Annotated in this window: 56 protein-coding genes and 1 pseudogene (2 of these 57 only partly in view); 40 read left to right on the forward strand and 17 right to left on the reverse strand. The window is 71.3% G+C overall.

Annotated elements, in window-relative coordinates:
• The 3 genes from ACFYZS_RS00780 to ACFYZS_RS00790 all read right to left on the reverse strand — a co-directional run.
• Nucleotides 1-578: the beginning of a fumarate reductase/succinate dehydrogenase flavoprotein subunit gene (locus ACFYZS_RS00780; protein WP_389005415.1), read on the reverse strand. It extends 1342 nt beyond the left edge of the window; 578 of the gene's 1920 nt are visible here — the first part of the coding sequence; it begins with the start codon at nt 576-578; its stop codon lies off the left edge, out of view.
• A 1-nt stretch (nt 579) separates the two neighbouring features.
• On the reverse strand, nt 580-1398 hold the full coding sequence (locus ACFYZS_RS00785; protein ID WP_389005417.1) for a hypothetical protein: 819 nt from the start codon (nt 1396-1398) through the stop codon (nt 580-582).
• A 154-nt stretch (nt 1399-1552) separates the two neighbouring features.
• Entirely contained in the window at nt 1553-1783 is a 231-nt protein-coding gene (locus ACFYZS_RS00790) for a hypothetical protein (protein ID WP_389005419.1), read from the reverse strand.
• Nucleotides 1784-2132: 349 nt separating this feature from the next.
• Here ACFYZS_RS00790 and ACFYZS_RS00795 point away from each other — a divergent pair, with 349 nt between their 5' ends.
• The 22 genes from ACFYZS_RS00795 (at nt 2133) to ACFYZS_RS00900 (ending at nt 29069) form a co-directional block, all read left to right on the forward strand.
• The gene (locus tag ACFYZS_RS00795; protein ID WP_389005421.1) at nt 2133-4439 is read left to right on the forward strand and encodes an ABC transporter family substrate-binding protein; all 2307 of its coding nucleotides are present in this window, start codon (nt 2133-2135) and stop codon (nt 4437-4439) included.
• 317 nt (nt 4440-4756) lie between these two features.
• The gene (typA, locus tag ACFYZS_RS00800) at nt 4757-6661 is read left to right on the forward strand and encodes a translational GTPase TypA (protein ID WP_099889655.1); all 1905 of its coding nucleotides are present in this window, start codon (nt 4757-4759) and stop codon (nt 6659-6661) included.
• Between the two features lie 429 nt (nt 6662-7090).
• Entirely contained in the window at nt 7091-8728 is a 1638-nt protein-coding gene (locus ACFYZS_RS00805) for an ABC transporter substrate-binding protein (protein WP_389005423.1), read from the forward strand.
• 174 nt (nt 8729-8902) lie between these two features.
• A complete protein-coding gene (locus tag ACFYZS_RS00810; protein ID WP_389006259.1) occupies nt 8903-9835 on the forward strand; it encodes an ABC transporter permease in 933 nt (310 codons plus the stop codon).
• On the forward strand, nt 9828-10775 hold the full coding sequence (locus ACFYZS_RS00815) for an ABC transporter permease (RefSeq protein WP_389005425.1): 948 nt from the start codon (nt 9828-9830) through the stop codon (nt 10773-10775). The genes ACFYZS_RS00810 and ACFYZS_RS00815 overlap by 8 nt, the downstream gene beginning before the upstream one ends.
• Nucleotides 10776-10795: 20 nt before the next feature.
• Nucleotides 10796-11842: an ABC transporter ATP-binding protein gene (locus ACFYZS_RS00820; protein WP_389006261.1), complete on the forward strand. Its 1047-nt coding sequence runs from the start codon at nt 10796-10798 to the stop codon at nt 11840-11842.
• Nucleotides 11835-12887 (forward strand): ABC transporter ATP-binding protein, encoded by a 1053-nt coding sequence (locus ACFYZS_RS00825; protein ID WP_389005427.1) that lies wholly within the window; start codon nt 11835-11837, stop codon nt 12885-12887. The genes ACFYZS_RS00820 and ACFYZS_RS00825 overlap by 8 nt, the downstream gene beginning before the upstream one ends.
• A 96-nt stretch (nt 12888-12983) precedes the next feature.
• A complete protein-coding gene (locus tag ACFYZS_RS00830) occupies nt 12984-14603 on the forward strand; it encodes an ABC transporter substrate-binding protein (protein ID WP_389005429.1) in 1620 nt (539 codons plus the stop codon).
• Between the two features lie 65 nt (nt 14604-14668).
• Nucleotides 14669-15634, forward strand: a complete 966-nt coding sequence (locus tag ACFYZS_RS00835; protein WP_389005431.1) for a GNAT family N-acetyltransferase — start codon at nt 14669-14671, stop codon at nt 15632-15634.
• A 107-nt stretch (nt 15635-15741) separates the two neighbouring features.
• Complete coding sequence (locus ACFYZS_RS00840) at nt 15742-17373, forward strand: ABC transporter substrate-binding protein (protein ID WP_389005432.1); 1632 nt, start codon at nt 15742-15744, stop codon at nt 17371-17373.
• Nucleotides 17374-17403: 30 nt separating this feature from the next.
• A complete protein-coding gene (locus ACFYZS_RS00845; RefSeq protein ID WP_389005433.1) occupies nt 17404-18327 on the forward strand; it encodes an ABC transporter permease in 924 nt (307 codons plus the stop codon).
• Nucleotides 18320-19342 carry an ABC transporter permease gene (locus ACFYZS_RS00850; RefSeq protein ID WP_389005434.1) on the forward strand — a complete coding sequence of 341 codons (1023 nt, stop codon included), beginning with the start codon at nt 18320-18322 and terminating at the stop codon, nt 19340-19342. Before ACFYZS_RS00845 ends, ACFYZS_RS00850 begins: the two co-directional genes overlap by 8 nt.
• Before the next feature lie 12 nt (nt 19343-19354).
• On the forward strand, nt 19355-20329 hold the full coding sequence (locus ACFYZS_RS00855; protein WP_389005436.1) for an ABC transporter ATP-binding protein: 975 nt from the start codon (nt 19355-19357) through the stop codon (nt 20327-20329).
• Entirely contained in the window at nt 20322-21353 is a 1032-nt protein-coding gene (locus ACFYZS_RS00860; RefSeq protein WP_389005438.1) for an ABC transporter ATP-binding protein, read from the forward strand. Before ACFYZS_RS00855 ends, ACFYZS_RS00860 begins: the two co-directional genes overlap by 8 nt.
• Nucleotides 21354-21664: 311 nt before the next feature.
• Nucleotides 21665-21859, forward strand: coding sequence for a hypothetical protein (locus tag ACFYZS_RS00865; RefSeq protein ID WP_030153401.1), 195 nt, complete (start codon nt 21665-21667; stop codon nt 21857-21859).
• A 32-nt stretch (nt 21860-21891) separates the two neighbouring features.
• Nucleotides 21892-22788, forward strand: a complete 897-nt coding sequence (gene mshB, locus ACFYZS_RS00870; RefSeq protein ID WP_389005440.1) for an N-acetyl-1-D-myo-inositol-2-amino-2-deoxy-alpha-D-glucopyranoside deacetylase — start codon at nt 21892-21894, stop codon at nt 22786-22788.
• A complete protein-coding gene (locus ACFYZS_RS00875; RefSeq protein ID WP_389005442.1) occupies nt 22785-23168 on the forward strand; it encodes a DUF6113 family protein in 384 nt (127 codons plus the stop codon). The genes mshB and ACFYZS_RS00875 overlap by 4 nt, the downstream gene beginning before the upstream one ends.
• A 358-nt stretch (nt 23169-23526) precedes the next feature.
• The gene (locus ACFYZS_RS00880) at nt 23527-25350 is read left to right on the forward strand and encodes a hypothetical protein (RefSeq protein WP_389005444.1); all 1824 of its coding nucleotides are present in this window, start codon (nt 23527-23529) and stop codon (nt 25348-25350) included.
• A 164-nt stretch (nt 25351-25514) separates the two neighbouring features.
• Complete coding sequence (locus ACFYZS_RS00885; RefSeq protein WP_389005446.1) at nt 25515-26471, forward strand: ABC transporter ATP-binding protein; 957 nt, start codon at nt 25515-25517, stop codon at nt 26469-26471.
• Nucleotides 26471-27226, forward strand: a complete 756-nt coding sequence (locus tag ACFYZS_RS00890; RefSeq protein ID WP_389005448.1) for an ABC transporter permease — start codon at nt 26471-26473, stop codon at nt 27224-27226. Before ACFYZS_RS00885 ends, ACFYZS_RS00890 begins: the two co-directional genes overlap by 1 nt.
• Nucleotides 27227-27336: 110 nt before the next feature.
• The gene (locus ACFYZS_RS00895; protein ID WP_389006263.1) at nt 27337-28455 is read left to right on the forward strand and encodes a sensor histidine kinase; all 1119 of its coding nucleotides are present in this window, start codon (nt 27337-27339) and stop codon (nt 28453-28455) included.
• Nucleotides 28452-29069, forward strand: coding sequence for a response regulator transcription factor (locus tag ACFYZS_RS00900; RefSeq protein WP_389005450.1), 618 nt, complete (start codon nt 28452-28454; stop codon nt 29067-29069). Before ACFYZS_RS00895 ends, ACFYZS_RS00900 begins: the two co-directional genes overlap by 4 nt.
• 235 nt (nt 29070-29304) lie before the next feature.
• On the opposite strand, the gene ACFYZS_RS00905 is transcribed toward ACFYZS_RS00900, so the two are convergent.
• Nucleotides 29305-30096 carry a transglutaminase-like domain-containing protein gene (locus ACFYZS_RS00905; RefSeq protein WP_389005452.1) on the reverse strand — a complete coding sequence of 264 codons (792 nt, stop codon included), beginning with the start codon at nt 30094-30096 and terminating at the stop codon, nt 29305-29307.
• The gene (locus ACFYZS_RS00910; RefSeq protein WP_389005454.1) at nt 30093-31094 is read right to left on the reverse strand and encodes a GNAT family N-acetyltransferase; all 1002 of its coding nucleotides are present in this window, start codon (nt 31092-31094) and stop codon (nt 30093-30095) included. The genes ACFYZS_RS00905 and ACFYZS_RS00910 overlap by 4 nt, the downstream gene beginning before the upstream one ends.
• Nucleotides 31095-31211: 117 nt before the next feature.
• Between ACFYZS_RS00910 and fdxA the strand changes: the two genes are divergently transcribed.
• Both fdxA and dapC read left to right on the forward strand, forming a co-directional pair.
• Nucleotides 31212-31541 (forward strand): ferredoxin, encoded by a 330-nt coding sequence (gene fdxA, locus ACFYZS_RS00915; protein ID WP_030868357.1) that lies wholly within the window; start codon nt 31212-31214, stop codon nt 31539-31541.
• Between the two features lie 119 nt (nt 31542-31660).
• Nucleotides 31661-32758, forward strand: a complete 1098-nt coding sequence (gene dapC / locus ACFYZS_RS00920) for a succinyldiaminopimelate transaminase (protein WP_389005456.1) — start codon at nt 31661-31663, stop codon at nt 32756-32758.
• Nucleotides 32759-32837: 79 nt separating this feature from the next.
• On the opposite strand, the gene ACFYZS_RS00925 is transcribed toward dapC, so the two are convergent.
• Complete coding sequence (locus ACFYZS_RS00925) at nt 32838-33278, reverse strand: ATP-binding protein (protein ID WP_389005458.1); 441 nt, start codon at nt 33276-33278, stop codon at nt 32838-32840.
• Between the two features lie 236 nt (nt 33279-33514).
• Nucleotides 33515-34480 carry a hypothetical protein gene (locus ACFYZS_RS00930; protein WP_389005460.1) on the reverse strand — a complete coding sequence of 322 codons (966 nt, stop codon included), beginning with the start codon at nt 34478-34480 and terminating at the stop codon, nt 33515-33517.
• An 86-nt stretch (nt 34481-34566) separates the two neighbouring features.
• Between ACFYZS_RS00930 and dapE the strand changes: the two genes are divergently transcribed.
• Together dapE and ACFYZS_RS00940 are read left to right on the forward strand one after the other, a co-directional pair.
• The gene (gene dapE, locus ACFYZS_RS00935; protein WP_389005462.1) at nt 34567-35646 is read left to right on the forward strand and encodes a succinyl-diaminopimelate desuccinylase; all 1080 of its coding nucleotides are present in this window, start codon (nt 34567-34569) and stop codon (nt 35644-35646) included.
• 64 nt (nt 35647-35710) lie between these two features.
• Nucleotides 35711-36478 (forward strand): TIGR00730 family Rossman fold protein, encoded by a 768-nt coding sequence (locus ACFYZS_RS00940; protein ID WP_389005464.1) that lies wholly within the window; start codon nt 35711-35713, stop codon nt 36476-36478.
• Nucleotides 36479-36571: 93 nt separating this feature from the next.
• Here the strand turns inward: ACFYZS_RS00940 and folP are convergent, their stop codons facing one another.
• Nucleotides 36572-37432 (reverse strand): dihydropteroate synthase, encoded by an 861-nt coding sequence (gene folP, locus ACFYZS_RS00945; protein WP_389005466.1) that lies wholly within the window; start codon nt 37430-37432, stop codon nt 36572-36574.
• An 85-nt stretch (nt 37433-37517) separates the two neighbouring features.
• Here folP and ACFYZS_RS00950 point away from each other — a divergent pair, with 85 nt between their 5' ends.
• Together ACFYZS_RS00950 and ACFYZS_RS00955 are read left to right on the forward strand one after the other, a co-directional pair.
• Complete coding sequence (locus tag ACFYZS_RS00950; protein ID WP_389006265.1) at nt 37518-37874, forward strand: DivIVA domain-containing protein; 357 nt, start codon at nt 37518-37520, stop codon at nt 37872-37874.
• Complete coding sequence (locus ACFYZS_RS00955; protein WP_389005468.1) at nt 37871-38446, forward strand: DNA-3-methyladenine glycosylase I; 576 nt, start codon at nt 37871-37873, stop codon at nt 38444-38446. Before ACFYZS_RS00950 ends, ACFYZS_RS00955 begins: the two co-directional genes overlap by 4 nt.
• A gap of 39 nt (nt 38447-38485) precedes the next feature.
• Here the strand turns inward: ACFYZS_RS00955 and ACFYZS_RS00960 are convergent, their stop codons facing one another.
• Entirely contained in the window at nt 38486-39289 is an 804-nt protein-coding gene (locus tag ACFYZS_RS00960) for an enoyl-CoA hydratase/isomerase family protein (protein WP_389005470.1), read from the reverse strand.
• A gap of 333 nt (nt 39290-39622) precedes the next feature.
• On the opposite strand from ACFYZS_RS00960, the gene ACFYZS_RS00965 reads away from it, so the two are divergent.
• Entirely contained in the window at nt 39623-39790 is a 168-nt protein-coding gene (locus tag ACFYZS_RS00965; RefSeq protein WP_003966491.1) for a DUF3117 domain-containing protein, read from the forward strand.
• Between the two features lie 134 nt (nt 39791-39924).
• Nucleotides 39925-40542, forward strand: coding sequence for a phosphatase PAP2 family protein (locus ACFYZS_RS00970; RefSeq protein WP_389005472.1), 618 nt, complete (start codon nt 39925-39927; stop codon nt 40540-40542).
• Nucleotides 40543-40584: 42 nt separating this feature from the next.
• On the opposite strand, the gene ACFYZS_RS00975 is transcribed toward ACFYZS_RS00970, so the two are convergent.
• Nucleotides 40585-41247, reverse strand: a complete 663-nt coding sequence (locus ACFYZS_RS00975) for an O-methyltransferase (RefSeq protein WP_030153432.1) — start codon at nt 41245-41247, stop codon at nt 40585-40587.
• Between the two features lie 216 nt (nt 41248-41463).
• Here ACFYZS_RS00975 and sigE point away from each other — a divergent pair, with 216 nt between their 5' ends.
• The 5 genes and pseudogenes from sigE to ACFYZS_RS01000 all read left to right on the forward strand — a co-directional run bounded on the left by sigE (nt 41464) and on the right by ACFYZS_RS01000 (nt 45787).
• Nucleotides 41464-42243: an RNA polymerase sigma factor SigE gene (gene sigE / locus ACFYZS_RS00980; protein ID WP_078621824.1), complete on the forward strand. Its 780-nt coding sequence runs from the start codon at nt 41464-41466 to the stop codon at nt 42241-42243.
• Nucleotides 42240-42836, forward strand: a pseudogene (locus tag ACFYZS_RS00985) (zf-HC2 domain-containing protein); the annotation flags it as partial. The gene sigE and the pseudogene ACFYZS_RS00985, both read left to right, overlap by 4 nt.
• Before the next feature lie 135 nt (nt 42837-42971).
• Nucleotides 42972-44315: a S1C family serine protease gene (locus tag ACFYZS_RS00990; RefSeq protein WP_389005475.1), complete on the forward strand. Its 1344-nt coding sequence runs from the start codon at nt 42972-42974 to the stop codon at nt 44313-44315.
• Nucleotides 44316-44421: 106 nt separating this feature from the next.
• Entirely contained in the window at nt 44422-44868 is a 447-nt protein-coding gene (locus ACFYZS_RS00995) for a sec-independent translocase (RefSeq protein WP_389005477.1), read from the forward strand.
• 151 nt (nt 44869-45019) lie between these two features.
• On the forward strand, nt 45020-45787 hold the full coding sequence (locus ACFYZS_RS01000; RefSeq protein WP_389005479.1) for a hypothetical protein: 768 nt from the start codon (nt 45020-45022) through the stop codon (nt 45785-45787).
• A 55-nt stretch (nt 45788-45842) separates the two neighbouring features.
• Here the strand turns inward: ACFYZS_RS01000 and ACFYZS_RS01005 are convergent, their stop codons facing one another.
• From ACFYZS_RS01005 to ACFYZS_RS01015, 3 genes are all read right to left on the reverse strand, one after another.
• Nucleotides 45843-46958 carry an Mrp/NBP35 family ATP-binding protein gene (locus ACFYZS_RS01005; protein ID WP_030868322.1) on the reverse strand — a complete coding sequence of 372 codons (1116 nt, stop codon included), beginning with the start codon at nt 46956-46958 and terminating at the stop codon, nt 45843-45845.
• A gap of 87 nt (nt 46959-47045) precedes the next feature.
• Entirely contained in the window at nt 47046-47597 is a 552-nt protein-coding gene (locus tag ACFYZS_RS01010) for a DUF1003 domain-containing protein (protein ID WP_030153443.1), read from the reverse strand.
• Nucleotides 47598-47730: 133 nt separating this feature from the next.
• Nucleotides 47731-49002, reverse strand: a complete 1272-nt coding sequence (locus tag ACFYZS_RS01015; RefSeq protein ID WP_389005481.1) for a magnesium transporter MgtE N-terminal domain-containing protein — start codon at nt 49000-49002, stop codon at nt 47731-47733.
• Nucleotides 49003-49244: 242 nt separating this feature from the next.
• On the opposite strand from ACFYZS_RS01015, the gene ACFYZS_RS01020 reads away from it, so the two are divergent.
• The gene (locus ACFYZS_RS01020; RefSeq protein ID WP_389005483.1) at nt 49245-50042 is read left to right on the forward strand and encodes a hypothetical protein; all 798 of its coding nucleotides are present in this window, start codon (nt 49245-49247) and stop codon (nt 50040-50042) included.
• Nucleotides 50043-50114: 72 nt separating this feature from the next.
• Here ACFYZS_RS01020 and ACFYZS_RS01025 read toward each other — a convergent pair whose 3' ends face one another.
• Nucleotides 50115-50627 (reverse strand): hypothetical protein, encoded by a 513-nt coding sequence (locus tag ACFYZS_RS01025; RefSeq protein WP_389005485.1) that lies wholly within the window; start codon nt 50625-50627, stop codon nt 50115-50117.
• Between the two features lie 95 nt (nt 50628-50722).
• Nucleotides 50723-51838, reverse strand: coding sequence for a magnesium and cobalt transport protein CorA (locus ACFYZS_RS01030; RefSeq protein WP_384705210.1), 1116 nt, complete (start codon nt 51836-51838; stop codon nt 50723-50725).
• A 398-nt stretch (nt 51839-52236) separates the two neighbouring features.
• Here ACFYZS_RS01030 and ACFYZS_RS01035 point away from each other — a divergent pair, with 398 nt between their 5' ends.
• The 4 genes from ACFYZS_RS01035 (at nt 52237) to ACFYZS_RS01050 (ending at nt 55236) form a co-directional block, all read left to right on the forward strand.
• Complete coding sequence (locus ACFYZS_RS01035; protein ID WP_389005487.1) at nt 52237-52821, forward strand: suppressor of fused domain protein; 585 nt, start codon at nt 52237-52239, stop codon at nt 52819-52821.
• 89 nt (nt 52822-52910) lie between these two features.
• Nucleotides 52911-53552: a DUF6758 family protein gene (locus tag ACFYZS_RS01040; RefSeq protein ID WP_389005489.1), complete on the forward strand. Its 642-nt coding sequence runs from the start codon at nt 52911-52913 to the stop codon at nt 53550-53552.
• Between the two features lie 130 nt (nt 53553-53682).
• Complete coding sequence (locus ACFYZS_RS01045) at nt 53683-54549, forward strand: PHP domain-containing protein (protein ID WP_389005491.1); 867 nt, start codon at nt 53683-53685, stop codon at nt 54547-54549.
• 81 nt (nt 54550-54630) lie between these two features.
• Entirely contained in the window at nt 54631-55236 is a 606-nt protein-coding gene (locus ACFYZS_RS01050; RefSeq protein WP_389005493.1) for a MarC family protein, read from the forward strand.
• An 80-nt stretch (nt 55237-55316) separates the two neighbouring features.
• On the opposite strand, the gene ACFYZS_RS01055 is transcribed toward ACFYZS_RS01050, so the two are convergent.
• Both ACFYZS_RS01055 and ACFYZS_RS01060 read right to left on the reverse strand, forming a co-directional pair.
• Nucleotides 55317-55469, reverse strand: a complete 153-nt coding sequence (locus ACFYZS_RS01055; RefSeq protein ID WP_166663124.1) for a hypothetical protein — start codon at nt 55467-55469, stop codon at nt 55317-55319.
• A 96-nt stretch (nt 55470-55565) separates the two neighbouring features.
• On the reverse strand, nt 55566-55805 hold the 3' portion of the coding sequence (locus tag ACFYZS_RS01060) for an alpha/beta fold hydrolase (RefSeq protein ID WP_389005496.1). The gene runs 618 nt beyond the window's last position; 240 of the gene's 858 nt are visible here — the last part of the coding sequence; the start codon falls outside the window, past its right edge; its stop codon occupies nt 55566-55568.

Below are 55805 nucleotides of genomic sequence, written 5' to 3' on the forward strand. Positions count from 1 at the left end.
TCCCGCTCGTAGCAGAAGGCCCCCGATACCCTCTGCCCCTCCTTCAGGACCCTGGTGACCGTGCACTCCTGGAAGACCTTGAGCCGGGCCTCGTAGTCCCCGAACTCCTTGAAGTCCTCCTGCTGGAGCTGGACGATCTTCTGCTGAAGGGTGCGGATCAGCTCCAGGCCGGTGCGGTCGCCCACGTGCGCGAGGCGCGGGTACTCGTGGCCGCCGAAGTTGCGCTGGGAGATCTTCCCGTCGGGCGTCCGGTCGAAGAGCGCGCCCCAGGTCTCCAGCTCCCAGACCCGGTCCGGGGCCTCCTTCGCGTGCAGTTCCGCCATCCGCCACTGGTTCAGGAACTTGCCCCCGCGCATGGTGTCGCGGAAGTGCACCTGCCAGTTGTCGCCCTCGTTGACGTTGCCCATGGAAGCGGCGATCCCGCCCTCCGCCATCACCGTATGGGCCTTGCCGAACAGGGACTTGCAGATCACGGCGGTACGGGCGCCCCGCTCGCGGGCCTCGATCGCGGCCCGCAGCCCGGCGCCGCCCGCGCCGACCACGACCACGTCCCACTGCTGCCGGTCGACTTGAGCCATGTCAGAAGAACCTCGGATCGTTGAAGGCGCCGCTCGCCAGCAGGTACACGTAGAAGTCGCACAGGGCCACGCTGATCAGGGAGGCCCACGCCAGCTGCATGTGGCGGGTGTTGAGCCGGCTGACCCAGCCCCACAGCCGGTAGCGCACCGGGTGCTTGGAGAAGTGCCGCAGGCGGCCGCCCATGATGTGCCGGCAGGAGTGGCAGGACAGGGTGTAGGCCCAGATCAGTGCGATGTTGACGAGGAACAGCAGCGTCCCGAGGCCCATGTGGCCCCACTCGTACCGGTCGTTCCGGAACGTCAGCACCGTGTCGTAGGTGAGGATGCCCGCGACCGGCAGCGCCGCGTAGAAGAAGTACCGGTGCGCGTTCTGCAGGACCAGCGGGAAGCGCGTCTCGCCCGTGTACTTCGCGTGCGGCTCGGCGACGGCGCAGGCGGGCGGCGAGGCCCAGAAGCCGCGGTAGTACGCCTTGCGGTAGTAGTAGCAGGTCAGCCGGAAGCCGAGCGGGAAGACCAGGATCAGCAGGGCGGGGGACAGGCCCCACCAGCTTCCGAACAGGTCCAGGTTCGGTCCGCCGCGCATCTCCTGGCAGTTCTCCGCGAGACACGGGGAGTAGAACGGGGAGACGTACGGGGCCGCGTAGTAGTCGGCGTTCGCGAAGGCGCGCCACGTCGAGTAGACGATGAAGGCGAGCAGCCCGGCCGCGGTGACGGCGGGGGCCAGCCACCACCGGTCGGTGCGCAGGTGCCGGGCGCCGATCGCGGCCCGGGAGGCGTCGTGGACGCCGGTCAGCCGGGGTGGTTCCGTGCCTGTGGCCAAAGGGGACTCCGGGTGGAGTGATGAGGGGTGACCCACGAGGCCCGGCCGCGGACGGCCGGGCCGGGTGGCGTGCCGGGGTGTGCGGGGGTGCGGTGCGGGCACCGTGCGGGCGCGGGCGCCGTGCGGCGCGGGTGCGCGGTCGGCGCCCGCCGGGTCAGGGCGCCCGTCGGTCGCGGACGCCCAGACCCTCGTCGTCGGCGTCCTTCCACAGCGAGCTGTCGTACGGGGTGTCCGGGACCGGGACCATCCCCTCCTGCAGTGGAGCCCGCGAGGCGCCCGGAGCTCGCCGGGCCGCGTCCTCGACGTCTCGCTCCAGCCGTTCCACCGAGCGGACCAGCTCGTTCAGATTGCGTCGTACGGCGGTCAAATCGTCTTGCAGGGACATGACTTGCCCTCACTTCCGCTGGTTGCGGTGGCAACGCTCATGTGCGCCTGCGAGTGTCGCGCCTCCCGTCCCCGGTTGTGAAGGGACGTGCAGCGATTGCGGGCGCGCAGGCGCGATCTGTGCGCCCTCCCCGCTCCCGGTGTGATCCCTCGTACGAGCGAACGCCCGTCCGCTGCGCAAGCCGGATTGGTCCGCACGGGTGGGGTTCGCGGCGTGGCGAGGGTCGGCTGCGAGAGGTGCGGCGGCCCGTGGATTTCAGTGTGTTGCGGCACCCAGTGTGATCAGCTCCATATACCGCCAAACGTGATCAAGCTGCCCCCTTTCACGCCCCGCCCCGGAGGTACCACCCATGTCCCAGAGAAGGCGCAGGTCCTTGGCGCTCCTGACCTCGGGAGTCCTCGCACTGCCGCTGCTCGCGGGCTGCGGCTCTGGTGACGACGAGGGCGGCCCGGTGGCCGCCGGACAGGACATCGCGGCGACGGCCCGCGACAAGGTCGCCGACGGCGGAGTGGTGCGCTGGGCCGTGGACTCCCTCCCGGACACCCTGAACACCTTCCAGGCCGACGCGGACGCCACCACCAACCGGATCGCCGGGGCGGTGCTGCCCCAGCTGTTCGTGCTGGACGACAAGGGCCGGCCGGTCGCCAACCCCGATTACCTGGAGAAGGCCGAGGTCGTCGAGCGGGAGCCCAAGCAGGTCGTCCTGTACAAGCTGAACCAGCAGGCGGTGTGGAGCGACGGCCGCGAGATCGGCGCCGCCGACTTCGTGGCGCAGTGGCGGGCCCTGAACGGCAAGGACTCGGCGTACTGGACGGCCCGCAACGCCGGGTACGACCGGATCGAGAAGATCGAGCGCGGCAAGACCGACCTGGAGGTCAAGGTCACCTTCGCCAAGCCGTACACCGACTGGCGCTCCCTCTTCTCCCCGCTCTACCCCAAGCAGGTCACCGGCACCCCGGACGCCTTCAACGAGGGCGCCCGCGGCACCATCAAGGTCACCGCCGGACCCTTCAACCTCGGGGCCGTCGACAAGAAGACCGGCACCGTCGCACTGACCCGCAGCGCCCGCTGGTGGGGCCGGCCGGCCAAGCTGGACTCGCTGGTCCTGACCGCCGTGCCGCGCGCCCAGCGCCCGGCGGCGCTGGCCGCCGGCAAGGTGGACCTTGCGGAGATCGACCGCGCGGGCGCCGACCGCATCGCGCTGGCCCACCGGGACGCGGCGCCCAGCCCGGGCACGGGCGGGGCCCCGGCGCACGGGCCCGACGCGGCGATGACTCCGGCGCAGGCCACGCTGTCGTGGGCGCACGCGTACGGCTCCGACGAGGGCAAGGCGGCGACGGAGCGCGAGACCCGGGCGCAGAACGCCGAGGCGGCCAAGAAGTACGCGGACGAGCAGTCGGCCCTGCGGACCTTCATGGTCCGCAAGTCCCTGGAGCCCGCCTACACCCAGCTCGCCATGAACGGGGCCTCCGGCCCGCTGGCCGACGAGCGGGTCCGGCGGGCGGTGGCCCGCGCGCTGGACCGCAAGGAATTGGCCGAGATCGTACTGAAGCCCCTGGGCCTGCCGGCGAAGCCCGTCGGCAGCCACGTGGCGCTGGCCGGGCAGCGGGCGTACGCCGACAACAGCGACGCGCTCGGCGGCAAGGACCTCCACGCGGCCCAGGCCCTGCTCGCGGACGCGGGCTGGCGCCGGGGCGGCAAGCTCACCGAGCCGGCGGGCGCGAAGGCCGGCCCGGAGTCGGAGGAGGGCCAGGACGACTCGAAGACCCCCTCGGGCCCGGGCACCGGCAACGACGGCCTGTACATCGTGGGCGAGACCGACGGGAGCAACGGGGACGGCCTGGACCGCGGGCTCCCGGTGGTGGAGTCCGCGATCAGGACGGGCGCGGAAACGTCTCCCCAGGGCAGGCGGGGCGAGCGGATCGACCCGTCGGGCCACGAGGACGGGGCCGCCGAGGCCGCCGAGCGGGACACCCTGGACGACGCCAAGCGCGGGCCGGCCCGCGACGGCGAGGCACCCGACCCCGCCAAGGCCAGCGGCTCCCCGGCGCCGGCCCCGGCCAAGCAGATCCGTACCTCCGGGAACATGCTCGCCAAGGACGGCAAGGCGCTCAACCTGCGCTTCGTCCTCCCGGCCGGCCCCGGATCGGAGGCCCTGCGCACGGTCGGCGAGCGGATCTCGCAGATGCTCAAGAAGGTCGGCGTGAACACCGAGGTGACCAAGGTCGCCGACGAGAGCTTCTTCAAGGACCACATCGCCTCGGGCCAGTACGACCTGGCGCTCTACTCCTGGCCCGCGACGGCCTACCCGGCCACCGACGCCCGCCCCATCTTCGCCAAGCCGGAACCGGCCGCCGACGGCTCGCTCCTCGTCGAACAGAACTACACACGCGTCGGCACCGACCACATCGACCAGCTCTTCGACCAGGCGCTCGGCGAGCTCGACGAAGAGGCCTCGCGCGAGCTGATGCGCAAGGCGGACGCCCGGATCTGGGCCGCCGCCGGGTCCATCCCGCTCTACCAGCGCCCCGAGCTGGTGGCCGCCAAGCCGAACCTGGCCAACGCCGGCGCCTTCGGCCTCGGCACCCCCCGCTTCCAGGACATCGGCTGGAAGAAGCCGCCGTCCGCCAAGGAAGAGCCGAAGAAGAAGAAGTGACAAAACGGGGCCGGACAGGTTGAGCTTCGGCTCCCAAGCTCAGATGTGACTCAAGTCGCTTGCCCGCCGGATCTCCGGCGGGCAAGGTCGTTCCATACCCGTTGACCCGCGGCAATACCCGCAGCATCCTCGGCCGGGAACCCCCCACCCCGTACCCGGCCCCACTCAGCCTTCCGGCCTCTTGACAGACCCCCCGGCGGGCGGTTCCCGCCACGCGACGTACGATGGGGTAAGGCCGTGGCAGGTTTTCCGCCCGGTCGAGGCGCGCGTGCCGGACCGTACGCGCCGCCATCCACGATCCCGGGAGAAGCGCCGAAGTGCCCACGCGCCACGACATCCGTAACGTCGCCATCGTCGCCCACGTCGACCATGGCAAGACGACCATCGTCGATGCCATGCTCAAGCAGGCCGGTGCCTTCGCCGCCCACCAGCACCTCGACGACCGCATGATGGACTCGAACGACCTGGAGCGTGAGAAGGGCATCACGATCCTCGCCAAGAACACGGCGGTGAAGTACCACCCCAAGGACGGCGGGGCCCCGATCACGATCAACATCATCGACACCCCCGGCCACGCCGACTTCGGTGGCGAGGTCGAGCGCGGTCTGTCGATGGTGGACGCCGTCGTTCTGCTGGTGGACGCCTCCGAGGGTCCGCTGCCCCAGACCCGTTTCGTCCTGCGCAAGGCCCTGCAGGCGAAGATGCCGGTCATCCTCTGCATCAACAAGACGGACCGCCCGGACTCCCGGATCGACGACGTCGTCAACGAGACGTACGACCTGTTCCTGGACCTGGACGCGACCGAGGAGCAGATCGAGTTCCCGATCGTCTACGCCTGCGGCCGTGACGGCATCGCCTCGCTGACCAAGCCGGAGGACGGCACCGTCCCCGCGGACAGCGACAGCCTGGAGCCGTTCTTCTCCACCATCCTGGAGCACGTCCCCGCCCCGGTGTACGACGAGGAGGCCCCGCTCCAGGCCCACGTCACCAACCTGGACGCCGACAACTTCCTCGGCCGCATCGCGCTGCTCCGCGTCGAGCAGGGCGAGCTGCGCAAGGGCCAGACGGTCGCGTGGATCAAGCGTGACGGCACCATGTCGAACGTCCGCATCACCGAGCTGATGATGACCGAGGCGCTCACCCGCAAGCCGGCCGAGGTCGCCGGCCCCGGTGACATCTGCGCCGTCGCCGGTATCCCGGACATCATGATCGGCGAGACCCTGGCCGACCCGGAGAACCCGATCGCGCTGCCGCTGATCTCGGTCGACGAGCCGGCGATCTCCATGACCATCGGTACGAACACCTCCCCGCTGGTCGGCCGCGGCGGAACGGGCAAGGGCGCGGACGCGAAGTCCGCGGTCAAGGACCGCAAGGTCACCGCCCGCCAGGTCAAGGACCGCCTGGACCGCGAGCTCATCGGCAACGTCTCGCTCCGCGTCCTCGACACCGAGCGCCCCGACGCCTGGGAGGTCCAGGGCCGCGGTGAGCTCGCGCTCGCCATCCTGGTCGAGCAGATGCGCCGCGAGGGCTTCGAGCTGACCATCGGCAAGCCGCAGGTCGTCACCCAGGAGATCGACGGCAAGACCCACGAGCCGGTCGAGCGCATGACGATCGACGTGCCCGAGGAGCACATGGGCGCCGTCACGCAGCTCATGGGCGTCCGCAAGGGCCGCATGGACAACATGTCGAACCACGGCTCCGGCTGGGTCCGCATGGAGTTCGTCGTCCCGTCGCGCGGCCTCATCGGCTTCCGTACGGAGTTCCTGACCAACACCCGCGGTACGGGTATCGCCCACTCGATCCACGAGGGCCACGAGCCGTGGTTCGGCCAGCTGGTCACCCGCAACAACGGCTCGCTGGTCGCCGACCGCGCCGGTGCGGTCACGCCGTTCGCGATGATCAACCTGCAGGAGCGCGGCGTCCTGTTCACCGACCCCGGCACCGAGGTGTACGAGGGCATGATCGTCGGCGAGAACTCGCGCTCCGACGACATGGACGTGAACATCACCAAGGAGAAGAAGCTCACGAACATGCGTGCGGCTTCGGCGGACAACACGGAGAACGTGATCCCGCCGCGCAAGCTCTCCCTGGAGCAGTCCCTGGAGTTCTGCCGCGACGACGAGTGCGTCGAGGTGACCCCGGAGGCCGTCCGCATCCGCAAGGTCGTCCTGGACCAGAAGGAGCGCTCGCGCACCGCTTCGCGGGCCAAGTCCGCCAAGTAGCACCAAGTCGGCCCGGCCGGGCCGCCGCTGTGTCCGCAACCCCTTCACCACGGTTTCGTGGGGGAGGGGTTGTTGGCGTTTGTCAACCGGATTATTGCGTTCCAGTGTCCGCGGTGTCCGTATACCGACCGTGACACTCCGGAAGATGAACTAACAGTCCGTTTCGCACGTGTCTGTCTCCTATCCGTTTGTCCGGATTTCGGGTTTTCGGCATGAGGTGATGTTGTGAAAACGAGACCAGTTAAGTGTGGTTTACGGTCAGGTCGTCCCTGAGGATGGCTCCATTGAGCTCGGGTCAATGGGTCACACGCTGTGGGGAGCGTCGACTCACGAGCACACTCGGGGCACTGTTCAACTCGCCGTCAGGGGTGTCGGCGAAACGTCCACGTGTCCCGCACATCAAACAGTGGACTCATGAGGAGGAAACCCATGCGCGGTGCCAAGAGCGCCAAGTGGGTAGCGGGCGCGATTGTCGTCGCCCTGGCTGCGACCGCCTGCGGTGGCAACGACAAGGGCGACGCCGCCGGCAAGGGTGAGGTTGACCCGAACGGCATCTACTCCGTCGAGGTGGGCGAGCCCGAGAAGCTCCTCCAGCCGGCCGACACGATGGAGTCCAACGGCTCGATCGTCATGTCCGGGCTGTTCTCGCAGCTCGTCGACTACGACGCCGACGGCAAGCTGACCATGGTCAACGCCGAGTCGGTCGAGTCCAAGGACAGCAAGCTCTGGACCGTCAAGCTCAAGCCGGGCTGGACCTTCCACGACGGCACCAAGGTGACCGCCGACTCGTACGTCAAGGCCTGGAACTGGGCCGCGAACATCAACAACAAGCAGGGCAACGCGTCCTGGTTCGCGGACATCAAGGGCTACGAGGCGCTCCACCCCGAGGCCGAGGGCGCCAAGCCCACCGCCGAGGCGCTGGAGGGTCTGAAGGTCGTCGACGAGAACACCTTCACCATCGAGCTCGCCAACGCCGTTCCGTACTTCGCGTACAAGCTCGGCTACGAGGTCTTCTCCCCGCTGCCCGAGTCCTTCTACAAGGACCCGAAGGCCGCCGGCGAGAAGCCGGTCGGCAACGGCCCGTACAAGTTCAAGTCGTGGGAGCACAAGAAGCAGATCGAGCTCACGCGCTTCGACGAGTACAAGGGCGAGAACAAGGCGAAGAACGGTGGTGTGATTCTCAAGAACTACTCCACCCTCGAGACCGCCTACGAGGACCTGAAGTCGGGCAACGTCGACGTCCTGCGTCAGATCGGCCCGAAGGACCTCCCGGTCTACCGCAACGACCTCGGCAACCGCGCCGTGGACCAGGCGTACTCCGCGATCCAGACCCTGGCCATCGCCTTCTACGCCGACCAGTGGAAGACCCCGAAGCCGGTCGACCCGAAGGTCATCCAGGGCCTGTCGATGGCGATCGACCGTGACACCATCACCAAGACGGTGCTCCAGGGCACCCGCGAGCCGGCCACGGGCTGGGTCGCCAAGGGCGTCCTCGGCTACACGCCGAACGCCACCGGTGACGTCACCAAGTTCAACCCGGCCAAGGCCAAGGAGCTCATCACCGCCGGTGGTGGCGTTCCGAACAACGAGATCTTCATCCAGTTCAACTCGGATGGCGGTCACAAGGAATGGGTCGACGCTGTCTGCAACAGCATCACCCAGGCCACCGGCGTCAAGTGCACCGGTGACGCCAAGCCGGACTTCCAGGCCGACCTCCAGGCCCGTAAGACCAAGCAGGTCAAGTCGATCTACCGCTCCGGCTGGGTCCTCGACTACCCGGTGAACGCCAACTTCATCAGCGACCTGTTCCGCACGGGCGCGGGCGGCAACCAGGGTGGCTTCTCGAACCCCGACCTGGACGCCAAGATCGCCGCTGCCGACACGGCCGCGTCGCTCGACGAGTCGGTGAAGGCGTACCAGGCCGTGGAGAAGGACCTGGTCAACTACATGCCGTCGATCCCGCTCTGGTACTACAAGGTCAACGCGGGCTTCTCGGAGAAGGTCCAGAACGTGAAGTACGCCCAGGACGGCGACCCGATCCTCGAAGGCGTCGAGGTCAAGAAGTAAGTCCTACAGCGTAATTCCGCTCGACGGATGTGGGCCGGCGGGGAGCCGGCCCGCATCCGGGCCTAAATGCAGAGCCCGGGGGGCCCTTTCGCGACGCAGTGACGGATCCGTCACGTGCGTGCGTGGCGAAAGGGCCCGTCCGGCTGCCTCTGCCGCATCTTCTACGGAGGCATGATGGGGCGCTATGTCGCACGACGACTGCTCCAGATGATCCCGGTCTTCCTCGGTACGACCGTGCTCATCTTTCTGATGGTGTACAGCCTGCCCGGCGACCCCGTGGCCAGTCTTTTCGGCGACAAGGGCGCCGACCCCGCCACGCTCGCCGCACTGCGGCACGAGCACGGCCTCGACCTGCCCCTGTACCAGCAGTACTGGAACTACCTCTCGGGCATCCTTTTCCACTTCGACTTCGGCACCCAGATCCGAAGCGGCCGTCCGATCACCGACGTTCTCGGCGACGCCTTCCCGGTCACGCTCCAGCTGGCCCTCTTCGCGTTCGCCATCGAGATCGTGCTCGGCCTCACCCTCGGCATCGTCGCCGGTCTCAAGGCGGGCAAGCTCGCGGACAACCTCGTCCTGATCCTCACGCTGCTGATCATCTCGATGCCGGTGTTCGTGCTCGGCTTCATCGTCAAGACGGTGTTCGCCTTCCAGCTCGGCTGGATGCAGCCGAACGTGAGCAACCACCCGACGTGGGGCGAGCTCGTCGCCCCGGCCGTCGTGCTCGGATCGCTGTCGCTCGCATACGTGGCGCGCCTGACCCGCACCTCGATGGCCGAGAACCTGCGCGCCGACTACATCCGTACGGCCGTCGCCAAGGGACTTCCCAAGCGCCGCGTCATCGGCGTGCACCTGATGCGCAACTCGATGATCCCCGTCGTCACCTTCCTGGGCACCGACATCGGCGCCCTCATGGGCGGCGCCGTCGTCACCGAGTCCATCTTCAACGTCAAGGGCGTCGGCAACCTCATCTTCGACGCGATCGTCCGCCGCGAGGGCATGACCGTCGTCAGCGTCGTCACCGTTCTCGTCCTGGTGTACCTCGCCGCCAGCCTGCTCGTCGACCTCCTCTACGCGGTCCTGGACCCGAGGATCCGGTATGCCTGACATGATCAAGACCGACACCGCGACGGCCGAACAGGCCCTGGTGACCAGCGCTCCGGTGGAAGGCGCGAAGCCCGAGAAGGCGCGCAGCCTCTGGGGAGACGCCTGGGCGGACCTGCGCCGCAACCCCTACTTCATCGTCTCCTCGGTGCTGATCTTCTTCCTGCTGCTGATCTCGGTCTTCCCGGGCCTGTTCACCAGCGCCGACCCCAGCAAGGGCGACCTGGTCCACCACTTCCTGACCAAGCCGGAGCTGGGCCAGATAGGCTCGCCCGAGTGGTTCGGGTACGACGGCCAGGGACGCAGCGTCTACGCCCGCCTGATCTACGGCACCCGTGCCTCGATCATCGTCTCCGTCTCCGTGACCCTGCTGGTCACCGTCATCGGCGGCATCACCGGCATGATCGCCGGCTACTTCGGCGGCATCACCGACGCGATCATCTCCCGGATCACCGACATGTTCTTCGGTATCCCCTTCCTGCTCGGTGCCATGGTCGTGCTGCAGTCCTTCACCAAGCGCACCGTGATGACCGTCGTCTTCGCCCTCGCCTTCCTCGGCTGGACGCAGATCACCCGCGTCATGCGCGGCTCGGTCATCACCGTCAAGCAGGCGGACTACGTGCACGCGGCCAAGGCCCTGGGCGCGGGCACCGGCCGGATTCTCATCCGGCACATCCTGCCCAACGCCATGGCCCCGGTCATCGTCGTCTCGACGATCGCCCTCGGCGGCTACGTGGCGGCCGAGGCGACCCTGTCCTACCTCGGTCTGGGCCTCGCGTCCCCGGCCATCTCCTGGGGTGTGGACATCTCCGGCGGCGCCGCGCAGATCCGAGTGGCCCAGCACATCCTGCTGTACCCCTCGATCATGCTGAGCATCACCGTGCTCGCCTTCATCATGCTCGGCGAAGCGGTCCGCAACGCCCTCGACCCGAAGCTGCGCTGAGGAGGGCGTAAGTGATCACCATGGACAACACCTCCAGCGTTCCCGCCCCGCGTGACGGGAACGGCCAGGCGCCGCTCCTCGAAGTGCGCGACCTGCACGTCGAGTTCCACACCCGGGACGGCGTGGCCAAGGCCGTCAACGGCGTCAACTACAGCGTGAGCGCCGGCGAGACCCTCGCCGTCCTCGGCGAGTCCGGCTCGGGCAAGTCCGTGACGGCGCAGGCCATCATGGGCATCCTCGACATGCCCCCCGGCAAGATCCCGCAGGGCGAGATCCTCTTCCGCGGCCAGGACATGCTCAAGATGAGCTTCGAGGAGCGGCGCAAGCTGCGCGGCCGGAAGATCGCCATGATCTTCCAGGACGCCCTCTCCTCGCTGAACCCGGTCCTCTCCGTCGGCTATCAGCTCGGTGAGATGTTCCGCATCCACCAGGGCCTGTCGAAGAAGGAAGCCCGGGTCAAGGCCATCGAGCTGATGGACAAGGTCAAGATCCCCGCCGCCAAGCAGCGCGTGGACGACTACCCGCACCACTTCTCCGGCGGTATGCGCCAGCGCATCATGATCGCCATGGCGATCGCGCTGGAGCCGGACCTGATCATCGCCGACGAGCCGACCACGGCCCTCGACGTGACCGTCCAGGCCCAGGTCATGGACCTCCTCGCGGAGCTCCAGCGCGAGCTCAACATGGGTCTGATCCTGATCACCCACGACCTCGGCGTCGTCGCCGACGTCGCGGACAAGATCGCGGTCATGTACGCCGGCCGGATCGTCGAGACGGCCCCGGTGCACGAGATCTACAAGCGCCCGGCGCACCCGTACACCCGCGGTCTGCTGGACTCGATCCCGCGCCTGGACCAGAAGGGCCAGGAGCTCTTCGCGATCAAGGGCCTGCCGCCCAACCTCCTGCGGCTGCCGACCGGCTGCTCGTTCAACCCGCGCTGCACCGTTGCGCAGGACATCTGCCGTACCGACGTGCCCCTGCTCCAGGTGGTCAGCGAGCAGGACGGCTCCGAGCTGCCCGGCCGCGCCAGCGCCTGCCACTTCTGGAAGGAGCAGCTCCATGGCTGAGCTCACCAAGAACGCCCCCGAGCGCGAGCCGATCCTCCAGGTCCGCAACCTGGTCAAGCACTTCCCGCTGACCCAGGGCATCCTGTTCAAGAAGCAGGTCGGCGCGGTCAAGGCCGTCGACGGCGTCAGCTTCGACCTGTACCAGGGCGAGACGCTGGGCATCGTCGGCGAGTCCGGCTGTGGCAAGTCCACCGTCGCCAAGCTGCTGATGAACCTGGAGCGGGCCACCGCGGGCGAGGTCTTCTACAAGGGCCAGGACATCACCAAGCTGTCCGGGCGCGCGCTGAAGGCCGTCCGCCGCAACATCCAGATGGTCTTCCAGGACCCGTACACCTCGCTGAACCCGCGCATGACGGTCGGCGACATCATCGGGGAGACCTACGAGATCCACCCCGAGGTGGCTCCCAAGGGCGACCGGCGCCGCAAGGTCCAGGAGCTCCTGGACGTCGTGGGCCTGAACCCGGAGTACATCAACCGGTACCCGCACCAGTTCTCCGGCGGTCAGCGCCAGCGCATCGGCATCGCCCGCGGCCTCGCGCTCAACCCGGAGATCATCATCTGCGACGAGCCGGTCTCCGCGCTCGACGTGTCGGTGCAGGCGCAGGTCATCAACCTGATGGAGAAGCTGCAGGAGGAGTTCAACCTCTCCTACATCTTCATCGCGCACGACCTCTCGATCGTCCGGCACATCTCGGACCGCGTGGGCGTCATGTACCTGGGCAAGCTGGCCGAGATCGGCACCGACGCCCAGATCTACGACCACCCGACGCACCCGTACACGCAGGCCCTGCTGTCTGCCGTGCCGGTCCCGGACCCGGAGGCCCGCGCCCACCGCGAGCGGATCATCCTCACCGGCGACGTCCCCTCCCCGGCCAACCCGCCGTCGGGCTGCCGCTTCCGCACCCGCTGCTGGAAGGCCGAGGAGCGGTGCTCCACGGAGGAGCCGCTGCTGGCGATCCCGACGCGCTTCCAGGGCGTGAACACCCTGGCCGCGCACGAGTCGGCGTGCCACTTCGCGGAGGAGAAGGCCGTCCTGGCCATCTGATCCCGCCGGAACAATGGACGGGGCCCAGCCGATCCCGGCTGGGCCCCGTCCGTTTTCCCGCCCCATCGAAAGCGACTCCCGAGGAGGCAACCACCCATGCGCACAGCGAGCGCCCAGTGGATCGTCGGTGCCCTCGTCGTGGCGATGGCCGCCACGGCCTGCGGCGCGGACGAGGACGCGAAGGCCGGCCGGACCGGCGGCCACATCACCGTGGTCCTCGGCGAGCCGCAACACGGGCTGGTGGGGCAGGAGACCGCCGAGACCGAAGGCGCGGAAGTCCTCCACGCGCTGTTCACCGGCCTGGTCGCGTACGACACCAAGACCAACGAGCCCAAGCTGGCGATCGCCGAGTCCGTCGACACCACGGACTCGAAGACCTGGACGATCCGGATCAAGGACGGGTACACCTTCCACAACGGTGAGAAGGTCGACGCACAGTCCTTCGTCCGGGCCTGGAACTGGGGTGCCAACCAGGAGAACACCGCCGAGGCGATGGGCTTCTTCTCGAAGATCGAAGGCTCGCAGGAGCTGGCCCCGGGCAAGGGCAGGACGCCCACCGCCAAGGAGCTCAAGGGCCTGCGGGTCATCGACGACCGGACCTTCACCGTCACCCTGAAGGCGCCGTTCTCCCAGTTCAGGACGATGCTGGGGTACGACGCCTTCTACCCGCTGCCCAAGGCGTTCGAAGCCGACCCGAAGGGCTTCGGCGAAGCCCCGATCGGCAACGGCCCGTTCCGCATGGACGGCGCGTGGGAGCACCACAAGCAGATCAAGGTCAAGAAGTACGACAAGTACCCGGCCGAGGGCCGCGCCAAGCTCGACGGCGTGACCTTCAGGATCTACGACAACCTGGACACCGCCTACGGCGACCTGCACAAGAACGCCCTGCAGATCACCGACAAGCTGCCGGTCTCCGCGCTCGCCACCGTCTCCGAGGAGTTCGGCGACCGCTACATCTACAAGCCGGAAGCCTCCGTGGGCTACCTCGGCCTCCCGCTCGAGGCCAACCCCGAGGCCTTCGGCAAGGTCGGGATCCGCAAGGCGATCTCGATGGCCATCGACCGGGAGGCCATCTCCAAGAAGATCTTCCAGGGCACCCGCAAGCCCGCCGACGACTTCATCAGCCCGATCGTCCCCGGCTACCGCAGGGGCGCCCTCGGCGAGGCCGGCACGTACAACCCGACCAAGGCGAAGGCGCTCTTCCAGGAAGCCGGCGGCATACCGGGCAACACGCTGGAGATCGGCTACAACGAGGACGGCGGCCACAAGGAGTGGATCGAGGCCGTCGCCGCGCAGCTGAAGGCCAACCTCGGCATCGAGGTCACCGCGAAGCCCTTCCCGAGCGCCGCCGCGCTGACCGACGACGTGAAGTCACAGAAGTTCAAGGGCGCCTTCCGCATGGGCTGGGCCATGGACTACCCGGCGGCGGAGAACTACCTGCGCCCGGTCTTCTCGAAGGAGGCCATCGCGAACGGCTCCAACTTCGGCCGCTACGGGAACGACGAGTTCGAGGCCGTCCTCGCCGCCGCCGACCGGGCGACCGATCCGGCCGAGAGCCTGAAGCTCTACCAGCAGGCCGACGACATCGTCATCAGGGACCTCCCGTACATCCCGGTCTTCACCTACATGTCGGCGGTGGCCTACTCCAAGACCGTCAAGAACGTCGGGGTCGACGCCCAGGGCCGCATCGACCTGGCGCACGTCGAGCTCAACTGACACCCCGCCGGGGCCGCGCCGAAAGGGAGTTGCGGGCGCGCCCGCGGCGGGCGGACAGTGGGCGGGTGACCGCGACACCGTACGACCGCCGGACCCGGAGCACGCCGACCGTACGCCCCGCCGGGCCCGGGGACGCGTCCGACATCTGCGCCCTGCTCAACGCCGTCGACGTCATCGAGATCGGCAGACCGGAGACCGACCTCGCAGCCGTCGAGGCCGACCTCCACCACCCCGACACCGACCTGGCCAAGGACTCCTGGCTGGCCTTCGAGGGCGGCCGGCTCGTGGCCTACGCCCAGCTGTGGAACGACTCCGGGCCCGGCAGGATCGACTCCGACCACTACGTGCTGCCCGGCCACCGCGCGGCCGCCGTCCGGCTGCTGGAGCTGATGGAGATCCGGGCCCGCGAGCTCACCGCCGGGACGCAGGACGCCGTCATGCGGCTCCAGCTCAACGTGAAGCCGGTCCTCGACGCCGACGTGCTGCCCGGCCGCGGCTACCGGTCCGTACGCCGCTACCAGGTGATGACCCGGAGCCTGTCCCCGGCCGCCGACCCGCCGCCCGCCCCTCCCGCGGGGCTGCTCCTGCGCGACTGCGCCGCCGACGAGGCCGACCGCCGCCGGGTCCACGCCCTCGTCGAGGAGACCTTCTCCGCCCACTTCGGCCATGTGCACCGCCCGTACGAGGCGTGGCTGGACCACCTCGACGCCCGCGCCCTCGACTGGTCGCTGGTCTGGATCGCGAGCCTGCCCGGCGCCGGCGACGCGGGTGTGCTGCTCACCCGCGACGACCGCACCAGCATGGGCTGGCTCAGCCACCTCGGGGTCCGATCCGACCTGCGCGGCCGGGGCATCGGAGGCTTCCTGCTGCGCCACGGCTTCGCCGCCTACGCGGCCCGCGGCCGGGACACCGTGGGCCTCGGCGTGGACACCCGCAACGAAACCGGCGCCCTCGCGCTGTACGAGGCCCACGGCATGCGCCTGCACTACGCGGTGGACACCTGGGAGCTGAGTTTGCACTCGCGCGGGTGACAGCCGCGGGACGCGAGGGTGCAATCGGTCCAACGAGGAGTGTTCCGGCCCCCACATAGGGTGACATTGGGCCCTAAGTGAGTCTTGGGAGCCATAGGAGGCACTCCATGCGCGGAGCCACCCACGCCAAGTGGGCCGCATGTGCGGTGGCCGTCGCCCTCGCGGCGACGGCCTGCGGCGGTAGCGACAGCGGCGGAGGCGGCGGCGGTGGCGCGGGGATCGTCAGTTCCTCCTGGGGTGACCCGCAGAACCCGCTGGAGCCGGCCAACACCAACGAGGTGCAGGGCGGCAAGGTCCTCGACATGATCTTCCGCGGCCTCAAGCGGTACGACCCGAAGACCGGCGAGGCCAAGAACATGCTCGCCGAGAAGATCGAGACGACCGACAGCCAGAACTTCACCGTCACGCTGAAGGACGGCTGGAAGTTCAGCAACGACGAGCCGGTCACCGCGCAGTCCTTCGTGGACGCCTGGAACTACGGCGCGGACGTGCGCAACAAGCAGAACAACTCGCCCTTCTTCTCCGACATCGTCGGCTACGAGGACCTCCACCCCGCCTCCGGAGAGCCCAAGGCCAAGACGATGTCCGGGCTGGTCGTCAAGGATCCCAAGACCTTCACGGTGGCCCTGAAGAACAAGTTCTCCACCTGGCCCGAGACCCTCGGCTACCAGGCCTTCTCCCCGCTGCCCAAGGCCTTCTTCACCGACCACGCCGGCTGGCTGAACAAGCCGATCGGCAACGGCCCGTACACGGTGGACTCGTACACCAAGGGCACCGGCATGAAGCTGCGCACCTGGGAGGGCTATCCGGGCGAGGACAAGGCGCAGAACAGCGGCGTCGACCTCAAGGTCTACACCGACAACAACACCGCCTACACGGACCTGATCTCCGGCAACCTCGACCTCGTCGACGACGTCCCCGCGCAGCAGCTCAAGAACGTCAAGAACGACCTCGGCGACCGCTACATCAACCAGCCGGCCCTCATCATCCAGACCCTCACCTTCCCGCTGTACGACCCGCAGTGGAGCAAGGAGGGCATGGAGAACGTCCGCCGCGGCATCTCCATGGCGATCAACCGCGACGAGATCACCAAGCAGATCTTCCGCGAGACGCGCACCCCGGCCAAGGACTGGACCTCCCCGGCCCTCGGCGAGAAGGGCGGCTTCAACGCCACGCTCTGCGGCGACGCCTGCAAGTACGACCCGGCCGCGGCCAAGAAGCTCATCCAGGACGCCGGCGGGCTCCCCGGCGGCAAGGTCACCCTGACGTCCAACGTGGACACCGGCTCGCACCGCGACTGGATGGACGCCGTCTGCAACAGCATCAACAACGCGATCGGCGAGGGCCCGGTCTGCACGGTCAACCCGATCGGCACCTTCGCGGACTTCCGCAACCAGCAGAGCTCCTTCAAGCTGACCGGCCCGTTCCGCTCCGGCTGGCAGGCCGACTACCCGCTGATCCAGAACTTCCTCCAGCCGCTCTACTACACGGGCGCCTCCTCCAACTACGGGAAGTTCAGCAACCCGGAGTTCGACAAGCTCGTCGACGAGGCCAACCAGGAGAGCGACGCGGCCAAGGCCATCGGGAAGTTCCAGGACGCCGAGAAGATCCTCGCCGCGCAGATGCCCTCCATCCCGCTCTGGTACCAGAACGGCAGCGCCGGCTACGCCGAGCGGCTCTCGGACGTGGCGCTCAACCAGTTCAGCGTCCCCGTCTACAACGAGATCAAGGTCAGCTGACCCCCTGTCGGATCGATCCTGGAGCAGTCCATGGGACGTTATGTGATCCGGCGGCTGCTCCAGATGATCCCGGTGTTCATCGGCAGCACGTTCCTGATCTTCTTCATGGTGTACGCGCTCGGCGACCCGGTCGCCGCCCTCTTCGGGGACAAGGCGCCCGACCCCGCCACCGCCGCGCGCATCCGCAAGGACCTCTACCTCGACCGGCCCCTGTGGGAGCAGTACCTGCACTACATGGGCCAGATCTTCCAGGGCGACTTCGGCACGGCCTTCAACGGGCAGCCCGTCACCGAGCTGATGGCCTCGGCCTTCCCCGTCACCCTGCGCCTGACGATCGTCGCGATCTTCTTCGAGATCGTCATCGGCATCACCCTCGGCGTGGTCAGCGGCCTGCGCCGCGGCAAGTCCGTCGACACCACCGTGCTCGTGCTCACCCTCGTCGTCATCTCGGTGCCGACGTTCGTGACCGGCTACCTGCTCCAGTACCTCTTCGGCGTCAAATGGGGCTGGGTCCGGCCCACCGTCTCCCCGGACGCCCCCTTCAACGAGCTGATCCTGCCAGGCATCGTGCTCGCGCTGGTCTCCCTCGCCTACGTCACCCGGCTCTCGCGCACCTCCATCGCCGAGAACGTCAAGGCCGACTACGTGCGCACCGCCGTCGCCAAGGGCCTGCCGCGCCGCCGGGTCGTCACCCGGCACCTGCTGCGCAACTCGCTCATCCCCGTCGTCACCTTCATCGGCACCGACATCGGCGCCCTGATGGGCGGCGCGATCGTCACCGAGCGGATCTTCAACATCCACGGCGTCGGATACCAGCTCTACCAGGGCATCCTGCGCAACAACTCCCCGACGGTGGTCGGCTTCGTGACCATCCTCGTCATCGTCTTCCTGGTGGCGAACCTGCTCGTCGACCTGCTCTACGCGGTCCTGGACCCGAGGATCCGTTATGCCTGAGCCCGAGCCCGAGCCCGGCCGCCGAACCCCCGCCTACGACCCGCTCCAGCCCGGAAAGGGGGAGGCCATCGCCCCCACCGGCCAGGGCGGACCCATGGATCTCGCGCTCGACGAGGCCGAAAGCCTCGAGAAGCGTCTCGGGGACCAGCCGGGTCCCGGCCCGCAGGACAAGGCCCGCTCCCTGTGGTCCGACGCGTGGCACCAGCTGCGCCGCAACCCCGTCTTCATCATCTCCTCGCTGATGATCCTGTTCCTGGTGATCATCTCGATCTGGCCGCAGCTGATCGCCAGTGGCGATCCGCTCCAGTGCGACCTGTCCAAGTCCCAGCAGGGCTCCTCGCCCGGCCACCCCTTCGGCTACGACACCCAGGGCTGCGACGTCTACACCCGTACCGTCTACGGAGCCCGCGCCTCCATCACCGTCGGCGTCTGCGCCACCCTCGGCGCCGCCCTGCTCGGCTCGGTGCTCGGCGGGCTCGCCGGGTTCTTCGGCGGCTGGGGCGACTCGCTGCTCTCCCGGGTCGCGGACATCTTCTTCGGCATCCCCGTCGTCCTCGGCGGCCTGGTCTTCCTCTCCGTGGTCACCAGCACCACCGTCTGGCCGGTCGTCGGCTTCATCGTGCTCCTCGGCTGGCCGCAGATCGCCCGCATCGGCCGCGGCTCCGTCATCACCGCCAAGCAGAACGACTACGTCCAGGCCGCCCGGGCGCTCGGCGCCGGCAACGGCCGGATGCTGCTGCGGCACGTCGCGCCCAACGCCGTCGCGCCCGTCATCGTCGTCGCCACCATCGCGCTCGGCACGTACATCGCCCTGGAGGCCACCCTGTCCTTCCTCGGCGTCGGCCTGCGCCCGCCCACGGTCTCCTGGGGCATCGACATCTCCAACGCGGCCTCGCAGATCCGCAACGCCCCGCACATGCTGCTCTGGCCGGCGGGCGCGCTGAGCCTGACCGTGCTCGCGTTCATCATGCTCGGCGACGCGGTCCGCGACGCCCTCGACCCCAAGCTGCGCTGAGGAGTGGGCACCATGCTGCTCGAAGTCCGCGACCTCCATGTGGAGTTCCGTACGCGGGACGGAGTCGCCAAGGCCGTCAACGGCGTCAACTACTCGGTGGACGAGGGCGAGACGCTCGCCGTGCTCGGCGAGTCCGGCTCGGGCAAGTCCGTGACCGCCCAGGCCGTGATGGGCATCCTCGACGTCCCGCCCGGCCGGATCGCGGGCGGCGAGATCCTCTTCAAGGGCAAGGACCTGCTGAAGATGAAGGAGGAGGAGCGGCGGAGGATCCGCGGCGCCGAGATGGCGATGATCTTCCAGGACGCCCTGTCCTCCCTGAACCCGGTGCTCAGCGTCGGCGCCCAGCTCGGCGAGATGTACGAGGTCCACCGCGGGATGTCCCGCAAGGACGCCAAGGCCAAGGCCGTCGAGCTGATGGACCGGGTGAAGATCCCGGCGGCGCGGGAGCGCGTGGGGGACTACCCGCACCAGTTCTCGGGCGGCATGCGCCAGCGCATCATGATCGCGATGGCGCTGGCCCTGGAGCCTTCCCTGATCATCGCGGACGAGCCGACCACGGCCCTCGACGTCACGGTCCAGGCCCAGGTCATGGACCTGCTCGCCGAGCTCCGGCGCGAGCTCAACATGGGGCTCATCCTCATCACCCACGACCTCGGCGTGGTCGCCGACGTCGCCGACAAGATCGCGGTCATGTACGCGGGCAGGATCGTCGAGGCGGCCCCCGTCCACGAGATCTACGCCGCGCCCGCGCACCCGTACACCCGGGGCCTGCTCGACTCCATCCCGCGCCTCGACCAGAAGGGCCAGGAGCTGTACGCGATCAAGGGCCTGCCGCCGAACCTGCTGGCCATCCCGCCCGGCTGCGCCTTCAACCCGCGCTGCCCGATGGCCCAGGCGGTCTGCCGCACCGACGTCCCGCCGCTCGCGCAGGTGGGCCAGGGCCGCGCGAGCGCGTGCTTCTTCTGGAAGGAGTGCCTCGGTGGCTGAGACCATCCTGGAGGTCAAGGACCTGGTCAAGCACTACCCGCTGACCCAGGGCGTCCTCTTCAAGAAGCAGGTCGGCGCGGTCAAGGCGGTCGACGGGGTCTCCTTCGGCCTGGCCCGCGGGGAGACGCTGGGCATCGTCGGCGAATCCGGCTGCGGCAAGTCCACCGTGGCCAAGATGCTGGTCAACCTGGAACGCCCGACGGCCGGTGCGATCTCGTACAAGGGCGAGGACATCACCAAGCTGTCCGGCAGGGCCCTGAAGGCCGTCCGCCGCAACATCCAGATGGTCTTCCAGGACCCGTACACCTCGCTGAACCCGCGCATGACGGTCGGCGACATCATCGGGGAGCCCTACGACATCCACCCCGAGGTGGCCCCGAAGGGCGACCGGCGCCGCAAGGTCCAGGAACTGCTCGACGTGGTCGGGCTCAACCCCGAGTACATCAACCGGTACCCGCACCAGTTCTCCGGCGGCCAGCGCCAGCGCATCGGCATCGCCCGCGGCCTGGCGCTGCGGCCGGAGGTCATCGTGGCGGACGAGCCGGTCTCCGCGCTCGACGTCTCCGTCCAGGCGCAGGTGATCAACCTCCTGGAGCGGCTCCAGAACGAGTTCGACCTGTCGTACGTGTTCATCGCGCACGACCTCTCGATCGTGCGGCACATCTCCGACCGGGTCGGCGTGATGTACCTGGGCCGGGTCGTGGAGATCGGCACCGACACCCAGATCTACGACCACCCCACCCATCCGTACACCCAGGCCCTGCTGTCGGCCGTGCCCGTGCCGGACCCGCAGGCCCGCGCCCACCGCGAGCGGATCATCCTCACCGGCGACGTGCCCTCCCCGGCCAACCCGCCGTCCGGCTGCCCGTTCCGCACCCGCTGCTGGAAGGCGCAGCAGCGCTGCACGGACGAGGTCCCGCTGCTGGCCGTTCCGGAGGCCTTTCCGTCCGGCCCGGCGGCCCATCCCTCGGCCTGTCACTTCGCAGGCGAAATCCGGCCACCCCGCGCGGATTCGCTCCGTTAGGGTCACCTTTCCGCCAACGCGGTTTACGTGCAGGCAACTTGACCGTTTCTGTCCCGAGATCTGGGGCGTGCAGCCTGGGTCCCGTGCGGCCGTGCGGGTGCCGACAGCCGGCCGGGGAGGCGTACAGGCTCCCCGGCCGGCCTCCCCCGTGACCCTGCGCATGCGCGGCGTGCGCCCCCCGTGCTGCCGGAATTCGATCGATGCGCTGGTACGGATAGTTATGATCCGTAGCGCACGGTGGGTATGTACTCCGCCGAGCACTGAGTACGAGTACGCGTACCGATGTCCGCTCGACGTGGAGGTGAAACGCCGTGGCACTCTCGATCTCGGCCGTGGTGCTGCTGGCGATCGTCGTCTTCCTGCTGGTCCGCCGGTCGGGCCTGAAGGCGGGCCACGCCGCTGTCTGTGTGCTCCTCGGCTTCTATCTGGCGAGCTCGACCATCGCGCCGACCCTCAGCCAGCTGACCACGAACGTGGCCAGCATGATCAGCGGCCTCAAGCTGTAGGACGCCCGCCGCTTGATCGTAGGCTTGGCCCCATGAACGGTCTTCCCGCCCGTCGGCTGCTCCTCGTGCACGCGCACCCGGACGACGAGTCGATCAACAACGGCGTCACCATGGCCAAGTACGCGGCCGAGGGTGCCCACGTCACGCTCGTGACCTGCACCCTCGGTGAAGAGGGCGAGGTCATCCCGCCGGAGCTCGCCCACCTGGCGCCCGACCGCGACGACACCCTGGGCCCCCACCGCATCGGCGAGCTCGCCGCCGCCATGGCGGAACTCGGCGTCAGCGACCACCGGTTCCTCGGCGGCCCCGGCCGCTTCCGGGACTCCGGGATGATGGGCGCCGAGCAGAACCGCCGGCCCGGGTCCTTCTGGTCCACCGACGTGGACGAGGCCGCCGCCCACCTCGTCGAGGTCATCCGAGAGGTCCGCCCGCAGGTGCTCGTCACCTACGACCCGGACGGCGGCTACGGGCACCCCGACCACATCCAGGCCCACCGGGTCGCCATGCGCGGCGCCGAGCTGGCCGCGGAGGCCACGTACCGCCGGGACCTCGGCGACCCGTGGCGGATCGGCAAGATCTACTGGAACCGGGTGCCGCGCTCGGTGGTCGAGGAGGGCTTCGCCCGGCTGAAGGCGGCCGGCGCCAAGGCGCCCTTCCCGGGGCTGGCTTCACCGGAGGACGTGCCCGGGGTCGTCGCCGACGACCGGATCACCGCCGAGATCGGGGCCGACGGGGCGTTCGTGGCGGCCAAGGCGGCCGCGATGCGCGCCCACGCCACCCAGATCGCCGTGGACGGGCCCTTCTTCGCGCTCTCCAACGACCTCGCGCAGCCGCTGTTCGACCGCGAGTACTACGAACTGGTCGCGGGCCGCCCGGGCGCTGCGGCGGGGACGCGCGAGCACGACCTGTTCGCGGGGGTGGAGGCGTGAGCGGCTCCCTGACTCCCGGGCGGATCGCCACCCTGCTCGGCCTGTTGGCGGCGGGCCTGCTCACCGGAGCGGCCGGCTGGCTCGTCGTGGACCTCTGGTTCCCCGGCGGGCTGCTGCTGGGACTGCTGGCGCTCTTCGGGCTGTTCCTCGGCGGCCGGATCGCCGTCGGGACCGGGCTCGGCGTGGGCGCCGGGGCGCTCGGCTGGTTCCTCGCGTACGTGGTGCTCGGCGTGCCGCGCCCCGAGGGGGACTTCCTGCTCGGTTCGTCCGGAATCGGTATGTACACCTACCTTTTGGGTGGGACGGTGCTGGCTGTGATGTGCGCCACGCTCCGAGGCCCGTTCGAGGGGCCGGTTTCGGCCGCGCAGTCCGGCAAGTGACGTGCCGTTGAACTCGGTCGAGGTGTGCGTGCACGGGGGTTGGGCGGGGTCTCGCGCGCTGCTCGGAGGGGGCGCGAGGGGGTTGAAGGGGAACCCCTGATTCCTCTAGGACAGTTGCGCGCGGACGGCGGCCAGTATGGTGGTCGGGCCGCCGAGCTGCCCGCGCACGGCACGCGGGCGGCGGAGCCAACCGGGAGAACCTGCCTTGAGTCGTGAAACCGACAGTTCGTCCTCCGGGCCCCAGGGGCGCGGTGGAGCCGCTTACCCCTCGGGTACACCGCCGTACGGAACCGGCCGGAACCCGTCCTTGCCTGTGCCGCCTGGGCCTGGCGCGGCGACTGCCTCGGAGGAGAACCCTGTGACCTCGAACCCGTCCACGCCCGACACCGACGGGCCGAAGACCGAGACCACCCTGACGACCCGGATCCGGATCAACATCCCGGGTTCGCGGCCGATCCCGCCGGTGGTCGTACGCAAGCCGGTGGCGGCCGCAGAGCCGGAGCCGCAGGCCCCGGCCCCGGCCGAGGCCGCCGCCGGCGCGGGCCAGGCCGCGGCGGAGCCCGCCGCCGGCGCGCCCGGCGCCGAGCCCGAGGAGGCGACCAGCAACTGGTTCGCCCCGCGCAAGGCCCCGGCCGCGGCCCCCGCGCCCGCCGCCGCGGCTCCGGCCCCCGCGCTGCCGACCCGTACCCCGGCCGCCGCCGGCCCCGCGCCCGTGCTGCCCACCCGTACGCCGGCCCGGCCCGGTCCGGTCCCGCCCGGCCCGGGCGCCGGCTTCGCCCCGGGCGGCCCGGCCGGCCCCGGCCCCCGTACGGGCGCCCCGGCGGGCCCCGGCTTCGACGCGCCCGGCCACGGCGGCCCGGGCCCGGGCCACCAGGCGCCGCCCGCCCCCCGGATTCCCGGCGGCCCCGGCGTCGGCACGCCCCTCGGCCGCCCCGGCTACGGCGACGCCGACGGCGGACCCGCCACCGAGGCCTTCCCCGCGTACGGCGGCCCGGCCGCAGGCGGCGCCCCCGCGGGTCCCACCGGCGGCCCCGCGCTCGGCTCCGTCCCCGTCGGCGGCCCCCGCGGCGACGAGGCCCCCCGCTGGCCCGGCCCCGAGCTGGACGACCCGTTCCCGCCGATCCCCGGCCCGGGCGGCCCCGGCCCGGTCGTCCCGACGCCGGTTCCGACGCCGGCCCCCGCCCCGGCGGCGGCCGCCCCCGCGCGCCCGAAGCCGGCCTCGATGAAGCCGACCAAGGTCAAGAAGGGCCGCTCCAAGCTGGTCCTCCTCGGCAGCGGCGTCATCGCCCTGTTCGGCGTGGCCTACGGCGCCGGGCTGCTCCTCAACCACTCCGACGTCCCCAAGGGCACCACCGTCATGGGCGTCGACATCGGCGGCACCCGCGACGAGGCCGTCGGCAAGCTGCAGACGGCCTTCGGCAACCGGGCCGCCTCCCCGCTCACGCTCACCGTCGGCGGCAAGCAGGTCGAGCTCAAGCCCGAGAAGGCCGGCCTGAGCCTGGACGCCCAGACCACCGTCCGCAACGCGGCGGGCAGCGACTACAACCCCGTCACGGTCATCGGCTCGCTCCTCGGCAACGAGCGCGTCGCGGAAGCCGTGTTGCCGGTCGACGAGGAGAAGCTCCAGGTCGCGCTCCAGGAGCTGGCCGGCACCGCGGGCACCGCCACCGAGGGCACCATCACCTTCGACACCGGCAAGGCCGTCGCGGTCCCCGGCAAGCCCGGCACCTCCCTGGACCCGGGCGCCTCCGCGGAACTGGTCAAGAAGGCCTTCCGCGAGCTGGTATCCACCGGCAAGACGGCCCCGGTCGAACTCCCGGTCGCGGCCAAGAACCCGGTCGTCGACCAGGCCGAACTGGACCGGGCCATGAAGGAGTTCGCCGAGCCCGCGATGTCCGGCGTCGCCACCGTCAAGGCGGGCGGCAAGTCCCTCCCCTTCGGCGCCAAGTCCCTCCCCAAGATCCTCAGCATGCAGGTCGTGGACGGGCACCTGACCGAGAAGTACGACCTGGAAGCGCTCAAGGCGACGTACGGGAACACCTTCGACGGCGTCCTGATCACGCGCGGTACGGGCGAGAAGACCGCGGTCACCCCGCAGGACGTCGTCGGCGCCCTGCGCCAGGCGCTGCGCGGCAAGACCACGGCCGAGCGGACCGTCACGATCAACACCAACGGCAGCTGACGACCGCCGGTCAGAGCCCCCGTCCGACCCCGGGCGGGGGCTCCGCCGTGCCCGCCGCCGGCCCGGCCGCGGGGGCTGTCATACCGGCCGCATGACATCTGTCATCCACGGGTCACGACGGCAGACACTGCCGCGCGCACCCCCGTACGGGGGAATCTTCGGTCATGACGACGACGACCCCGGCGCACACCGCCGCCGCGAAGGACACCGGCCCCGGCGCCGGCCCCGTGGTGGCCTTCCGGAACGTGACCAAGAGCTACGGCGCGGTCCGCGCGGTCGACGGGCTCTCCCTGGAACTCCACCCCGGTGAGACCGTCGCCCTGCTCGGCCCCAACGGCGCCGGCAAGTCCTCCACCCTCGACCTGCTGCTGGGCCTGCGCCCCGCCGACTCCGGCACCGTCGAGCTCTTCGGCACCACCCCCCGCGAGGCCGTCGCGGCCGGCCGGGTCGGCGCGATGCTCCAGAGCGGCGGGCTGATGGAGGACGTGACCGTACGGGAGATCGTCGCCCTCGGCTGCGCCCTGCACCCCCGCCGCCACCCCGTCGAGGAGGTGCTCGGCCGCGCCGGGATCACCGAGATCGCCGACCGCATGGTCAACAAGCTCTCCGGCGGCCAGGAGCAGCGCGTCCGCTTCGCCCTCGCCACCGCCGGACACAACGACCTGATTGTCCTCGACGAGCCGACCACCGGCATGGACGTCACCTCCCGCCAGGCCTTCTGGGCCACGATGCGGGAGCAGGCCGCCCAGGGCCGCACGGTGCTGTTCGCCACCCACTACCTGGAAGAGGCCGACGCGATCGCCGACCGCGTGCTCGTCCTCAACAAGGGCCGGCTGCTCGCCGACGGCACCGCCGCCGAGATCAAGGCGAAGGCCGGCGCCCGCCGGATCGCCTTCGACCTGGCCGCGGACGCCCCGGTGGACGAGAGCGCGCTGCGCGCCCTGCCGTACCTGACCTCCTACGAGCGCCACGGCGACACGGTCAGGCTCCAGTCGCGCGACGCCGACGCCACCGTCCACGCCGTGTACGCACTGGGGCTCTACCCCCGGAACCTGGAAGTCGCCGGGCTGGGCCTGGAACAGGCCTTCATCGCCCTCACCGAGGCCGAGGAGGCCGAGTAATGCCGACCGTTGGAACGATCAAGCTCATCCGGCTCGAGATCAGCCGGGCCCTGCGCAACAAGAAGTACCTGTTCTTCACCGTCCTCTACCCGGCCGCGCTCTTCCTGATGCTCGGCGGCACGCTGAACGGCACCACGAAGGTCATGGGCACCGAACTGACCATGCCGGCCTTCTACATGGTCGCCATGGCCTCCTTCGGCGCCCTGACCGCCGTCCTGATGGGCAACAGCGAGCGCATCGCCAAGGAGCGCGAGAAGGGCTGGGTCCGCCAGCTGCGGCTGACCGCCCTGCCCGGCCGCGGCTACGTCCTCGGCAAGACCGCCAGCGCGGGCGTGCTCTCCCTGCCCGCCATCCTCGTCGTCTTCGCGGTCGCCGCGCTCGTCAAGGGCGTACGGTTCGACGCCTGGCAGTGGCTCGCCCTGACCGCTTCCATCTGGGCCGGCAGCCTGGTCTTCGCCGCCCTCGGCGTGGCGATCGGCTACCTGGCCAGCGGGGACACCGTCCGCCCGATCACGATGCTGTTCTACTTCGGCCTGTCCATCCTGGGCGGCCTGTGGATGCCGACCGCGAACTTCCCGCAGTGGCTGCAGAACATCTGCGAGTGGCTGCCGACCCGGGCGTACGCGGGCCTCGGCCAGGCCATCGAGCTCGGAGGTGCGCCGCACCTGAAGGACGTGGCGATCCTGGCGGTGTACTTCGTACTGTTCACCGGTGCCGCCGCATGGCTGTACCGCAAGGACTCGCTGAAGGCATGACGGGTGTGACGAGCGTGATGGGTGCGACGGGAGTGACCAGGGGAGCCGGCGCGACGGAGCCGATGACCGAGACCGGTCCGACGGGGACGAAGGGCGGGCCCCGGGTCGGGATGCGCCCCGAGAACCGCCGGCAGAAGATCGTGAAGTCGCTGTGGATCAGCGTCTGGCTGTTCTACCTCAGCGCCCCCGTCACCGACCTGGTCAGCGGCGGACACAGCCCCGGGGCCCGGCTGCTCGGCGGCCTGGGCCTCGTGGCCTTCGTCGCCTGGTACCTGATCCTGGTCTTCCGCACCGCCCGGCAGACCGAGGTGCGGCGCGTGCTGCTCTCGGTGGCGGTCCTCTCCGCGCAGGCCACGATCCTCTCGCTGGCCCTGGGCCGTGAATGGCTCGTCCTCTTCGTGTACGTGGCGATCGCCTCCGGCGCCGCGCTGCCGGGGGAGATCTCCCGCTTCACGGTGCCCGGCGCCACCGCACTGCTCGCCCTGACCGCCTTCGCGGTGCCCGGCGGCGACGCGTACCTGGCCGGGCTGCTGATCCCGGCCCTGATGGGCGGGTTCGCGATGGTCGGCATCCGCGCCATGATCCGCACGACGATGGAGCTGCGCGAGGCGCGGGCCACGGTGGCGCAGCTCGCCGCGAACGAGGAACGGCTGCGGATGGCCCGGGACCTGCACGACCTCCTCGGCCACTCGCTGTCCCTGATCACGCTCAAGAGCGAGCTGGCGGGCCGGATGCTGCCGGACCACCCCGAGCAGGCGGCCCAGCAGGTGGCGGACATCGAGCAGGTCAGCCGGCAGGCGCTGGTCGACGTCCGGGAGGCCGTGAGCGGCTACCGGCGGCCGACCCTGCCGGGCGAACTGGCGGGCGCCCGCACCGCGCTGACGGCGGCCGGCGTGCTGGTGGACCTCCCGGCGGAGCCGGTGGCGGACCTCCCCGAGGAAGTGGAGTCGGCACTGGCCTGGTCGCTGCGCGAGGCGGTGACCAACGTGGTCCGGCACAGCGGTGCACAGCGGTGCACCGTCCGGCTGGAGACCCTGCAGACCCTGGCCGGACCGGTGGCGGAGCTCTCGGTCACCGACGACGGCGGGGGAGGCCCCGCGAAGGCGGGCAACGGCCTGACGGGGCTGACGGAGCGCCTGGAGGCGGTCGGCGGCACGCTGTCGGCCGGACAGGCGGGCAAGAAGGGCTTCCGCCTCCTGGCCCGCGTCCCCCTAGGATCGGGATCATGAGCGCACGCCCCATCCGGATCCTCCTGGCGGAGGACCAGTCCATGGTCCGGGAAGCCCTCGCGGCTCTCCTCGGACTGGAGCCGGACATCGAGGTGCTGGCCCAGGTCGCCCGCGGCGACGAGGTGGTGCCGGCGGCCCGGGAGCACGACGTGAACGTCGCGCTGCTCGACATCGAGATGCCGGGCATGACGGGCATCGAGGCCGCGGCGGCCCTGCGGACCGCCCTCCCGGACCTCAAGATCGTCGTCCTGACCACCTTCGGCCGCCCCGGCTACCTGCGCGGGGCGATGGAGGCGGGGGCCTCGGCCTTCCTGGTCAAGGACGCCCCGGCCGCGCAACTGGCCGAGGCGGTGCGCAAGGTCCTGGCGGGCGAGCGCGTCATCGACCCGACCCTGGCGGCGGCGGCCCTGGCGGAAGGCGCCAACCCGCTGACGGACCGCGAACGGGAGGTGCTGCGCGCGGCCGAGGACGGAGCCACCAACGCCGAACTGGCCGCCCGCCTCCACCTCTCCCAGGGCACGATCCGCAACTACCTCTCGACGGCCATCCAGAAGCTGGCGGCCCGCAACCGCGCCGAGGCCATACGCGTGGCCCGGGACAAGGGCTGGCTCTAGGGGGTGTCCGCAAAGTAGCGCCGTGCGCCCGCAGGGCGGTCTCGCGGCGTTCGGTGCGTGCTCTCGGTGTGCCGGGCGGAAGCCGGTGTACTGGGCGTACTCGGGATTTCGCCCGGTGCGCCGAGAGTGCGTGCCGGGCGCCGCGGGGCAGGCGGGACTTTGCGGACACCCCCTAGGGGGTGTCTCGTCGATCAGGCCGCCCGAGCCCCGCGCGGCGGCGCCGGCGCCCCGGCGGTCAGTTCAGCAGCGCGCGAGCGGACAGGGCCTCGGAGCGGATCCGGGCCGCGGCCGGCGGATCGATCGCGTCGACGACCTCCGCGTAGGACTCCATCTCGGCGGCGCCGAAAGCGAACTCCCCGCGCTCGACCAGGAGCTTCGCCCGCTCGTACCGCAACGACGCCGGATGCGAGGGCAGCAGCAGGGACAGCTCCAGCGCCCAGAGCGCCACCCCCGACTGCTCCGGCCGGGCCGCGGCCCACGCCCTGATGTTGTTCAGGATCCGCAGCACGATGTCCAGCGTCCGCGCCGGAGTCCGCGGCTCGGCCGCCAGCTCCGCCGGCCCGGCCCCCAGCGAGGCGCCCCCGGCGAACGGGTCCACCACCAGACCCTCGTCCGGATCCCCGAACCCCACCACGAAGTGCCCCGGCAGCCCCAGCCCGTACACCGGCGCGCCCGCGCGCCGCGCGACCTCGAGCCAGACGACGGACAGCAGGATCGGCAGGCCCCGGCGCCGCCGCAGCACCTCGTGCAGCAGCGAGGACGACAGCCGGTCGTAGTCCGCGGGCGTGCCGTGGAAGCCCATCCGGCCCCCCAGCAGCTCCGTCACCGCCGAGGCCCACGCCTTCCCGCCGCGCAGCCCGTACGGCAGCATCCCCGCCAGCCGGTCCAGCTCGATCTGCGCCCAGTCCACCGCCCGCTCGTCCAGCTCCGGATCCGCCTCCGCGGCCAGCAGCAGGCACAGCAGCGCCAGGTCCGGCCGCTCCGAGCGGGCCTCCTCCGCGAACCGCTCCCGGGACTGCGCGCTCATCGCGCGCCCTCCGCGTCCTGGAACCGGACATGGTGGTAGGCGTGGTGCCTGGCGAAACCCAGCCCGTCGTACAGGGCCAGTGCCCCCGCGTTGTCCGCCTCCACCTGCAGCCACGCCGCCGAGGCGCCCTCTTCCAGCGCCCGGCGCGCCAGGACCGCCATCACCGTCGTGCCCAGCCCCCCGCGCCGGTGCCCGGGGTCCACCTCGACCGCCGCGAAGCCGGCCCACCGGCCGTCCACCACCAGCCGCCCTATGGCCCGCCCGGGCAGCGTCGCGAACCACACCGACGGCCCGGCGACCAGCACCTGCCGGGCCACCTCCGGATCCTTGACCCGCCCGTACATCCCGAGCCACTCCTCGTCCGGGGTCCGGGTCAGCCGTACCTCGCGGGCGCCGGTACCGGTGTCCACGTCCGCGATCGGCGCCAGCGCCGCGATCCGGACCTCCGCCGACACCTCGTTCACCCAGCCCCGGCGCTCCAGCTCCGCGCCCAGCAGCTCCTGCGTGCCGGCCGCGCCGGTCGCCGTCTGCACGTACGCCGGAAGTTCACGTTCCGCGTACCAGGACGTCACTCGCGCGAGTGCTTCGTCCAGCGGGACCCCCGGGTCGCCGAGCGGCAGGACGGAGTTGGCCCGCCGGGTGAAGCCGCCGGCCGCCCGCAGCGTCCACGCGCCGAGCGGCTCGCTCTCCAGCGGCTGCCAGGCCCTCGCGCCGACCCGCGCCAGCTCCTCGAAAGAGGCCGCGGGACCCCGCCGCCGGGCCGGCGCCGGGGGCACGATCTTGCCCGCCACCAGGGAGGATTCCGCGATGCGGACGGACTCACCGCTCTTTCGTGTGATCGTCAGCACACCTTGGTCCCAGGATGTGAGAACCCCTACCGTGTCAGTGAACGAGGGCGCCTCGTCCGCCCCGCTCTCCACCCGTCGTACAGAGACTCGTTTACCCACGTCAGCCGGGGTAATACGGATCTCCAGCAGCCCACCGGCAGTGATTTCCACAGCTCTGTCCGCCCCTCCTGTTCGGATCGTGCCCGGGAACGGAGATACTAGGCGTGGGCATCGACGACGCCGCGCTCCCGCGCGATATGGAAAGCCCTACCGAGGAGGAACGAGAGCGTGACCTACGTCATCGCGGAGCCTTGTGTCGACGTCAAGGACAAGGCATGCATCGAAGAGTGCCCCGTCGACTGCATCTACGAGGGCCAGCGGTCCTTGTACATCCACCCCGACGAGTGCGTCGACTGTGGTGCGTGTGAGCCGGTCTGCCCGGTCGAGGCCATCTTCTACGAGGACGACACCCCGGAAGAGTGGAAGGACTACTACAAGGCGAACGTCGAGTTCTTCGACGAGCTCGGTTCGCCCGGTGGTGCCTCCAAGCTGGGCCTGATCGAGCGCGATCACCCCTTCATCGCGGCGCTTCCGGCGGACATCAACCCGAGTCACTGACGACGGCCCGGTACCGCCAGAACCGCCCCTCGGTCCCGTACGGCCCCCGTGCCGCGCGGGACCGATCCGTTTGCCCGCACAGCCGGTACGCCCAGCACCAGTAGAGAGCAGAGAACACCGTGGCCGCAGTATCCGCACGTCTTCCCGCCTTCCCCTGGGACAAGCTGGAGCCGTACAAGAAGACGGCGGCGGCCCACCCGGACGGCATCGTCGACCTGTCCGTCGGCACGCCCGTGGACCCGGTCCCGCAGCTGGTCCAGGACGCGCTCGTCGCGGCCGCCGACTCCCCGGGCTACCCCACGGTGTGGGGCACGGTCGCGCTGCGCGACGCGATCACCGGCTGGCTGAAGGGCCGGCTGGGCGCGAGCGCCGCCGGACACCGCAACGTCCTGCCGGTCGTCGGCTCCAAGGAACTGGTGGCCTGGCTGCCGACCCAGCTGGGGCTGGGCGCCGGGGACAAGGTGGCGTACCCGCGGCTCGCGTACCCCACGTACGAGGTGGGCGCGCGGCTGTGCGGCGCGGAGGCGGTCGTCTACGACGACCCGACGGACCTCGACCCGGCGGGCGTGAAGCTGCTCTGGCTCAACTCCCCCTCCAACCCCACCGGCAAGGTCATCCCCAAGGAAGACCTGGTCCGGATCGTGGCCTGGGCGCGCGAGCACGGGATCCTGCTCTTCAGCGACGAGTGCTACCTGGAGCTGGGCTGGGAGGCCGAGCCCGTCTCCGTCCTGCACGACGACGTCTGCGGCGGCTCGTACGAGGGCATCGTCGCCGTCCACTCCCTCTCGAAGCGCTCCAACCTGGCGGGCTACCGGGCCGCGTTCATCGCCGGTGACGCCGAGGTGCTCGGCGAGCTGCTGGAGATCCGCAAGCACGGCGGCATGATGACCCCGGCGCCGGTGCAGGCGGCCACCGTCGCCGCGCTCGGCGACGACGCGCACGTCGAGGAGCAGCGCGGGCGCTACGCGGCGCGGCGCGAGGCGCTGCGGGCGGCGCTGGAGGCGCACGGCTTCCGGGTCGAGCACAGCGAGGCCAGCCTGTACCTGTGGGTGACCCGCGACGAGCCCTGCTGGGACACCGTCGCCCACCTCGCCGAGCTGGGCGTCCTGGTCGCGCCGGGCGATTTCTACGGTGAGGCCGGCGCGGAGTTCGTCCGCGTCGCCTTCACGGCCACGGACGAGCGCGTGGACGCCGCGGTCAAGCGCCTCGCCGCCTGATCCGCCGCGGACCCGGTGAACGGCCCGAGGGGCCGGGAGTTCGTGCTCCCGGCCCCTCGGTGTTCCTGCGTGCGGCGGGTCAGCCGCCCAGCGGGAGGCCGCCCAGCGCCTGGGTGGGGAGCGCGCCGGTCAGGCCGCCGGCCGGGACGGCGCCGGTCGGCAGACCACCGGTCGGCAGCGAGCTGGTGGGCAGGGTGTCGGTCGGCAGGGCGCCCTTGGACAGCGCGTCGGTCGGCAGGCCCTTGGCCGGCAGCCCGCCGATCAGACCGGTCGCGGCGTCGGTGACCTGCGCGGGGGCGCCGGGTACGGCCTGGGCGGCGGTGTCCGTCGCGCTCGTGGCAGCGGCCTCACCGGTGCCGACCACGTCGCCCGCGGCGTCCGGGCTGGTGACCGCGCCCAGCTGCGGCACGGACTCCAGGCCCGCGGCGCTGGCCGCGCCGGCCGCACCGACCACGGGAGCTGCCCCGGCTGCGAGCAGCAGCGCGGTACGGGCGATCCGGCGGGTCAGGGGGAGGGACATGATGCTCCTAAGCGGTAGCGGCTGAGTACGCCGTGTACAACCGCTCAGGGGGCGGGTGGAGTTGCGGAGACGCCGGGTAAAGGATCGGTAACGCATCGTTTAATCGGCCTGCGTGACAAGCGCATCGGACCTGCGCCGACCAGGGCTTCCGTTCCCCCGGAGGCGGATCGGGCCGCCGCCCGGTCACCCCCGTGCGGGGGACGCCTCGTACAGGCGACCCCACGGCCGGCGGCGCGTCACTGGGCCACGAAGATCCGTACCGAGCCGGCCTCCGCGCGGTGGGGATCGACGGCCCCGGCCTTGCCCTGCGGTCCGCCGGGGCCCAGCTGCTGCCACTCGCCCTTCGCCTGGCCGGCCACCCAGCTCGCGGGACCGTACGAGACCCGGGCGACGCCCATCCCGCGCGCGTTGGCCACCGCCCAGCCGGCCATCACCTTGCTGCCGCGCGCCGCGGAGGCGCCGCCGTCCTTCTTCTCGACGAAGGTCACCTCGGCCTCCTTGACCTTCCCGGACGCGTCCTGCGTGCGGCGCGGCTCCGCCGCAGCGGAGTGCATCTTGGTCTTGGCGAAGATCCGGGTGAGCTCCGTACGCACCTTCTCCGGGTCGCCCGGCGCGGTCGGCGCGGGTCCGCCGCAGGTCAGCTCGCCGTCCCCGGCGAACGCCGCCGCGATCACGACCGCTTCCGCCTCGTGCTTCGCGTACGCCTCGGGGTAGCCGCTGCGCTGCACCTCCTGCGCGGCCTCCGTCAGCGGGAGATCGGCGTACCCCTTGACCTGGACGAGGTGGTCGTAGAACTTCCCGGCCGAGTACACCGGGTCCATGATCTGCTCCTCGGTGCCCCAGCCCATCGAGGTCCGCTGCTGGAACAGGCCCAGCGAATCCCGGTCGCCGTGGGGGAGGTTGCGCAGCCCCGACTCCTGCATCGCGGTGGCCAGCGCGATGGCCAGGGCCCGGTCCGGCAGGCCCTTGGCCACGCCGACCGCGGCTATGGTCCCGGCGTTGCCCGCCTGTTCCGGGGTCATGTCGACGCCGGTCGAACTCGTCGGCACGCTCGCCGTGCAGTGCGGCGCGCCGCCACCGCCGTTCGTCGTGTTGTACTGCACGGCGAAGTAGCCGATCAGCGCGAGCAGCACCAACACACCCGCGCACGTGAGCAGCGGCCGGCGTCGGCGACGAGGACGGGGGGCATCGTTCCGGGTCACGGCGCCCACCGTACTTGAGCCATACGACGCGTCCACCGGCCGGACGTGAGAGCTTCGCCGCAGTCCTGGGCGTTAGGGTCTGAGCCATGTCCGAATCCGAGCTGGACCTCACCCTGGACGCCGCCGAGCTGACCGCCCGGCTCGTCGACATCCCGTCCGTGAGCGGCGACGAAAAGGTCCTCGCCGACCTGGTGGAGCACGCGCTGCGCGCCCTGCCGCACCTCACGGTCGACCGGTACGGCAACAACGTCGTGGCCCGTACGCACCTCGGCCGGGCCGAGCGCGTCGTCCTCGCCGGCCACCTCGACACCGTGCCGATCGCCGACAACGTCCCGTCCCGCCTGGACGAGAACGACGTCCTGTGGGGGTGCGGAACGACCGACATGAAGTCCGGCGTCGCCGTACAGCTGCGCATCGCCGCGACCGTGCCCGAGCCCAACCGCGACCTCACCTTCGTCTTCTACGACCAGGAGGAGGTCGCCGCCGACCTCAACGGCCTGGGCAAGGTCGCCGAGGCCCACCCCGACTGGCTGACCGGTGACTTCGCCGTCCTGCTGGAGCCGTCGAACGCCGAGGTCGAGGGCGGCTGCCAGGGCACCCTGCGCGTCCTGCTCCGCACGAGCGGCGAGCGCGCCCACTCCGCGCGCAGCTGGATGGGCTCCAACGCCATCCACGCGGCGGCCCCGATTCTCGCCAAACTCGCGGCGTACGAGCCCCGCAAGCCGGTGATCGACGGGCTGGAGTACCACGAGGGCCTGAACGCGGTCCGCATCGAGGGCGGCGTCGCCAACAACGTCATCCCCGACGCGTGCACCGTCACGGTCAACTTCCGCTTCGCCCCGGACCGCAGCATGGACGAGGCGATCGCCCACGTCCGGGAGGTCTTCGCGGACTGCGGCGTCGACGAGTTCGTGATCGACGACTTCTCGGGCGGCGCCCTCCCGGGCCTGTCCCACCCCGCCGCGGCGGCGTTCATGGAGGCTGTCGGCGGCCGCGCCATGCCGAAGTTCGGCTGGACGGACGTCTCCCGCTTCAGCGCCCTCGGCGTCCCGGCGGTCAACTACGGCCCGGGCGACGCCCTGCTGGCCCACAAGGTCGACGAGCGCGTGGAAACGAAGGCCATCCTCCACTGCGAAGAACGACTCCGCGCCTGGCTGACCTCCTGAATTCCGCTTCTCGTCACCTTTGTGCGCCTAATCTGATCCAACGATCAGCAGGAGGGAGCACATCATGGGCAACTCCAGCACTTCCGACGGGTCCGCTCGTCGCCGGCCCGAGGAGCAGCAGCTCGGGCCCGTGCTGCGCAGGCGGAGCCAGGTGCAGGCCGGCAGTACGACGGACCAGCGGCTGCTGGATTCCGCCGGGCCTTCCGAGTGGGTACACACCGATCCCTGGCGGGTCCTGCGCATCCAGTCGGAGTTCATCGAGGGCTTCGGCACGCTGGCGGAGCTGCCGCCGGCGATCAGCGTGTTCGGCTCGGCCCGCACGCCCGTCGGCTCGCCGGAGTACGAGGCCGGCGTGCGGATCGGCGGCGCCCTCGTCGAGGCGGGCTTCGCGGTGATCACCGGCGGCGGCCCGGGCGCGATGGAGGCGGCCAACAAGGGCGCCCGGGAGGCGAACGGGATCTCCGTGGGCCTGGGCATCGAGCTGCCCTTCGAGCAGGGGCTCAACCAGCACGTGGACCTCGGGCTGAACTTCCGGTACTTCTTCGTCCGCAAGACGATGTTCGTGAAGTACAGCCAGGGCTTCGTGGTCCTGCCGGGCGGACTCGGCACGCTGGACGAGCTGTTCGAGGCCCTGACCCTCGTCCAGACCCAGAAGATCACCCGGTTCCCGATCGTGCTGTTCGGGTCGGAGTACTGGTCGGGCCTGGTCGACTGGCTGAAGAACACGGTGATCGCGCAGGGCAAGGCCTCGGAGCGCGACCTCTACCTCTTCCACGTCACGGACGACGTGGACGAGGCGATCGCGCTCGTGACCAAGGAAGTCGGCAAGTAGCCGCAGCCGCTGCGCGAGAGCCCCCGGCGGGCCACCGCCGGGGGCGCGTGGCTCAGGCGAGTCCGCGGCGGGCGACTGCGGGGGGCGCGTGGCTCAGGCGAGTCCGCGGCGGGCGACCGCGGGGGGCCGGTGGCCCTGGATCGTGCGGACCATGTCCAGGATCTGCTTCGTCTCCGCGACCTCGTGGACGCGGTAGACCTGGGCGCCGAGCCAGGCCGAGACGGCCGTGGTGGCCAGGGTGCCCAGCAGGCGCTCCTTGACCGGCTTGTCGAGGGTCTCGCCGACGAAGTCCTTGTTGGACAGGGAGACCAGCACCGGCCAGCCGGTGTCCGTCATCTCGCCGAGCCGGCGCGTGGCCTCCAGCGAGTGGCGGGTGTTCTTCCCGAAGTCGTGGCCCGGGTCGATCATGATCGCGTCCCGGCGGACGCCGAGTGCGGCGGCGCGTTCGGCCAGCCCCACCGTGACCCGCAGGATGTCCTCCATCACGTCCTCGTACGCGATCCGGTGCGGCCGGGTGCGCGGTTCGACGCCTCCCGCGTGGGTGCAGACGAGGCCGGCGCCGTGCCGGGCCGCGACCTCGGCCAGCTTCGGGTCCACTCCGCCCCAGGCGTCGTTGAGCACGTCGGCCCCGGCTTCGCAGACGGCCTCGCCGACCTCGTGCCGCCAGGTGTCGACGCTGATCACCACGTCCGGGTGGCGGCGCCGCACCTCGGCCACGAAGCCGACCGTGCGCCGGGCCTCCTCGACCGCGTCCACGTGCTCGCCGGGACCCGCCTTGACCCCGCCGATGTCGATGATCGCGGCGCCCTCGGCGACCGCCTGCTCGACCCGGTCCAGCGCGGGCTCGTCGCGGAACGTCGCGCCCTGGTCGTAGAAGGAGTCCGGAGTCCGGTTCACGATGGCCATGATCACCGGCTCGTGGGTCCCGAACTCGCGCCTGCCCAGTCGCAGCATCCCGTTCTTTCCTCCTCCGGCGGCCCTCGCGCCTCGCTGCGACCTTAACCTGGTGGCCGGTGGCCCGATGATGTCTCTCAGGGAGTTGCTCGTGTTCTGGTTCTTGCTGATCGCGCTGGTCGTGGTCGTCGCGGCGGTCACCCTGGCCGTGGTGGGCGGTGGTTCCGAGGCCGTGCTGCCGGAGGCGGAGCCGGACCGGGTGGCCGACGCGCTGCCCGAGAGCCGCCCGGTCGTACGGGCCGACATCGACGCCCTGCGCCTGCCGGTCGCGCCGCGCGGGTACCGGATGGCCGAGGTGGACGACGTACTCGAGCGGCTCGCGGCTGAGCTCGCCGAGCGGGACGCGCGGATCGCCGAGCTGACGGCCGCGGCCGCGCAGGGCCGCGCGCAGGCACCGGGCGCGGTCGACCTGCACAAGGACGCCCCGCGGGAGGAGCGGTGACGGCGGTCGCGGGTCCGGACGGCGGCCTGCGCTGCCCCTGGGCGCTGGCCACGGAGGACTACATCGCCTACCACGACACGGAGTGGGGCCGCGCGGTCCACGGGGACGACGCCCTGTACGAGCGGCTGTGCCTGGAGGCCTTCCAGTCGGGGCTGTCCTGGCTGACGATCCTGCGCCGGCGGGAGGGCTTCCGTACGGCCTTCTCGGGGTTCGTGATCGCCGAGGTCGCGGAGTTCGGGCCGGCCGACGCGGAGCGGCTGCTCGCCGACGAGGGGATCATCCGCAACCGGGCCAAGATCGAGGCCACGCTCGCCAACGCGAAGGTCCTGGCGCAGTGGGAGCCGGGCGAACTGGACGCGCTGATCTGGTCGCACGCGCCGGAGCCGGGCCGCCCGGCACCGGCGACGATCTCCGAGGTCCCGGCGGTGACGCCCGAGTCCACGGCCCTGTCCAAGGCGTTGAAGAAGGCCGGGATCCGCTTCGTCGGGCCCACGACCGCCTACGCGCTGATGCAGGCCTGCGGCCTGGTCAACGACCACCTGGCCGCCTGCGCCGCCCGCGACCCCGCCTAGGCGGGGAGGGCGGGGGCAGGCGGCGCCGGAGGGGCGGGTTCAGCGACCCAGGTACTTCGGCGGCTGCTTCGCGAGGAAGGCCTGGACGGCGATCGAGTGGTCCTCCGAGGCACCCGCACGGGCCTGCAGGGTGTCCTCGTGGGCCAGCGCCTCGGCCAGCGAGCGGGAGGCCCCGTAGGCCAGGGACTCCTTCAGCGCCGCGTAGGCCACCGTCGGGCCGGCCGCCAGGGTGCGGGCCACCGCCTCGGCCTCCGCGTGCAGGGAGTCCGAGGGGACCAGGCGGTTCACGATGCCGAGCTCGTACGCCTCCTGCGCCTTCACCGAGCGGGGGAAGAGCAGCAGGTCGGACGCGCGGGAGGCGCCGATCAGGCGGGGGAGGGTCCAGGAGACGCCCGAGTCGGCGGTCAGCGCCACCCCCGCGAAGGAGGTGTTGAAGGAGGCCGTGTCGGCGACGACCCGGAAATCCGCCGCCAGTGCGAAGCCGAAGCCGGCCCCGGCCGCCACGCCGTTGACGCCCGCGACCACCGGCTTGGGCATCTCGGTCAGGGCCCGCACGATCGGGTTGTAGTGCTCCGCGACCGTGTTCATCGTCAGGGAGGAGCCGGTCTCGCGGTCCGCCGCCAGGTTCCCGATGTGCTCCTTGAGGTCCTGGCCGACGCAGAACGCCCGGTTGCCGGCCGCCGTCAGCAGCACCGCGCGGACGGCCGGATCGGCGGCCGCCGACTGCACCGCGTCGCGCAGCGCGACCTTGGCCTCGGTGTTCATCGCGTTCATGGCGTCGGGACGGTTGATCGTGATCTTCGCGAGTCCGTCGGTCACTTCGTAGAGCACGCTGTCGGCCATGGCAGGGGGTCCCCCTTCGTCGCGGGCTTGGCTACCGGCCGGTACCGGCCGGTGCAAGGGCCAGCATGGCGGACCGGACCGCTCCGGGGCATGTGATGTGCGTCAAAGAAAGCGGAGGGCGGACGCCGGGTGCGACGGCGCAGTATCGCAGGCACGTCCCCGAAATGAGTGGTTTTGGCCGAGCGCGTTGCGCAAGCGTTCCCTGCCGATGTTGGTCATCGGGTCCTGACATGCGGGATAATGGCCAAGAAGCAATGTGTTCGATGCCGGGTTCCAGGCGCCTGAATGGGGCCGTCGGCTGACGATGAGCTGGTTTCAGGAAGGGGAACGAGCATGGCGGCCATGAAGCCGCGGACGGGCGACGGCCCGCTCGAGGTCACCAAGGAGGGGCGGGGCATCGTCATGCGCGTACCGCTCGAGGGCGGCGGTCGGCTTGTCGTCGAGCTGACTCCGGACGAAGCGGACGCCCTGGGTGACGCCCTGAAGAAGGTCGTCGGCTAACCCGTCGGCAGCACCGCAGTACCCGTATTCTCTGCGCCGCCCCGGCCGCTCACCAGCGGTCGGGGCGGCGTTGTGTCACGTCCGGGGGCCGGACCCCGTCCCGGACCGATCCCCTGCGCCCCGCGGAGCCAGCCGTGACCTTCTCCCCGCCCGCGCCGCCGGCCTTCGCCGACTGCACTCCCCGCCAGAAGGCCGCCCGCCTCGTCTCCGACGGCCTGGCGCCGGCGAACATGGTCGTCGCCCTGCTGCTGCTCGTGGGATGGCACGCCGGTGCGTCGTGGACCGGTCTCGGCTGGGGCCTGTTCGCCGCCCTGTTCTGCGGCGCGGCCCCGATCGGGATCATCGCCGTCGGCGTCCGGCGGGGGGCGCTGACCGACCAGCACATCCGGGTGCGCGGGCAGCGCATCGTCCCGATGGCGCTGAGCCTGCTCTGCGTGGTCGCCGGCCTCGTCCTGCTGCGGGTCCTCGGCGCCCCCGGCCAGGTGTTCGCGCTCGTCGTCGCGATGCTCGTGGGCCTCGCGTCGTCGTTGCTGGTGACGGTGGGCTGGCAGATATCGATCCACATGTCGGTGGCCGCCGGCACCGTGACGATCCTGCTGCTCGTCTTCGGACCGCGGGTGCTCCCGGCGGTCCTGATCGCCGCCGCCGTCGCCTGGTCCCGCCTGGTCCTGCGGGCGCACACCCCCGCGCAGCTCCTCGCCGGCACGGCGCTGGGCGGTACGTCGGCCCTCACCTTCCTGCTGCTGGGCTGAGCCGGGCCGCCCGGGCGGGTCCCGCCGGGGGCGTACGGACGCTCAGCGGCGGACCGCGCACAGCAGGCCGTCGCCCACCGGGAGCAGGGCCGCTTCCAGCGCCGGGCTCTCGCGGACGCTGCGCAGCAGCTCCCGTACGCGCAGCACCTCGGTCTGCTGGGCGGCCCCGTCGACGGTCCGGCCGTCCGAGAAGACCCCCTCGAAGCAGACCAGCCCGCCGGGGCGCAGCAGGCGCAACGATTCGGCGAGGTAGTCGAGGGACTCGGAGGGGTCCCCGTCGCAGAAGACGAGGTCGTACCCGCCGTCGGCGAGCCGGGGCAATACGTCGAGCGCCCGGCCGGGGATGAAGCGGGCGCGGTTGCCCGCGAAGCCGGCGGCGCGGAAGGCCTGGCGGGCGAAGGCCTGCCGGTCGGCCTCGGGGTCCACGGTGGTCAGCACCCCGTCGGGACGCATGCCGTGGAGGAGGTGGATGCCGGAGACGCCGGTGCCGGTGCCGATCTCGGCCACCGCCTTGGCGTCCGCGGTGGCGGCGAGCAGGCGCAGCGCGGCCCCGGTGCCCGGGGAGACGGAGCGCAGGCCCGCTTCCCTGGCCCGGTCGCGGGCCCACCGCAGAGCGTCGTCCTCGGCGACAAACGCGTCGGCGAACGCCCAGCTCGTCTGCCGGTTGCCGGTAATGACCCTCTCCTGTCCCCATAGTTGGCGCAACGGTGACTGTATCCGTTGACGTCGGGAACCCGCAGATGGGACCGGGCGTTGGAGAAAACGGCGGCGGACTGAACCAGCGCGGCGAAAAGGGGCGTATGGGCGGGGCGCGGCCGGGATAGATGGGGCGGCAGCGGGCAGATCGACGGCCCGGCCGGTCGCGGGCACGTGCAAAGTTACTGCAAAAACACTTATCCGGAGCTGACGGGAGGGGTGGCTATGGTAGGGACTCCACTGGACACCACCAGAGCCGATAGGGGAGGTGCGGCTGCGCCTGTGGATCGTGGAGGTGTATTCAGACGCCTCTTCTGGTCGGCGGGTGAGCCGAAATCCGTGACCGACATTGCTGACCGCTTCCACACCGCTGCCACCGCAACCACCGCGACCTTTGCCGCCGATGCGGGCACCCAGGCGTGGACCCCTCCTTCATGGGAGGAGATCGTCAGCACGCACAGCGCGCGGGTCTACCGCCTTGCCTACCGTCTGACGGGCAACCAGCACGACGCCGAGGACCTGACGCAGGAGGTCTTCGTCCGCGTCTTCCGCTCGCTGTCCACGTACACCCCCGGCACGTTCGAGGGCTGGCTGCACCGGATCACCACCAACCTGTTCCTCGACATGGTCCGCCGCAAGCAGCGGATCCGCTTCGACGCGCTCGCCGACGACGCCGCCGAGCGGCTGCCGAGCCGCGAGCCGTCCCCGCAGCAGGTCCTGCACGACACCCACTTCGACGCGGACGTGCAGCAGGCGCTGGACACCCTCGCGCCCGAGTTCCGCGCGGCCGTGGTGCTGTGTGACATCGAGGGCCTGTCGTACGAGGAGATCGCCGCGACGCTGGGCGTGAAGCTCGGCACCGTGCGCAGCCGTATCCACCGGGGCCGCTCGCACCTGCGCAAGGCGCTCAAGCACCGGTCCCCCGAGGCCCGGGCCGAGCAGCGGGCCCTGGCGGGAGTGGCGGTGGGCGCACCGGGTGCCGGGGGAGAGGGCGGAACCGAGTGAGCGGAGTCAGCCCCTCTCCTGCCGAACAGCACCTGGGTGACCGGCTGGCCGCCCTGGTCGACGGTGAACTGAGCCATGACGCGCGCGAGCGGGTCCTGGCGCATCTGGCCACGTGCGCCAAGTGCAAGGCCGAGGCCGATGCGCAGCGGCGCCTGAAGAGCCTTTTCGTCGAGAGCGCGCCGCCGCCGCTGTCGGCCGGGCTGTTGGCCCGGCTGCAGGGCCTGCCGGGCGGCGGCCCCGACGGGCCGTCGGGTCCGTCCTCCGGTCCGCTGGGTCCGCCCGGCGCCGATCTCTTCGGGTACGTGGCCCCGGCCGCGCCGCAGCAGGGCTTCCGCATCCACGAGGTGGGGCGGCCGCGCCGCCGCTTCGCGTTCGTGGCGGCCGGGGCGGTCTCGCTGGCCGCGATCGCCCTGGGCGGCTCGCTCCCGGTCGACTCCCTGGACCCGACCGTACGGGGCGAGGCCCCGGCGTCACGTCCGGGACCGGCGGTGTCGGTGACGGACGCGGTGGTCCGTGACCGCGCTCCCGGCCCCGGTTTCGTGGCGGGCCCCAGACCGACGGCTCCGCTCCCCCCGGTGCATCCGTCGATCTCTCCCCGTCCGGTCTCGCTGACCCGCTGAGGCGCGGGTGACCGGGGGCGGAGCCCCCGGTCGGCGGAGGACCTGGTTGAATCGGCGGCAGGTGCGCCGCCCGGCGGTGCTACAGGTATCGCCCCCAGGGGAGCGCCCATGGCCGACCAGCAGCAGTCCGACACGGCCCCGACGTGGTGGAGCCGCCCCGCCGCCCCGCACGCGGCGCCGGAGGCGGCAGCCGGGTCGGGTTCCGGTCCGGAGGCCGGGTCCGAGCCCGGGCCGGGTCCCGATCCGGCGGCCGAGCCCGCGCCCGGACCGGCCGGGGCCGCCGCGGCGCCGCGCTACGACCCCTGGGGCGAGCAGCCGCTGCAGGTGGCTGACCAGGGCAAGGCGGCCGGCGGCGGGCACGTGGTGCGGATGCGGCACGCCCTCGCGCTCGGCCTCGGCATCGCCCTGCTGGCCGGCGGCATCGGCGGGTGGCTCGGCGTGCTCGCCGAGCGGCAGAGCAGCACGCGCCTCGAACTGCCCCAGGCCGCCGTCGAGAACAAGGGCCGCGCCCCCGAGAGCGTGGCCGGCATCGCCGCCACCGCGCTGCCCGGAGTCGTCACCCTCCACGTACGCGGCACCACCGGCAGCGGCACCGGAACCGGCTTCGTCCTCGACGGCCAGGGCCACATCCTCACCAACAACCACGTCGTCTCCGACGCCAAGGACATAACGGTCACCTTCAGCACCGGCGAGAGCGTCACCGCCGAGCTGGTCGGCCGCGACAGCGGCTACGACCTGGCCGTGGTCAAGGTCGAGGGCGTACGGGGCCTGCAGCCGCTCTCCCTCGGGAACTCCGAGAACGTGAAGGTCGGCGACCCCGTCGTGGCCATCGGCGCGCCCTTCGACCTCTCCAACACCGTCACCGCCGGCATCATCAGCGCCACCGGCCGCCCCATCACCGCCGGCGGCGACAAGGGCGACGGCAGCGACATCAGCTACGTCGACGCCCTCCAGACCGACGCCCCCATCAACCCCGGCAACTCCGGCGGCCCGCTCCTCGACGCCAAGGCCCGCGTGATCGGCATCAACAGCGCCATCCGGGGAGCCGACAAGGGCGATTCCGAGAAGCAGAGCGGCAGCATCGGGCTCGGCTTCGCCATCCCGGTCAACCAGGGCAAGCGCGTCGCCGAGGAGCTGATCCGCACCGGCCGCGCCACCCACCCCGTCATCGGCGTCACCCTCGACATGGAGTACACCGGCGACGGGGCCCGCGTCGGGACCAAGGGCGAGGGCGGCAAGCCCGCCGTCACCCCCGACGGCCCCGGGGCCCGGGCCGGGATCCAGGGCGGCGACGTGATCACCAAGGTGGACGGCGTACGCGTGCACGGCGGCGACGAGCTCGTCATCAAGATCCGCGCCCACCGCCCCGGCGATCCGCTCACCCTGACCGTTCTGCGCGACGGCCGGGAGCGCACGCTGGAGCTGGTGCTCGGTTCGGCGAACGGATCATGACCAGATGGAGAATCCCGGGCCGATGCGGCACCGATGTATGGGCCCGCGGACAACGCCGGGTACCGTGTGTCGTGGCCCGAAGTGAAAAGAGCCGAGGAGCGGCAAGGTGTTCAACGACATAGGCGCACTCGAGCTGGTCACGATCGTGGTGCTCGCCATCCTCATCTTCGGCCCGGACAAGCTGCCCAAGGTGATCCAGGACGTCACCGGGGTGATCCGGAAGATCCGCGCGTTCTCCGACAGCGCGAAGCAGGACATCCGGTCCGAACTCGGCCCCGAGTTCAAGGACTTCGAATTCGAGGACCTGAACCCGAAGACGTTCCTGCGCAAGCAGCTGAGCGAGAACGAGGACCTGAAGGAGATCCGGAGCACCTTCGATCTCCGCAAGGAGCTGAACGACGTCACCGACGCCGTGAACAGCCGCGAGGCCGACTCCGCCCCGGCCGCCGCCGGCTCCTCCGGCGCGCCCGCCGCCACCGGCCCGGACCTGCTGAAGAAGCCCGCCGCCCCGGCCGCCGAGCTGCGCACCCCGTACGACGCCGACGCCACCTGAGACACCCCCTCGTTCGAGCCTTCCCGGGCGATCCGGGGTCCTGTGGCTATCCTCCATGAGTCCGGACCCAGGACGCCCCAGGGTGGGGGTCCCCCCGACGACACGTGGGGGAGGGCGCGTTCCGGACCCCACGGAACGAGAGGCCGCATCGATGGAGACGACGAGCAGTAGCCGGGTAGGGGCGCAGCCCGCCGAGGCGCCCGCTCCCGCTGCCGCACCAGGTGCGCCGGCCGCGCAGCCGCAGCCCGCGCCGGCCGAGACCGCCGCCGCACCCCCGCAGCCGGCCCCCGCGCAGCCCGAGGAGGCCGCCGCGCCCGTCCCGGCGGCCCGCCGGACGGCACAGGGGTACCTGCGGGCCGATTTCCCCTGGTACGGGCTGGACGGGGCCTTCACCGGCCCGCGCTGGCTCATGCAGGTGGGCACCGGGGCCGACGGCACCGTCGAGCACGGTTCCACCGGCCACGGCGACGAGCCGTCCGCGCGCGGAGAGCTCGCGACCGGCGAGAAGGAGCGCTTCGCGGTGGTCGTCACCGTCGCGAGCAACCCGCTGCGCCGCAGCAGTGACGGCACCGGAGTCCTGGAGGCCACCTCGGTCTCCTCGGCGGCCTGGCTGGCCGGCTCGGGGCTGCTGGCGTACAGCTGGCCGGGCCAGATGGACCACACCCTGCGCGACGACTGGCTCGACCAGCAGACCGAGGCGGCGTGGGAGCTCGCCGACGACCTGGCGGGGCCGGACTGGTCGACGCTGTCGCTCCCGGTCGACGGGGAGCCGACGCCGTTCCACTACCGCGAGTCGGAGTTCGGCTGGGTCCTGGCCGGATCGACGCCGGGCGGCGTGCACGTGGGTGCGTACGGGCGCGGGATGAGCGCGTACGGACTCGGCTTCTCGGTGATCGGCGACATCGCGGCGTACGAGTAGTCCGGGTACGGGAAAGGGCACCGCTGCCCGGCGGTGCCCTCCTCGTTCGGAACGCTCAGAACTTGTTGCGCGGGGTGATGCCCAGCGACATGCCGGCCAGGCCCCGGGCGCGGCCGCCCAGCTTGCCCGCGATGGAGCGCAGCGCCGCGCCGGCCGGGGAGTCCGGGTCCGACAGGACGACCGGCTTGCCCTCGTCGCCGCCCTCGCGCAGCCGTACGTCGATCGGGATCGAGCCGAGCACCGGCACCGTCGCGCCGACCGTCTTCGTCAGGCCGTCGGCGACCTTCTGGCCGCCGCCCGAGCCGAACACGTCGACCATCTCGTCGCAGTGCGGGCACGGCAGCCCGGACATGTTCTCCACGACGCCGACGATCTTCTGGTGCGTCTGCACCGCGATCGAGCCGGCCCGCTCCGCGACCTCGGCCGCGGCCTGCTGCGGGGTGGTCACGACCAGGATCTCCGCGTTCGGCACCAGCTGGGCCACCGAGATCGCGATGTCGCCCGTACCCGGCGGCAGGTCCAGCAGCAGCACGTCCAGGTCGCCCCAGAACACGTCCGCCAGGAACTGCTGCAGCGCCCGGTGCAGCATCGGACCGCGCCACACCACGGGCGCGTTGCCCGGGGTGAACATGCCGATGGAGATGACCTTCACGCCGTTCGCGGACGGCGGCATGATCATGTTCTCGACCTGGGTCGGGCGGCCCTCCACGCCCAGCATGCGCGGCACGCTGTGGCCGTAGATGTCCGCGTCGACGACGCCGACCTTCAGTCCGTCCGCGGCCATCGCCGCGGCCAGGTTCACCGTCACCGAGGACTTGCCGACGCCGCCCTTGCCGGAGGCGACCGCGTAGACGCGGGTCAGCGAGCCCGGCTTGGCGAACGGGACCTCGCGCTCGGCGGTGCCGCCGCGCAGCGTCGCCGCCAGGTCCTTGCGCTGCTCGTCGCTCATCACGTCCAGCGTGACCGCGACCGAGGTGACGCCCGCGACCCGCTCGACGGCCTCGGTGACGTTCTTGGTGATCGTCTCGCGCATGGGGCAGCCCGACACCGTCAGGTAGACCGTGACCGCGACCTCGCCGCCGTCGCCGATCTCCACCGATTTGACCATGCCGAGCTCGGTGATCGGCCGGTGGATCTCGGGGTCGTTCACCGTCGCCAGCGCGTCGAGGATCGCGTCCTGCTCAGGCACGGCGGCGGAGCTTGTGTCGGTAGCCATGCCCCGATGGTACGGCTCGGTAGCCTGCCGCAGGAAAGGCCGCTAGCGGTCGCCTTCGTCACTCTCCGCCGGGAATAGCCGGCGCTCGTCCATCTCCTTGATCAGGTCCTGGAACTCCGACCGGATCCAGTCGCGGGTCGCGACCTCGCCCAGGCCCATCCGCAGCGCCGCGATCTCCCGGGTCAGGTACTCGGTGTCCGCGATGGAGCGCTCGTTCTGCTTGCGGTCCTGTTCCAGGTTGACCCGGTCGCGGTCGTCCTGCCGGTTCTGCGCGAGCAGGATCAGCGGAGCCGCGTACGAGGCCTGCAGCGAGAGCATCAGCGTCAGGAAGATGAACGGGTACTCGTCGAACCGCAGGTGCGTGGGCGCGAAGATGTTCCACAGCACCCAGACGATGATGACCAGCGTCATGTAGACGATGAACCGGCCCGTGCCGAGGAAGCGCGCCACCCGCTCCGACAGCCGCCCGAACGCCTCCGGGTCGTACACCGGAAGCACCCGCCGCCGGTCCGACCGGGGCTGGTCCAGGCGCACCCGCGGCGAGCGGCTCAGCGCGGTCGAGCCGGTCGAGGAGGCGGCCGCCTTGGACCGCAGCCGCTCGGCCGACTCCTCCTCGCGGCCCGTGAGCCCCTGCTCGCGCGCGAACTCACGGGCGTGCTCGCGCGCCAGCTCGCGCCGCACGCGGATCTGCTCACGGCGCCGCTCGCGCGCCGGCTCGCCCCGCCGTTCACTGCCCACTGGAGACCTCCTCGGCGTGGAAGTCCGTCTCCCGCCAGTCGTCCGGCAGCAGGTGGTCCAGTACGTCGTCCACGGTCACCGCGCCCAGCAGCGAGCCGCTCTCGTCGACCACCGGTACCGCGACCATGTTGTAGGCGGCGAGGTAGCTCGTCACCTGGGCCAGCGAGGCGTCCGGACGCAGCGGCGGCAGGCCGGTGTCCACGATCGAGCTCACCAGCGTGAACGGGGGGTCCCGCAGCAGCCGCTGGAAGTGCACCGTGCCCAGGTACTTGCCCGTGGGCGTCTCGTCCGGCGGCCGGCACACGTACACCTGCGCGGCCAGCGCCGGCGACAGGTCCGCCTGCCGTACGCGGGCCAGCGCGTCCGCGACCGTCGCGTCGGGCCGCAGCACGATCGGCTCCGTCGTCATCAGACCGCCCGCGGTGTTCTCCTCGTACGACAGCAGGCGCCGCACGTCGGCCGCGTCGTCCGGCTGCATCAGCGTCAGCAGCCGCTCCATGTCGTCGGCCGGGAGCTCGGAGAGCAGGTCGGCCGCGTCGTCCGGGTCCATCGCCTCCAGGACGTCGGCGGCGCGCTCCTCCTTCAGCTTGCCGAGGATCTCCACCTGCTCGTCCTCGGGCAGCTCCTCCATGACGTCCGCGAGCCGGTCGTCGTCGAGGGCGCTGGCCACCTCGGCGCGCCGCTTCGGCGTCAGGTGGTGCAGGACGTTCGCCACGTCGGCCGGGCGCATCTGCTCGAAGGTGGCCACCAGGCTCTCGGCGCCCTGGCCCTCCTCCTCCAGCGAGAAGCCGGTCACCGCCGACCACTCCACGGTCAGCGTCTCCCCGCGCCGGCGCAGCGCACCGCTCTTGCCCTTGCGCACGAAGATCTTGTCGATCTCCCAGTCGCGGCGGGCCGGCAGCTGCTGGATGGCCACGTCGAGGACGGTGACCTCCTCGCCCGTGGTGCCCAGCGTCACCCGGCGGTCCAGCAGTTCGCCGAGGACCAGGCGCTCGGTGGGCCGCTGCTCGAAGCGCCGCATGTTGACGACGCCGGTGGTGATGACCTGCCCGGACTCCACGCCCGTCACCCGGGTCATCGGGAGGAAGATCCGGCGCCGGCTGACCACCTCGACCACCAGGCCCAGCAGCCGCGGCGGGCGCCCGCCGACGCGCAGCATCGCGACGAGGTCGCGGACACGGCCGACCTGGTCGCCGTTGGGGTCGAAGACGGGCACACCCGACAGATGCGAGACGAAGATCCGCGGGGCGCCACCAGCCATGCGAGCGCCTCCTAGAGCGTCGGTCCTCAGTCCTGCCGCCCCTCAGGCTAGCCCGTGCCCCGGGAGAGCGTCCTGGTGGGGCGGCCGCCCGTGGGTACGGGCGGACCACCCGCCCGGTGCGGTGGCTACGGGCGGGTACGCTGCCTGCTGCTCCACGACGCACGGCACGCGACGCACGAAACACGACGCACGGCACGCGACGCACGACGCACGACACGACGCACGACGAGAGGTACCTGCCCGTGACCGCCCACCTCCCCGCCGTTCGGCTGCGCCGGGCGGCCTTCGTCGGTGTCCTGTTCGCGGGCCTGGCCGTCACCGCCACGGGCTGCGGCGCGGACCCGGACGAGGGCACCAACGGGGTCGGCAAGCTGTCCGCCGACCAGATCGAGGACAAGGCGAAGGCCGCGGCCGGCGCCGCCGCCTCGGTCCACCTGTCCGGCACGCTCGTCAGCGGCGGCAAGTCCTTCGCGCTCGACATGCGGCTGGGCAAGGACGGCGGCTCCGGCGAGGTGAAGTCGCAGGAGGACACCTTCCAGGTGCTGCGGGTGGGGGAGCAGCTCTACCTCAAGGCGAGCGCGGCCTTCTGGGGGAAGTCGGACTCGGCGGGCAAGCTCGGCGACAAGTACGTGAAGGTGCCCCAGGGCGACCCCACGTACAAGCAGTTCCGCGGGTTCACCGACATGCACGTGCTGCTCGACGGGCTGCTCGGACTCGACGGCAAGCTCGCCAAGGAGGACGACTACACCAAGGTCGGGCACACCCGCGCGGTCCAGGTCACGGCCGACAAGGGCAAGGGCGGCAAGCTGTCGGTCTCGCTGGAGGGGACCCCCTACCCGCTGCGCCTGGAGCGGGCCGGCGGGGCCGGCCAGGTCGAGCTCGCCGAGTGGGGCAAGGCCTTCCCGCTGGAGGCGCCCGCGCAGGACCAGACCGTCGACTACGGCACCCAGATGCCGACGACGAAGGAGTCGGGCGGGGGCTCCGGCCCGTCACCGAGCCCGGGCAAGGGCACCGGGCAGGGCTCGAACCCGACGAAGTAGCGGTACGGGAGGCCCCGCGGCCGCGGGAGCGGTCCGGCCCGGCCCGGCCCGGCCCGATCCGAAGGACACGGCCTAGCGGGCCGCCTTCTTCCGCTTGAGCAGCAGCTTCGGCAGCCCGGCCGGGACGGGCCTGCGGGTGACCGCCGGGGAGCCCAGCGGGGCCGCCGCCAGCGAGCCGCCGGGCAGATCGGTGCTCACCGCCACCGGCTCCAGCCGCAGCAGCCGGCACTCGCGCGCCCACCGCTCGGTCATCTGCTCCGAGTCGGGCGCGTTCAGCCGCTTCCCCTTCAGCTCGGCGACGGCCGCCTGCCACGGCTCGCCGCCGGGCGCCAGCTCCCGTACGGCCGCCGTCCAGGCGACCAGCCGGCCGCCCTTGTCCTTGCTCCGTACGGTCACCTCGGCGGTCCCGCCGTCCGCGAGCCCCGGGAACGGCTGCTCCCCGGGCCCGTCGCCCAGCACGTGGGCGGCGCCGTCGACCCAGGCGTGCCACAGGGCCCGGTCGGCCCCGGAGCCGCGGACCCAGATCAGGCCGGACTTCTTGGTGGCCTCCTCGACGAGGGCCAGGTCGAGCGCGCTGAGAGTCATGCGCAACAGAGTAGGGGGTACCCCCACGGCTGCCAGGGGGTGTCCGCAAAGTAGCGCCGTGCGCCGCGGGGCAGGCGGGACTTTGCGGACACCCCCTAGAGCCAGCCGTGGCGGCGCAGCGCGCGGTGGATGGTGAAGCAGGACCCGGCGATCGCGGCCATCACCATCGGGTATCCGTAGCGCCAGTGGAGCTCGGGCATGTGCTCGAAGTTCATCCCGTAGACCCCGCAGATCATCGTCGGGACGGCGATGATCGCCGCCCACGAGGTGATCTTGCGCATGTCCTCGTTCTGGGCGACCGTCGCCTGCGCGAGGTTGGCCTGGAGGATCGAGTTCAGCAGCTCGTCGAAGCCGATGACCTGCTCGTGCACGCGCGCCAGGTGGTCGGCGACGTCGCGGAAGTACTTCTGGATGTCCGGGTCCACCAGCCGCATCGGACGCTCGCTCAGCAGCTCCATCGGCCGCAGCAGCGGCGAGACGGCCCGCTTGAACTCCAGCACCTCGCGCTTGAGCTGGTAGATGCGGCCCGCGTCGCCGCCGCGCGCGCTGCCCTTGGCGGGCGCGGCGAACACCGCGTTCTCCACCTCGTCGATGTCGTCCTGGACGGCCGCCGCGACCGCGATGTACCCGTCGACGACGTGGTCGGCGATGGAGTGCAGGACGGCCGAGGGGCCCTTGGCGAGCAGCTCGGGGTCGTCCTGGAGGCGGTGGCGCAGGGACCGCAGGGAGCCCTGGCCGCCGTGCCGGACCGTGATCACGAAGTCGGGGCCGGTGAAGCACATCACCTCGCCGGTCTCCACCACCTCGCTGGTGGCGGTGAGTTCGGCGTGCTCCACGTAGTGGATCGTCTTGAAGACGGTGAAGAGGGTGTCGTCGTAGCGCTCCAGCTTCGGCCGCTGGTGCGCGTGCACCGCGTCCTCCACGGCGAGCGGGTGCAGGCCGAAGGTGGCGGCGATCCCCGCGAACTCGGCCTCGGTCGGCTCGTGCAGGCCGATCCAGGCGAACCCGCCGCTCTCGCGGACCCGGGCCATCGCCTCACGGGGGGTCAGGCAGGCCGAGCCCAGGGCGCGTCGGCCGTCGCGGTACACGGCGCAGTCGACGACCGCGCTGCTCGCGGACGGGTCGCGCGTGGTGTCGTAGCCGGGCTGGGACGGGGTGGACCTGCGCAGGGCCGGACGTACGGCGGCACGCAGGTAGGGCAGCATCGACATGGCAGGCTCCTTCGCACGCACGGCTGCGGACCGTACGGGTGGGAGGTCCCTTCCGGGTGGCGCGGCCGCGGCGGGCGGGCGGGCCCGGGCGAACGGAAGGAACAGGACGGGAAGACAGAGTTCCGCCGTCGCTCTTCTACTGATCAGATGATCAAACGGGCGGAAGCGTGTCCGTGATGCCCGTACAGAGAGTGGAAGAGCGGTTGGTACTGCACGATCGACTTCGATCCATTGCAGCCCCACCTCCTCCGGCCGGTCCCCCGTGGAGGACGTCCTGTCGTCGGCTGCCCCGAAACAGCTCTTCAAGAGTGTGGCCCCGACCAGCGGTCAACATTATCAGCCGACGGATGGTCAAGACCCGCCCTTTACCCGCCTCATACGAGTTCTATGCTCGCTTCATGGCACAAATTCTGGCTCTCGTCGAAGCCCGGCTGCGCAGCGCCCTCGGCGAACCCGACGCCCGCGCCGCCGTCACCTTCCTCGGCACCGACCGCATCGAAGTGCTCCGCTTCGCCGAGGGGGACCTCGTGCGGTACGCGACCCTCGGCATGTCCGCGCATCCGATGAGCGACCCCACCGTCGTGGTCGCCGACCCGCTGCGCGGGCCGCGCGCCGAGCTCGTGCTGACCGTGCGGGCGGGACTCGCGCCCACCGACAAGCTGCTGCGGCCGCTCGCGGTGCTGGGCGCCGCGCCGCAGGTGGAGGGACTGGTCGTGTCCCCCGGCGCCTCGCTCGACGTGGGCGGGCCGCTGTGGGACGGGGCGCCGTTCACCTCCGTACTCGTCGCGGAGCCCGGCGGGCTGGTGGAGGACCTGGAACTCGACGAGCCCATGGACCCCGTGCACTTCCTCCCACTGCTGCCGATGACGGCGAACGAGGCCGCGTGGAAGAGGGTGCACGGCGCGGCGGCCCTCCAGGAACGCTGGCTGTCGCACGGTACGGATCTGCGGGATCCGCTGCGCGGCGCAGTGCCGCTGGACTGAGGAATACGCACCGGGACATCCGGGCCGGGACATCCGGACGGGTGATCGTGTCTTGACGGGGCGCCGGGCGGGGAGGAGCGTGGCTCTTTATGAGGGGCGAACCAACTTGCCCGAAGTGCGGTGGCCGGGTCAGGGCGCCCGGGCTCTTCTCCGACTCGTGGCAGTGCGCGGTGCACGGCACGGTGCATCCGCTGCAGCCCGTCATCCCGCCGAGCGTCGAAGGCCTGGGCGTGGTGGTGAACCGGGCGCAGGTGCCGGTGTGGATGCCGTGGCCGCTGCCGGTGGGGTGGCTGTTCACCGGGGTCGCGGCGGCCGGTGACGACCGGAGCGGGGGCAGGGCGACGGCGGTGGCCTGCTCGGGTCCCGGACCGCTCGGCGGGATCGGCGAGCTGCTGCTGGTCGCGGAGGAGTTGGGAGTCGGACTCGGCGCGCGGTACGCCGGGATCGACGGACCCGACCCCGGTCACTACATCGACGTCTCGACGCCGCCGCACGTCAAGGTCGTCGCGGCGGGCCGCCCGACACCGCTGTGGCACGTCAAGGGAGCCCCGGACGACCGGGCCGTGTTCGCCGGCGAGGCGCGCGGACTGTGGCTGTGGGCCGTCGTCTGGCCGGAGCAGTCGGGCCTGCTGATGTACGACGAACTCGTGCTGACGGACCTGCGGGACGCGGGCTCCGAGGTCGAACTCCTGCCGTGCGGCGCGCTGAGCCCGCGCGTGCTCGGTCCGTAGCGGGCGTCTCGCCGGACACCACCCGGGGCCCGTGCCGGGGCCGGGCGGCGGGCGGCGTGGCACCCGGACCGCGGGCGGGCGTTATCCTGGGGTGTCCCCCCGTACCCGCGAGACCCCTGGAGCACCGGCCGTGCGCATCGATCTGCACGCCCACTCCACGGCCTCCGACGGGACCGACACCCCCGCCGAGCTGGTCCGCAATGCGGCCGCCGCCGGGCTCGACGTGGTCGCGCTGACCGACCACGACACCGTCCGGGGATACGCCGAAGCCCTCGCCGCGCTGCCGCCCGGGCTCACCCTCGTCACCGGCATGGAGCTGTCCTGCCGGCTCGACGGCATCGGGATGCACCTGCTCGCGTACCTCTTCGACCCCGAGGAGCCCGAGCTCGCCCGCGAGCGGGAGCTCGTCCGCGACGACCGCACCCCGCGCGCCCACACCATGATCGGCAAGCTCCGGGAACTCGGCGTCGACGTCACCTGGGAGCAGGTGTCCCGGATCGCCGGCAACGGCTCCGTCGGGCGGCCGCACATCGCCGCCGCGCTCGTCGAGCTGGGCGTCGTCCCCACCGTGTCCGACGCGTTCACCCCGGACTGGCTCGCCGACGGCGGCCGCGCGCACGCCGAGAAGCACGAGCTCGACCCCTTCGACGCCATCCGCCTGGTCAAGGCGGCCGGCGGGGTCACCGTCTTCGCCCACCCCGCCGCCGTCAAGCGCGGCCGGTGCGTCCCCGAGTCCGCGATAGCCGAGCTGGCGTCCGCGGGCCTGGACGGGATCGAGGTGGACCACATGGACCACGACGGCGACACGCGCGGGCGGCTGCGCGCCCTGGCCGGCGAGCTCGGACTCCTGACGACCGGGTCCAGCGACTACCACGGCAGCCGCAAGACGTGCCGCCTCGGCGAGTACACGACCGACCCCGAGATCTACGGCGAGATCACGCGCCGGGCGACGGGGGCCTTCCCCGTCCCGGGCGCCGGCGGAGCGACCGGCGCCTGACGCGCCGACCGGCGCGCACGCACGCCGCCGCGCCCCTTCTTCCTCTCTTCGAAACACCCCTCTCTCCTGCAAGGCATCACTGTGTTCGACTTCGCCGTCTTCGGATCCCTATTTCTCACGCTTTTTGTGATTATGGACCCCCCGGGGATCACGCCGATCTTCCTCGCCCTGACCTCGGGCCGACCCGCCAAGGTGCAGCGCCGCATGGCCTGGCAGGCCGTCTGCGTGGCCTTCGGCGTCATCGCCGTCTTCGGCATCTGCGGCCAGCAGATCCTGGACTACCTGCACGTCTCCGTGCCCGCGCTGATGATCGCGGGCGGTCTGCTGCTCCTGCTCATCGCGCTGGACCTGCTCACCGGCAAGAACGACGAGCCCAAGCAGACCAAGGACGTGAACGTCGCCCTCGTCCCGCTCGGCATGCCGCTGCTCGCCGGTCCCGGTGCGATCGTCTCCGTCATCCTCGCCGTGCAGAAGGCGGACGGGGTCGCCGCGCAGGTGTCGGTCTGGCTGGCGATCATCGCCATGCACCTCGTGCTGTGGACCGCCATGCGCTACTCGCTGGTGATCATCCGGATCATCAAGGACGGCGGCGTCGTCCTCGTGACGCGCCTGGCCGGCATGATGCTCTCCGCGATCGCCGTCCAGCAGATCATCAACGGCGTGCTCCAGGTCATCCACGCGGCCTGACCGGTCCCGTCCGCCCCGTGCACGCGAACGCCCCCGCACCGATCCCGGTGCGGGGGCGTTCGACGTCGTCGTGCGGAGTGTCAGGAGGACGCACTCTCGGCCGGTCGGATCAGAATGCGCTGGCCTACGGCGGCCGCCTGCTGCACGATCCGGTTGACGGAGGCCGCGTCCACGACGGTGCTGTCCACGGCGGATCCGTCGACATCGTCCAGGCGCAGAATCTCGAAGCGCATGGGGCTTCTCCCTTCGTCAGTGTTCTCCTTGCACTGTTCCAACGAAGTGTAAGAGGCAAACATTCCCTACGCTAAGGAAATTTTTTCACTCGCTAACTAACCGCGCGGGTGGGCGCCCCAGAACGAGGCCAGTGCACCGGCCGTGACCTGCGGATCTTCCGCGTTGGGGGAGTGCTCGGTACCCGCCACGACCACCCGGGCCGCACCCAGCCGCTCCGTCATCTCGTCCATCAGCGGGACCGGCCACGCGTAGTCGACCTCACCCGACAACACCAGCTTCGGCAGCTCCACGGCGGCCAGCCCGGCCACCCGGTCCGGTTCGGAGACCAGGATCCG

This window comes from Streptomyces sp. NPDC001903 (genome assembly GCF_042891345.1).
GTDB lineage: Bacteria > Actinomycetota > Actinomycetes > Streptomycetales > Streptomycetaceae > Streptomyces.

Excerpts from the sequence above, each read along its gene's own strand:
- ACFYZS_RS01030 (WP_384705210.1), bottom strand. The coding sequence starts at position 51,838 with ATGTCGATGCTGCCCTACCTGCGTGCCGCCGTACGTCCGGCCCTGCGC.
- ACFYZS_RS00850 (WP_389005434.1), top strand. The coding sequence starts at position 18,320 with ATGCCTGAGCCCGAGCCCGAGCCCGGCCGCCGAACCCCCGCCTACGAC.
- ACFYZS_RS00965 (WP_003966491.1), top strand. The coding sequence starts at position 39,623 with ATGGCGGCCATGAAGCCGCGGACGGGCGACGGCCCGCTCGAGGTCACC.
- ACFYZS_RS00820 (WP_389006261.1), top strand. The coding sequence starts at position 10,796 with ATGGACAACACCTCCAGCGTTCCCGCCCCGCGTGACGGGAACGGCCAG.
- folP (WP_389005466.1), bottom strand. The coding sequence starts at position 37,432 with ATGCTGCGACTGGGCAGGCGCGAGTTCGGGACCCACGAGCCGGTGATC.
- ACFYZS_RS00830 (WP_389005429.1), top strand. The coding sequence starts at position 12,984 with ATGCGCACAGCGAGCGCCCAGTGGATCGTCGGTGCCCTCGTCGTGGCG.
- ACFYZS_RS00925 (WP_389005458.1), bottom strand. The coding sequence starts at position 33,278 with ATGTCCCTCCCCCTGACCCGCCGGATCGCCCGTACCGCGCTGCTGCTC.
- ACFYZS_RS00960 (WP_389005470.1), bottom strand. The coding sequence starts at position 39,289 with ATGGCCGACAGCGTGCTCTACGAAGTGACCGACGGACTCGCGAAGATC.
- ACFYZS_RS01025 (WP_389005485.1), bottom strand. The coding sequence starts at position 50,627 with ATGACTCTCAGCGCGCTCGACCTGGCCCTCGTCGAGGAGGCCACCAAG.
- ACFYZS_RS00900 (WP_389005450.1), top strand. The coding sequence starts at position 28,452 with ATGAGCGCACGCCCCATCCGGATCCTCCTGGCGGAGGACCAGTCCATG.
- sigE (WP_078621824.1), top strand. The coding sequence starts at position 41,464 with ATGGTAGGGACTCCACTGGACACCACCAGAGCCGATAGGGGAGGTGCG.
- ACFYZS_RS00990 (WP_389005475.1), top strand. The coding sequence starts at position 42,972 with ATGGCCGACCAGCAGCAGTCCGACACGGCCCCGACGTGGTGGAGCCGC.
- ACFYZS_RS00905 (WP_389005452.1), bottom strand. The coding sequence starts at position 30,096 with ATGAGCGCGCAGTCCCGGGAGCGGTTCGCGGAGGAGGCCCGCTCGGAG.
- ACFYZS_RS01015 (WP_389005481.1), bottom strand. The coding sequence starts at position 49,002 with ATGGCTGGTGGCGCCCCGCGGATCTTCGTCTCGCATCTGTCGGGTGTG.
- ACFYZS_RS00815 (WP_389005425.1), top strand. The coding sequence starts at position 9,828 with ATGCCTGACATGATCAAGACCGACACCGCGACGGCCGAACAGGCCCTG.
- ACFYZS_RS00940 (WP_389005464.1), top strand. The coding sequence starts at position 35,711 with ATGGGCAACTCCAGCACTTCCGACGGGTCCGCTCGTCGCCGGCCCGAG.
- ACFYZS_RS01000 (WP_389005479.1), top strand. The coding sequence starts at position 45,020 with ATGGAGACGACGAGCAGTAGCCGGGTAGGGGCGCAGCCCGCCGAGGCG.
- dapE (WP_389005462.1), top strand. The coding sequence starts at position 34,567 with ATGTCCGAATCCGAGCTGGACCTCACCCTGGACGCCGCCGAGCTGACC.
- mshB (WP_389005440.1), top strand. The coding sequence starts at position 21,892 with ATGAACGGTCTTCCCGCCCGTCGGCTGCTCCTCGTGCACGCGCACCCG.
- ACFYZS_RS00825 (WP_389005427.1), top strand. The coding sequence starts at position 11,835 with ATGGCTGAGCTCACCAAGAACGCCCCCGAGCGCGAGCCGATCCTCCAG.
- ACFYZS_RS01055 (WP_166663124.1), bottom strand. The coding sequence starts at position 55,469 with ATGCGCTTCGAGATTCTGCGCCTGGACGATGTCGACGGATCCGCCGTG.
- ACFYZS_RS00855 (WP_389005436.1), top strand. The coding sequence starts at position 19,355 with ATGCTGCTCGAAGTCCGCGACCTCCATGTGGAGTTCCGTACGCGGGAC.
- ACFYZS_RS00885 (WP_389005446.1), top strand. The coding sequence starts at position 25,515 with ATGACGACGACGACCCCGGCGCACACCGCCGCCGCGAAGGACACCGGC.
- ACFYZS_RS01040 (WP_389005489.1), top strand. The coding sequence starts at position 52,911 with ATGAGGGGCGAACCAACTTGCCCGAAGTGCGGTGGCCGGGTCAGGGCG.
- ACFYZS_RS00795 (WP_389005421.1), top strand. The coding sequence starts at position 2,133 with ATGTCCCAGAGAAGGCGCAGGTCCTTGGCGCTCCTGACCTCGGGAGTC.
- ACFYZS_RS00895 (WP_389006263.1), top strand. The coding sequence starts at position 27,337 with ATGCGCCCCGAGAACCGCCGGCAGAAGATCGTGAAGTCGCTGTGGATC.
- ACFYZS_RS00810 (WP_389006259.1), top strand. The coding sequence starts at position 8,903 with ATGGGGCGCTATGTCGCACGACGACTGCTCCAGATGATCCCGGTCTTC.
- ACFYZS_RS00805 (WP_389005423.1), top strand. The coding sequence starts at position 7,091 with ATGCGCGGTGCCAAGAGCGCCAAGTGGGTAGCGGGCGCGATTGTCGTC.
- ACFYZS_RS01035 (WP_389005487.1), top strand. The coding sequence starts at position 52,237 with ATGGCACAAATTCTGGCTCTCGTCGAAGCCCGGCTGCGCAGCGCCCTC.
- ACFYZS_RS00845 (WP_389005433.1), top strand. The coding sequence starts at position 17,404 with ATGGGACGTTATGTGATCCGGCGGCTGCTCCAGATGATCCCGGTGTTC.
- ACFYZS_RS00840 (WP_389005432.1), top strand. The coding sequence starts at position 15,742 with ATGCGCGGAGCCACCCACGCCAAGTGGGCCGCATGTGCGGTGGCCGTC.
- ACFYZS_RS00790 (WP_389005419.1), bottom strand. The coding sequence starts at position 1,783 with ATGTCCCTGCAAGACGATTTGACCGCCGTACGACGCAATCTGAACGAG.
- ACFYZS_RS00890 (WP_389005448.1), top strand. The coding sequence starts at position 26,471 with ATGCCGACCGTTGGAACGATCAAGCTCATCCGGCTCGAGATCAGCCGG.